At 71.6% G+C, this 55879-nt stretch carries 50 protein-coding genes, 1 tRNA gene and 1 pseudogene (2 of these 52 only partly in view); 28 read left to right on the top strand and 24 right to left on the bottom strand.

The annotated features are described in order from the left end of the window. Window positions 1-619: the 3' portion of an enoyl-CoA hydratase/isomerase family protein gene (locus ACZ5XS_RS16680; RefSeq protein ID WP_468651862.1), read on the top strand. Its footprint begins 134 nt before the window's first position; 619 of the gene's 753 nt are visible here — the last part of the coding sequence; its start codon lies beyond the left edge, outside the window; the stop codon is at window positions 617-619. On the opposite strand, the pseudogene ACZ5XS_RS16685 reads toward ACZ5XS_RS16680, so the two are convergent. Further along, window positions 615-836: pseudogene (locus tag ACZ5XS_RS16685) on the bottom strand (DJ-1/PfpI family protein); the annotation flags it as partial. The gene ACZ5XS_RS16680 and the pseudogene ACZ5XS_RS16685 sit on opposite strands and share 5 nt — an antisense overlap. Before the next feature lie 180 nt (window positions 837-1016). Here ACZ5XS_RS16685 and ACZ5XS_RS16690 point away from each other — a divergent pair. The 4 genes from ACZ5XS_RS16690 to ACZ5XS_RS16705 all read left to right on the top strand — a co-directional run bounded on the left by ACZ5XS_RS16690 (window position 1017) and on the right by ACZ5XS_RS16705 (window position 5301). Beyond that, window positions 1017-1886, top strand: a complete 870-nt coding sequence (locus ACZ5XS_RS16690) for an SCO6745 family protein (RefSeq protein ID WP_468651863.1) — start codon at window positions 1017-1019, stop codon at window positions 1884-1886. 94 nt (window positions 1887-1980) lie between these two features. Further along, window positions 1981-2112 carry an LPFR motif small protein gene (locus ACZ5XS_RS16695; protein ID WP_252100478.1) on the top strand — a complete coding sequence of 44 codons (132 nt, stop codon included), beginning with the start codon at window positions 1981-1983 and terminating at the stop codon, window positions 2110-2112. Between the two features lie 147 nt (window positions 2113-2259). Next, the gene (locus tag ACZ5XS_RS16700) at window positions 2260-4662 is read left to right on the top strand and encodes a Tex family protein (RefSeq protein ID WP_468651865.1); all 2403 of its coding nucleotides are present in this window, start codon (window positions 2260-2262) and stop codon (window positions 4660-4662) included. Between the two features lie 81 nt (window positions 4663-4743). Continuing rightward, a complete protein-coding gene (locus ACZ5XS_RS16705; protein WP_468651867.1) occupies window positions 4744-5301 on the top strand; it encodes a putative glycolipid-binding domain-containing protein in 558 nt (185 codons plus the stop codon). Here ACZ5XS_RS16705 and ACZ5XS_RS16710 read toward each other — a convergent pair. Then, window positions 5298-6938: an ABC-F family ATP-binding cassette domain-containing protein gene (locus tag ACZ5XS_RS16710; protein WP_468651869.1), complete on the bottom strand. Its 1641-nt coding sequence runs from the start codon at window positions 6936-6938 to the stop codon at window positions 5298-5300. The genes ACZ5XS_RS16705 and ACZ5XS_RS16710 overlap by 4 nt on opposite strands. Window positions 6939-6989: 51 nt before the next feature. Continuing rightward, entirely contained in the window at window positions 6990-8012 is a 1023-nt protein-coding gene (locus tag ACZ5XS_RS16715; RefSeq protein ID WP_468651871.1) for an oxidoreductase, read from the bottom strand. A 66-nt stretch (window positions 8013-8078) separates the two neighbouring features. Between ACZ5XS_RS16715 and ACZ5XS_RS16720 the strand changes: the two genes are divergently transcribed. Next, window positions 8079-9032 carry an FAD-dependent oxidoreductase gene (locus ACZ5XS_RS16720; protein WP_468651873.1) on the top strand — a complete coding sequence of 318 codons (954 nt, stop codon included), beginning with the start codon at window positions 8079-8081 and terminating at the stop codon, window positions 9030-9032. Window positions 9033-9039: 7 nt separating this feature from the next. On the opposite strand, the gene ACZ5XS_RS16725 is transcribed toward ACZ5XS_RS16720, so the two are convergent. Both ACZ5XS_RS16725 and ACZ5XS_RS16730 read right to left on the bottom strand, forming a co-directional pair. Beyond that, on the bottom strand, window positions 9040-10284 hold the full coding sequence (locus ACZ5XS_RS16725; RefSeq protein ID WP_468651875.1) for a M14 family metallopeptidase: 1245 nt from the start codon (window positions 10282-10284) through the stop codon (window positions 9040-9042). After that, complete coding sequence (locus ACZ5XS_RS16730) at window positions 10281-12236, bottom strand: Xaa-Pro dipeptidyl-peptidase (protein ID WP_468651877.1); 1956 nt, start codon at window positions 12234-12236, stop codon at window positions 10281-10283. The genes ACZ5XS_RS16725 and ACZ5XS_RS16730 overlap by 4 nt, the downstream gene beginning before the upstream one ends. A 590-nt stretch (window positions 12237-12826) precedes the next feature. On the opposite strand from ACZ5XS_RS16730, the gene ACZ5XS_RS16735 reads away from it, so the two are divergent. Then, window positions 12827-13825 (top strand): arginase family protein, encoded by a 999-nt coding sequence (locus tag ACZ5XS_RS16735; protein ID WP_468651879.1) that lies wholly within the window; start codon window positions 12827-12829, stop codon window positions 13823-13825. Between the two features lie 406 nt (window positions 13826-14231). Here the strand turns inward: ACZ5XS_RS16735 and ACZ5XS_RS16740 are convergent, their stop codons facing one another. After that, entirely contained in the window at window positions 14232-14711 is a 480-nt protein-coding gene (locus ACZ5XS_RS16740) for a macro domain-containing protein (RefSeq protein ID WP_468651881.1), read from the bottom strand. 42 nt (window positions 14712-14753) lie between these two features. Continuing rightward, entirely contained in the window at window positions 14754-16220 is a 1467-nt protein-coding gene (locus ACZ5XS_RS16745; RefSeq protein WP_468651883.1) for an amino acid permease, read from the bottom strand. Between the two features lie 199 nt (window positions 16221-16419). Between ACZ5XS_RS16745 and ACZ5XS_RS16750 the strand changes: the two genes are divergently transcribed. Further along, entirely contained in the window at window positions 16420-17124 is a 705-nt protein-coding gene (locus ACZ5XS_RS16750; RefSeq protein WP_468651885.1) for a MerR family transcriptional regulator, read from the top strand. Between the two features lie 145 nt (window positions 17125-17269). Here ACZ5XS_RS16750 and ACZ5XS_RS16755 read toward each other — a convergent pair whose 3' ends face one another. The 5 genes from ACZ5XS_RS16755 to ACZ5XS_RS16775 form a co-directional block, all read right to left on the bottom strand. Further along, entirely contained in the window at window positions 17270-19444 is a 2175-nt protein-coding gene (locus tag ACZ5XS_RS16755) for a 3-hydroxyacyl-CoA dehydrogenase NAD-binding domain-containing protein (RefSeq protein ID WP_468651887.1), read from the bottom strand. A 70-nt stretch (window positions 19445-19514) separates the two neighbouring features. Further along, entirely contained in the window at window positions 19515-20729 is a 1215-nt protein-coding gene (locus tag ACZ5XS_RS16760) for an acetyl-CoA C-acetyltransferase (protein ID WP_468651889.1), read from the bottom strand. 20 nt (window positions 20730-20749) lie between these two features. After that, window positions 20750-21892: an acyl-CoA dehydrogenase family protein gene (locus ACZ5XS_RS16765; protein WP_468651891.1), complete on the bottom strand. Its 1143-nt coding sequence runs from the start codon at window positions 21890-21892 to the stop codon at window positions 20750-20752. Beyond that, entirely contained in the window at window positions 21889-23019 is a 1131-nt protein-coding gene (locus ACZ5XS_RS16770; RefSeq protein ID WP_468651893.1) for a CaiB/BaiF CoA transferase family protein, read from the bottom strand. Before ACZ5XS_RS16770 ends, ACZ5XS_RS16765 begins: the two co-directional genes overlap by 4 nt. A gap of 116 nt (window positions 23020-23135) precedes the next feature. After that, window positions 23136-23516 carry an MmcQ/YjbR family DNA-binding protein gene (locus ACZ5XS_RS16775; RefSeq protein WP_468651895.1) on the bottom strand — a complete coding sequence of 127 codons (381 nt, stop codon included), beginning with the start codon at window positions 23514-23516 and terminating at the stop codon, window positions 23136-23138. Window positions 23517-23607: 91 nt separating this feature from the next. Here ACZ5XS_RS16775 and ACZ5XS_RS16780 point away from each other — a divergent pair, with 91 nt between their 5' ends. Continuing rightward, on the top strand, window positions 23608-24786 hold the full coding sequence (locus ACZ5XS_RS16780) for a saccharopine dehydrogenase family protein (protein WP_468651897.1): 1179 nt from the start codon (window positions 23608-23610) through the stop codon (window positions 24784-24786). 7 nt (window positions 24787-24793) lie between these two features. On the opposite strand, the gene mmpA is transcribed toward ACZ5XS_RS16780, so the two are convergent. Beyond that, on the bottom strand, window positions 24794-24940 hold the full coding sequence (mmpA, locus tag ACZ5XS_RS16785) for a morphogenic membrane protein MmpA (protein ID WP_468651898.1): 147 nt from the start codon (window positions 24938-24940) through the stop codon (window positions 24794-24796). Window positions 24941-25061: 121 nt separating this feature from the next. On the opposite strand from mmpA, the gene ACZ5XS_RS16790 reads away from it, so the two are divergent. Then, window positions 25062-25244: a hypothetical protein gene (locus ACZ5XS_RS16790; RefSeq protein WP_468651900.1), complete on the top strand. Its 183-nt coding sequence runs from the start codon at window positions 25062-25064 to the stop codon at window positions 25242-25244. A gap of 10 nt (window positions 25245-25254) precedes the next feature. Here the strand turns inward: ACZ5XS_RS16790 and ACZ5XS_RS16795 are convergent, their stop codons facing one another. Then, window positions 25255-25944: an endonuclease V gene (locus tag ACZ5XS_RS16795; RefSeq protein ID WP_468651902.1), complete on the bottom strand. Its 690-nt coding sequence runs from the start codon at window positions 25942-25944 to the stop codon at window positions 25255-25257. Between the two features lie 49 nt (window positions 25945-25993). Here ACZ5XS_RS16795 and ACZ5XS_RS16800 point away from each other — a divergent pair, with 49 nt between their 5' ends. Continuing rightward, entirely contained in the window at window positions 25994-26290 is a 297-nt protein-coding gene (locus tag ACZ5XS_RS16800; RefSeq protein WP_468651904.1) for a YciI family protein, read from the top strand. Window positions 26291-26293: 3 nt separating this feature from the next. Here ACZ5XS_RS16800 and ACZ5XS_RS16805 read toward each other — a convergent pair whose 3' ends face one another. Then, window positions 26294-26620, bottom strand: a complete 327-nt coding sequence (locus ACZ5XS_RS16805; RefSeq protein WP_468651905.1) for a plasmid stabilization protein — start codon at window positions 26618-26620, stop codon at window positions 26294-26296. 72 nt (window positions 26621-26692) lie between these two features. Beyond that, on the bottom strand, window positions 26693-27805 hold the full coding sequence (locus ACZ5XS_RS16810) for a WD40/YVTN/BNR-like repeat-containing protein (RefSeq protein ID WP_468651907.1): 1113 nt from the start codon (window positions 27803-27805) through the stop codon (window positions 26693-26695). Between the two features lie 243 nt (window positions 27806-28048). Between ACZ5XS_RS16810 and ssgD the strand changes: the two genes are divergently transcribed. Further along, window positions 28049-28465: a spore wall synthesis regulator SsgD gene (ssgD, locus tag ACZ5XS_RS16815; protein ID WP_468651909.1), complete on the top strand. Its 417-nt coding sequence runs from the start codon at window positions 28049-28051 to the stop codon at window positions 28463-28465. 337 nt (window positions 28466-28802) lie between these two features. Here ssgD and ACZ5XS_RS16820 read toward each other — a convergent pair whose 3' ends face one another. Beyond that, the gene (locus ACZ5XS_RS16820; protein ID WP_468651911.1) at window positions 28803-29441 is read right to left on the bottom strand and encodes a GOLPH3/VPS74 family protein; all 639 of its coding nucleotides are present in this window, start codon (window positions 29439-29441) and stop codon (window positions 28803-28805) included. Between the two features lie 297 nt (window positions 29442-29738). On the opposite strand from ACZ5XS_RS16820, the gene ACZ5XS_RS16825 reads away from it, so the two are divergent. From ACZ5XS_RS16825 to ACZ5XS_RS16840, 4 genes are all read left to right on the top strand, one after another. Beyond that, on the top strand, window positions 29739-31361 hold the full coding sequence (locus ACZ5XS_RS16825; protein WP_468651913.1) for an ABC-F family ATP-binding cassette domain-containing protein: 1623 nt from the start codon (window positions 29739-29741) through the stop codon (window positions 31359-31361). Between the two features lie 10 nt (window positions 31362-31371). Continuing rightward, window positions 31372-33627: an ATP-binding cassette domain-containing protein gene (locus ACZ5XS_RS16830; protein WP_468651915.1), complete on the top strand. Its 2256-nt coding sequence runs from the start codon at window positions 31372-31374 to the stop codon at window positions 33625-33627. 85 nt (window positions 33628-33712) lie between these two features. Further along, the gene (gene ddaH, locus ACZ5XS_RS16835) at window positions 33713-34489 is read left to right on the top strand and encodes a dimethylargininase (protein WP_468651917.1); all 777 of its coding nucleotides are present in this window, start codon (window positions 33713-33715) and stop codon (window positions 34487-34489) included. Between the two features lie 212 nt (window positions 34490-34701). Beyond that, entirely contained in the window at window positions 34702-35679 is a 978-nt protein-coding gene (locus ACZ5XS_RS16840) for an acyl-ACP desaturase (RefSeq protein WP_468651919.1), read from the top strand. 12 nt (window positions 35680-35691) lie between these two features. Here the strand turns inward: ACZ5XS_RS16840 and ACZ5XS_RS16845 are convergent. Further along, a tRNA-Gly gene (locus tag ACZ5XS_RS16845) sits at window positions 35692-35764 on the bottom strand. Window positions 35765-36076: 312 nt separating this feature from the next. Then, window positions 36077-36322 (bottom strand): WhiB family transcriptional regulator, encoded by a 246-nt coding sequence (locus ACZ5XS_RS16850; protein WP_468651921.1) that lies wholly within the window; start codon window positions 36320-36322, stop codon window positions 36077-36079. A 256-nt stretch (window positions 36323-36578) separates the two neighbouring features. On the opposite strand from ACZ5XS_RS16850, the gene ACZ5XS_RS16855 reads away from it, so the two are divergent. Further along, window positions 36579-37370, top strand: coding sequence for a VOC family protein (locus ACZ5XS_RS16855; RefSeq protein WP_468651923.1), 792 nt, complete (start codon window positions 36579-36581; stop codon window positions 37368-37370). 31 nt (window positions 37371-37401) lie between these two features. Here ACZ5XS_RS16855 and ACZ5XS_RS16860 read toward each other — a convergent pair whose 3' ends face one another. Then, entirely contained in the window at window positions 37402-38436 is a 1035-nt protein-coding gene (locus ACZ5XS_RS16860) for a LacI family DNA-binding transcriptional regulator (protein WP_468651925.1), read from the bottom strand. 117 nt (window positions 38437-38553) lie between these two features. Next, a complete protein-coding gene (locus ACZ5XS_RS16865; RefSeq protein WP_468651927.1) occupies window positions 38554-39510 on the bottom strand; it encodes a multicopper oxidase domain-containing protein in 957 nt (318 codons plus the stop codon). Between the two features lie 189 nt (window positions 39511-39699). On the opposite strand from ACZ5XS_RS16865, the gene ACZ5XS_RS16870 reads away from it, so the two are divergent. After that, on the top strand, window positions 39700-42195 hold the full coding sequence (locus tag ACZ5XS_RS16870; protein WP_468651929.1) for a ThuA domain-containing protein: 2496 nt from the start codon (window positions 39700-39702) through the stop codon (window positions 42193-42195). Between the two features lie 26 nt (window positions 42196-42221). Further along, window positions 42222-44426, top strand: coding sequence for an OmpL47-type beta-barrel domain-containing protein (locus ACZ5XS_RS16875; protein WP_468652070.1), 2205 nt, complete (start codon window positions 42222-42224; stop codon window positions 44424-44426). A 39-nt stretch (window positions 44427-44465) separates the two neighbouring features. Here ACZ5XS_RS16875 and ligD read toward each other — a convergent pair whose 3' ends face one another. Continuing rightward, on the bottom strand, window positions 44466-45503 hold the full coding sequence (gene ligD / locus ACZ5XS_RS16880) for a non-homologous end-joining DNA ligase (protein ID WP_468651931.1): 1038 nt from the start codon (window positions 45501-45503) through the stop codon (window positions 44466-44468). A 74-nt stretch (window positions 45504-45577) separates the two neighbouring features. Between ligD and ACZ5XS_RS16885 the strand changes: the two genes are divergently transcribed. Further along, window positions 45578-46648, top strand: coding sequence for an ATP-dependent DNA ligase (locus ACZ5XS_RS16885; protein ID WP_468651933.1), 1071 nt, complete (start codon window positions 45578-45580; stop codon window positions 46646-46648). A 37-nt stretch (window positions 46649-46685) separates the two neighbouring features. Here ACZ5XS_RS16885 and ACZ5XS_RS16890 read toward each other — a convergent pair whose 3' ends face one another. Beyond that, window positions 46686-47876 (bottom strand): zinc-dependent alcohol dehydrogenase, encoded by a 1191-nt coding sequence (locus ACZ5XS_RS16890; RefSeq protein WP_468651935.1) that lies wholly within the window; start codon window positions 47874-47876, stop codon window positions 46686-46688. A gap of 232 nt (window positions 47877-48108) precedes the next feature. Between ACZ5XS_RS16890 and ACZ5XS_RS16895 the strand changes: the two genes are divergently transcribed. Continuing rightward, window positions 48109-49062 (top strand): DUF3048 domain-containing protein, encoded by a 954-nt coding sequence (locus tag ACZ5XS_RS16895; protein ID WP_468651937.1) that lies wholly within the window; start codon window positions 48109-48111, stop codon window positions 49060-49062. Window positions 49063-49076: 14 nt separating this feature from the next. Here the strand turns inward: ACZ5XS_RS16895 and ACZ5XS_RS16900 are convergent, their stop codons facing one another. Then, a complete protein-coding gene (locus tag ACZ5XS_RS16900; protein WP_468652072.1) occupies window positions 49077-49544 on the bottom strand; it encodes a MarR family winged helix-turn-helix transcriptional regulator in 468 nt (155 codons plus the stop codon). Between the two features lie 213 nt (window positions 49545-49757). On the opposite strand from ACZ5XS_RS16900, the gene ACZ5XS_RS16905 reads away from it, so the two are divergent. The 7 genes in view from ACZ5XS_RS16905 to pcaDC are tightly spaced (at most 16 nt apart) and all read left to right on the top strand, a layout consistent with a single transcriptional unit that may run on beyond the window. Further along, window positions 49758-50513 carry a CoA transferase subunit A gene (locus tag ACZ5XS_RS16905; protein ID WP_468651939.1) on the top strand — a complete coding sequence of 252 codons (756 nt, stop codon included), beginning with the start codon at window positions 49758-49760 and terminating at the stop codon, window positions 50511-50513. After that, window positions 50513-51157: a CoA transferase subunit B gene (locus ACZ5XS_RS16910; protein WP_468651941.1), complete on the top strand. Its 645-nt coding sequence runs from the start codon at window positions 50513-50515 to the stop codon at window positions 51155-51157. The genes ACZ5XS_RS16905 and ACZ5XS_RS16910 overlap by 1 nt, the downstream gene beginning before the upstream one ends. Beyond that, window positions 51154-52356, top strand: a complete 1203-nt coding sequence (locus ACZ5XS_RS16915) for a thiolase family protein (protein ID WP_468651943.1) — start codon at window positions 51154-51156, stop codon at window positions 52354-52356. Before ACZ5XS_RS16910 ends, ACZ5XS_RS16915 begins: the two co-directional genes overlap by 4 nt. A gap of 16 nt (window positions 52357-52372) precedes the next feature. Then, entirely contained in the window at window positions 52373-53146 is a 774-nt protein-coding gene (gene pcaH, locus ACZ5XS_RS16920; RefSeq protein WP_468651945.1) for a protocatechuate 3,4-dioxygenase subunit beta, read from the top strand. Window positions 53147-53152: 6 nt separating this feature from the next. Beyond that, window positions 53153-53758, top strand: a complete 606-nt coding sequence (gene pcaG, locus ACZ5XS_RS16925; RefSeq protein WP_468651947.1) for a protocatechuate 3,4-dioxygenase subunit alpha — start codon at window positions 53153-53155, stop codon at window positions 53756-53758. Continuing rightward, a complete protein-coding gene (pcaB, locus tag ACZ5XS_RS16930) occupies window positions 53755-55086 on the top strand; it encodes a 3-carboxy-cis,cis-muconate cycloisomerase (RefSeq protein WP_468651949.1) in 1332 nt (443 codons plus the stop codon). Before pcaG ends, pcaB begins: the two co-directional genes overlap by 4 nt. Beyond that, window positions 55083-55879 carry the 5' portion of a bifunctional 3-oxoadipate enol-lactonase/4-carboxymuconolactone decarboxylase PcaDC gene (gene pcaDC / locus ACZ5XS_RS16935; RefSeq protein WP_468651951.1) on the top strand. Its footprint extends 331 nt past the window's final position, so 797 of the gene's 1128 nt are visible here — the first part of the coding sequence; its start codon is at window positions 55083-55085; its stop codon lies beyond the right edge, outside the window. The genes pcaB and pcaDC overlap by 4 nt, the downstream gene beginning before the upstream one ends.

The raw sequence follows: 55879 nt of genomic DNA on the forward strand, positions 1-55879 counted from the left end.
TCCGGACGTACGGGCACTGGTGCTGACCGGTGAGGGCGGGACGTTCTGCGCGGGGGCCGACATCTCCACGCTCCGGGGGTCGCCGGAGGAGGCGCAGGGGCTGGCCGTGCGTGCCGAGGAGGCCCTCGCCGCCTTCCCGAAGCCGACCCTCGCGGCGGTCCGCGGGCACTGCGTGGGCGGCGGGTCGCAACTGGCGGCCGCGTGTGATCTGCGGTTCGCCGAGGAGGGCGCGCTGTTCGGGGTGACGCCGGCGAAGCTCGGGATCGTGTATCCGGCCTCGTCCACCCGGAGGCTGGTGTCGCTGGTGGGGCCGGCCGCCGCCAAGTACCTGCTGTTCTCGGGCGAGCTGGTCGACGCGGAGCGGGCGCTGCACAGCGGCCTGGTGGACGAGGTGCTGCCCGAGGGCGAGCTCACCGAGCGCATCGTGGAGTTCACCCGGATCCTGGTGTCCCGCTCCCAGCTGACCCAGGCGGCGGCGAAGGAGTTCGCGAACGGGCGCAGGGACCGGGACGCGTACTGGGCCGGGCAGGCGCGCGGCAGCGGCGACACCGCGGAGGGGGTCGCCGCGTTCCTGGAGCGCAGACAGCCTCGGTTCGCGTGGAACGTGCCTGCGCCATGATGAAGCGGCACTTGGCGCTCAGCTCCTCGACCAGGTGCGCAGGGGCCTTGTGCGGGGATCCGGCGTCGTAGGGCCACCGCGGGTCGTACTCCGTCAGCAGCCGCACCGGCTGGGCGTGGTCGTCGCCCGCGATCCTGCCGAGCGGGGTCAGCATGTCGATGCCGGAGGAGACACCGGCCGCGGTGACGTACTTGCCGTCGAAGACGACCCGCCCCCCGTCGGCTCGGCCATCTGCGGAGTCTGGACGGCCCCGTCCGGGACGCGGGGCAGGCCGCTGGAGGTGCGCATCGCAGCGCCGTCCGGCCGCAATGACAGCGCCCCGCCTTTCCCGCCATCCGCGGAAGCCGCCCCGGGGCCCGTCTGGAAGAGATACCGACCGGTAAGTAACGTGCTGGGCATGACTACCGTTGCTCTGGACCCGCGCGCGGGCCGCCGCTGCCACAACGCGCTCAACTCCCTGCACTCCACGCACTACTTCTCCCCCGACCTCGGCCGGGAGCTGGGCACGCTCGGTGTCACGCACCCGCGGGCCGTCAACTTCGCGGTGCGGTCGGCCGCGCTGGGGCCGGTCGGGGCCGGCGCGGTGACGGCGGCGTTCTACAACTACAAGCACGAGCTGGTGGCCCGGCACGTGCCCGCGGTGTGGGAGACGGCGACGCCCGGGCAGGTGCTGGCGGCACGCGCGCGTGCCGTCGACGCCACGCTGCGCCGCCTGCTGGGCGAGGAGACGGTGGCGTCCGCGGAGATGGCGGAGGCCGCGGACCTGGCCCTGCGCGCCGCCGAGGCCTGCTCGCGCGGCGCCCGGCCGCTGTACTCCGCGCACGCCGATCTGCCGGTCCCCGAGGAGCCGCACCTGGCGTACTGGCACGCGGCGACGCTGCTGCGCGAGCACCGCGGCGACGGGCACCTCGCCGCTCTGATGTCCGCCGGTCTGGACGGTCTGGAGGCCCTGGTGACCCATACGGCCACCGGCAAGGGCATGACGCCCCGGTGGGTGCGCGACACCCGCGGCTGGACCGTTGCCGACTGGGACGCGGCGGCCGGGCGGCTGCGGGAGCGCGGACTGCTCGACGAGGCAGGCGAGCTGACCGAACAGGGCCTCGCGCTGCGCGAGGGGATCGAGCGGGACACGGACCGGCTGGACCGGGCCCCGTACGAGCACCTGGGCGCCGAGGGAGTCGCGCGCCTGACCGAGCTCGGTACGGGCTTCGCACGTGCCGCGCTCGCCGCCGGCGCCTTCCCGGCGGATCTGGTCGGCAAGCGCTGATCGACGGGCGTCGCGGCGAAGAAGCATGGCGGGCCGCTGTCGAGGTACCCGCTCGTTCCCGGTCGGCGTGATCGGGAGAGGAAAGGGGAAACTCGTGTTCCGTGCGATCGCAGACGTACTGCGCCAGATCGGTGGGGCCATCGCCACCGTCGTGACGCTGCCCTTCCGGGCGCTGGCCCGGCTATTCGGCGGCGCGTCGAGTTCGACCCGCAGCCGCCGGGCCTGAGGCGGGGGACGATCGCCGAGCCCGCGGCGGCGCGTCGCGGGCGGCGGCCCCTCCCCGGCCCGCCCGGGTTTGCGCCCTGATCCACGACTGTCCGTGCCACCTGCCACAATTGCCGCGCAACCTCAGTGGAGAAGGCGGTACGGGATCGTGACGACACCCCTCGTAGGGTCCATCGAAGGCAGGATCGCCGAGGAACTCGGCGTCCGGGAACGGCAGGTCAGGGCTGCCGTGGAATTGCTCGACGGCGGTTCGACGGTGCCCTTCATCGCCCGCTACCGCAAGGAAGCGACCGAGATGCTCGACGACGCGCAGTTGCGCACGCTCGAGGAGCGGCTGCGTTATCTGCGGGAGCTGGAGGAGCGTCGGACGGCGATCCTCGACTCGGTGCGCGAGCAGGGCAAGCTCACCGAGGAGCTCGAGGCGCGGATCCGGGCCGCGGAGACCAAGGCGCGCCTGGAGGACATCTACCTGCCGTTCAAGCCGAAGCGGCGCACCAAGGCGCAGATCGCGCGCGAGGCCGGGCTGGAGCCGCTGGCCGACGGTCTGCTCGGCGACCCGGCCGTGGAGCCCCTCGCCGCTGCGGCGGCCTTCGTGGACGCCGACAGGGGCGTGGCCGATCCGCAGGCCGCCCTCGACGGAGCCCGGGCGATCCTCACCGAGCGGTTCTCCGAGGACGCCGACCTGATCGGCGAGCTGCGGGAACGCATGTGGGTGCGCGGGCGGCTGGCCGCCAGGGTGCGGGAGGGCAAGGAGGAGGCGGGCGCCAAGTTCGCCGACTACTTCGACTTCTCCGAGCCCTTCACGGAGCTGCCCTCGCACCGGATCCTGGCGATGCTGCGCGGCGAGAAGGAAGAGGTCCTGGACCTGGTCCTGGAGCCGGAGGAGCCCTCCGAGCAGCCCGGGCCGTCCTCGTACGAGGCGATCGTGGCGCACCGGTTCCAGATCGCCGACCGGGGCCGTCCGGGCGACAAGTGGCTGCAGGACACGGTCCGCTGGGCCTGGCGCACCCGCCTGCTCGTGCACCTCGGCATCGACATGCGGCTGCGGCTGCGCACGGCCGCCGAGGACGAAGCCGTGAACGTCTTCGCGGCGAACCTCCGTGACCTGCTGCTCGCCGCACCGGCCGGCACGCGCTCGACGCTGGGGCTGGACCCCGGGTTCCGTACGGGCGTGAAGGTGGCCGTGGTCGACGCGACCGGCAAGGTGGTGGCGACGGACGTCATCCACCCCCACGTCCCGGCGAACAGGTGGGACGAGGCGATCGCCAAGCTGGCCCGCCTGGCGAAGGAGCACGCGGTCGAGCTGATCGCGATCGGCAACGGCACGGCGTCCCGCGAGACCGACAAACTCGCCGGTGAACTGATCGTCAAGCACCCGGAGCTGAACCTCACCAAGGTCATGGTGTCCGAGGCGGGCGCGTCCGTGTACTCGGCCTCCGCCTTCGCCTCGCAGGAGCTGCCCGACATGGACGTGTCGCTGCGCGGCGCCGTGTCGATCGCGCGGCGGCTCCAGGACCCTCTCGCGGAACTGGTGAAGATCGACCCGAAGTCGATCGGTGTCGGCCAGTACCAGCACGACCTGTCGGAGGTGAAGCTGTCGCGTTCGCTGGACGCGGTGGTGGAGGACTGTGTGAACGGCGTCGGTGTCGACGTCAACACGGCGTCCGCTCCGCTGCTCGCCCGCGTCTCCGGCATCACCTCCGGGCTCGCCGAGAACATCGTGGCGCACCGCGACAGCAACGGCCCCTTCAAGTCGCGCACGCAGCTGAAGGGCGTGCCGCGGCTCGGCCCGAAGGCGTACGAACAGTGCGCCGGGTTCCTCCGTATCCGCGGGGGCGACGATCCGCTGGACGCCTCCTCCGTGCACCCCGAGGCGTACCCGGTGGTGCGGCGCATGGTGAAGACGGCCGGGCAGCAGGTCACCTCGCTCGTGGGGAACACCGGGGTGCTGCGCTCGCTGAGGCCGCAGGACTTCGTGGACGAGACGTTCGGTCTGCCGACCGTGACGGACATCCTGAAGGAGCTGGAGAAGCCCGGGCGCGACCCGCGGCCCGCGTTCAAGACGGCCACCTTCAAGGAGGGCGTCGAGAAGATCTCCGACCTGGCCTCCGGGATGATCCTGGAGGGCGTGGTCACGAATGTGGCGGCCTTCGGGGCGTTCGTCGACGTGGGTGTCCATCAGGACGGGCTCGTGCACGTCTCCGCGATGTCGAAGACGTTCGTCAAGGACCCACGGGACGTGGTGAAGCCGGGCGACATCGTCAAGGTGAAGGTGCTGGACATCGACATCCCGCGCAAGCGGATCTCGCTGACGCTGCGGCTGGACGACGAGGCGGCACCGCAGGAGCGGCAGCAGGGTCCGGGCGGCGGCGAGCGCCGGCAGCGGGGCGGGCGTCCGCCCCAGCAGCGACAGAACCGGAGCGGCGGCGGGGGCGGGGGTGCCGGAGGCGCCGGAGGCGGCTCACGCCAGGCTTCACCGCCCGCCAACAGCGCGATGGCCGACGCCCTGCGCAAGGCCGGACTCGTCGACCCGAAGAAGGGCAGGCGCTGAGCGGCAAGGGCTGAGCCGTCCGGCCCGGACTCTCCGGTACGACACGGAGGTCCGGGCCGGTTCGTCCGTAGGCTGAAAGCCATGCGGACATCACGTGTGATCACCTGGGCCGTGTCCGGGAGCGATGGCTACGAGACGGCGTGGATCGATCTGTACGACAGGGTGCTGGAAGCGCGTGGCAGGGCGGTCGGCACCGTGCCCGAGATGTACTGGGTCTCGTACCGGCTGGACACGACCGACGGCTTCGTCACCCGCCGGCTGCTGGTGGAGGCCGCGACCACGCACGGCACCCGCGTCCTGGACCTGCGCCACGACGGCGAGGGCCACTGGACCATGAACGGCGAGCGGATCCCCCAGGCCGACGGGGCCCTCGACTGCGACCTCGGGCTGTGTCCCCTCACCAACACGATGCCGGTGCTGCGGCACGGCCTGCACCGGGAGCCCGGCGAGCGGGAGTTCCTGATGGCGTGGGTGTCCGTCCCCGATCTGACCGTGGAGCCGTCCCGCCAGACCTACACCCACCTCCGCCCTGGACGGCTGCGCTTCACCTCGGGCGACTTCCGCAGCGACCTGGAGTTCGACGAGGACGGCTGTGTGGTCGACTACCCGGGCCTGGCACGCCGGCTCAGCTCGTCCTAGCGCTCCGTCACCTTTCCGTCCGCCACCTCCAGGCGGCGGGTCACGTGGACCGCGTCCAGCATGCGGCGGTCGTGGGTCACCAGGAGCAGCGTGCCCTCGTACGCGTCCATCGCCGACTCGAGCTGTTCGATGGCCGGCAGGTCCAGGTGGTTGGTCGGCTCGTCGAGGACCAGGAGGTTCACGCCCCGGCCCTGGAGCAGGGCCAGTGCCGCCCTGGTGCGCTCGCCCGGGGAGAGGGTCGCCGCCGGGCGTGTGACGTGGTTCGCCTTGAGGCCGAACTTGGCCAGCAGCGTGCGGACTTCGGCGGGTTCGGTGTCCGGGACGGCCGCGCTGAAGGCGTCCATGAGGGATTCCGAGCCGTGGAAGAGCTTGCGGGCCTGGTCGACCTCGCCGACCAGGACGCCTGAGCCGAGGGATGCCGAACCCGCGTCCAGCGGGACCCGCCCGAGCAGGGCGCCGAGCAGCGTCGACTTGCCCGCGCCGTTGGCTCCCGTCACCGCCACCCGGTCCGCCCAGTCGATCTGGAGGGACACCGGGCCGAGAACGAAGCCGTCGCGTCGCACCTCGGCCTCGCGGAGGGTCGCGACGACCGCGCCCGAGCGGGGGGCCGACGCGATCTCCATGCGCAGCTCCCACTCCTTGCGGGGTTCTTCGACCACGTCGAGGCGTTCGATCATGCGCTGGGTCTGGCGGGCCTTGGCGGCCTGCTTCTCGCTGGCCTCGCTGCGGAACTTGCGGCCGATCTTGTCGTTGTCGTTGCCCGCCTTGCGGCGCGCGTTCTTCACGCCCTTGTCCATCCAGGACCGCTGGATTTGGGCGCGCTCCTGGAGGGCCGTCTTCTTGTCGGCGTACTCCTCGAAGTCGTCGCGGGCGTGCCGGCGGGCCACCTCGCGCTCCTCCAGGTAGGCCTCGTAGCCGCCGCCGTACAGGGTGATCTGCTGCTGGGCCAGGTCGAGTTCGAGGACCTTGGTGACCGTGCGGGTGAGGAACTCGCGGTCGTGGCTGACGACGACCGTGCCGGCGCGAAGACCGCTCACGAAGCGTTCGAGGCGCTCCAGGCCGTCCAGGTCGAGGTCGTTCGTCGGCTCGTCGAGGAGGAAGACGTCGTAGCGGGACAGGAGGAGGGAGGCGAGGCCGGCCCGTGCCGCCTGGCCGCCCGACAGCGACGTCATCGGCTGGTCCAGGTCGACGGCCAGGCCGAGCGAGCCGGCGACCTCTTCCGCCCGCTCGTCCAGGTCGGCGCCGCCGAGGTCCAGCCAGCGTTCCAGGCTGGTCGCGTAGGCGTCGTCGGCTCCCGGCGCGCCGTCGACCAGGCCCTGGGTCGCTTCGTCCATCGTCCGCTGGGCCTCGGCGACGCCGGTGCGGCGGGCGAGGAAGTCCCGGACGGTCTCGCCGGGGCGCCGCTCCGGTTCCTGCGGCAGATGGCCGACGGCCGCCGTCGGCGGGGACAGCCGCAGCTCGCCCTCCTCCGGGGCGGTGAGGCCGGCGAGCATCCTGAGCAGCGTGGACTTGCCCGCGCCGTTGGCTCCGACCAGCCCGATGACGTCTCCGGGCGCGACGACGAGGTCGAGCCCGGCGAACAGGGAGCGGTCGCCGTGGCCGGCGGCGAGGTTCTTGGCGACGAGGGTGGCAGTCATCAGACCGCCGATGATAGTGGGCCGCCCCGGCGGTCCGCCGCCCGGTTCTTCTCAGTGCGCCATCGCCTCCACCAGCACACTTCCCGACGTCCGCGCCACCACGAAGGCCTCTCCCCTGACCGCTCTGGCGTCCAGGGCGATGTGGTGGCGGCCGGGTTCGAGGATGCCGTCGAAGAGCTCGTGGACGTGGGTGCGGTACAGGCGGTCGAGGCGGTACGCGGTGAGGCGGACCCGGCACGGCGAGGTGACCTCGACGCCCGCCTCGCCGTCGGCGGCGGCCAGGTGGGTCAGCCGGCGCCGTTCCACGGGGCTGCGGTCCAGGGCGTGTTCGATCTGGGCGACGAGGAGGGGGACGATCGGGGCGAGGCCGTCGACGTAGGTCACGTCGACACCGGCCCGCTCGAAGGACCGACGTACGGCGGCACGTTCCTCCTCGGTGATCGCACGGCCGAAGACGACGGCGCCGTAGGCGCGCAGCTCGTCGGCGGGGACGTCGTGCGCGTCACGGGTGATGTCGGCGCCGATGCCGATGATCCGCAGGGCGGCGGCGAGCTTGGCGAGGAGGGCGACGCGGGCGCCGATGAGCAGGACGCGGCGGCGGGGGGTGTCGGCGGAGGTGTCCAGGAGGGAGGTCAGCGCCGTACGGTACTCGGCGCCGGCGAAGCGGAACGGGCCGATGCCGTGGTAGCCGTTGAGCTCCAGGTCGGCGTGTTCGTCCGTCTGCCAGGCGAAGTCCCGCCAGATGAAGTCCTCGCCGTCGCGGTCGATCACGGCGGTGACGGCACCGCAGGCCAGGTCCTCGCACTCGGGGCAGCCGTAGACGACGTAGCGGCCGCCGGGCAGCGGCGCGTCCGCCTCCAGGAGCAGGCTGCGGACCTGGGCGGTGAAGATCGCGGGTGGGACGTCGGAGGCGAGTGGGGAGACGGCGTCGAGGTCGGAGAGCTGGAAGAGCAGCGGGCGTCCGTCGACGATGAAGTCCACGAAGTCCCGGTGGATCTGGTAGTCACCGTTGGTGAGGACTCCACCGGCACGCATCGCCGGTGCCAGGCCGAAGGTCGCGTACTCGGCAGACATGCTGTGAGTATCCCCAGACTCGGCCCGATGTGAGCACGGCATGACATATTCCGCTAGCGTCCCCGCGTGAGAAGCGAACCGAAGGACGAGGTCGTCGTGGTCGGCGGCGGTGTCGTCGGGCTGACGACGGCCGTCGTGCTGGCCGAGCGCGGCCGCCGGGTGCGGGTGTGGACGCGGGATCCGGTCGAGCGGACCACCTCGGCGGTTGCCGGGGCGCTGTGGTGGCCGTACGCGATCGAGCCGGTCGAGCTCGCGCGCACCTGGGCGCTGCGTTCGCTGGACGTCTACGAGGAGTTGGCGGCCTCCCCGGAGGTGACCGGCGTACGGATGGTCGAAGGGGTACAGGGGCAGGCGGACCTGGACCGGGCCATGGCGTGGGCGGGGGCGCGGCTGCCGGGGCTGCGGGCGGCGACGGCCGAGGAGTACGCCGGGCCGGGGATGTGGGCACGGCTGCCGCTCATCGACATGTCGACTCACCTGCCGTGGCTGCGGGAGCGGTTCCTCGCGGCGGGTGGAGCGATCGAGACGCGTACGGTGTCGGACCTCGCCGGGGTCGGAGCGCCGGTCGTCGTCAACTGCACGGGGCTCGGCGCCCGGGAGCTGGTGCCGGACCCGTCCGTGCGTCCCGTGCGCGGACAACTGGTCATCGTGGAGAACCCCGGCATCCGCACCTGGCTGGTCGCCACGGACGCCGCCGGGGCGACGGCGTACCTCTTCCCGCAGCCCGGTCGGCTCGTGCTGGGCGGCACCGCGGACGAGGACCAGTGGTCTCTCGAGCCCGATCCCGCGGCGGCGGAGGCGATCGTCCGCCGGTGCGCCGCACTGCGGCCCGAGATCGCCGGGGCACGGGTGCTGGAGCATCGGGTGGGGCTCAGGCCGGCGCGGGGCGCGGTCCGGCTGGAGCGCGAACTCCTGTCCGATGGGCGGGTGTTGGTGCACAACTACGGTCACGGCGGTGCGGGGGTGACCGTGGCCTGGGGGTGCGCGGAGGAGGCGGCCGGGCTGGCCGCCCCCTCCTGACGCGGGCTCAGCAGTCGGTGACCGGTTCGGCGGCCGTGAGGTGGTACGGGGCGCGTCCGTCGAGAAGCAGAGGGACGAGGGCGCGCAGGGACTGACGGAGCGGGACATAGGTGCCCTTCGTCCGCACTCCGTGCAGGGCGAGTTCGTCCCGGACCTGGGCGTACTGGCCGACGGTGAGCCGGTAGCCGCAGGGCGGGTCCTGGATCACCTCGGCCGGTTCGGGCGGGTCGTTGTCGGCGCCGCCGACGTGGACGGGTCCGGTGTCGGCGTAGCCGGCCCGCCGGGCCGTGTCCGTCGCGGCCTCGACCTCGCTCCGGCGCCCGTCGGCGAACCCGAACAAGCCTTTCAGCGCGGCGAGTTGCGAGGCCACCCGGCGCCGGTTGTTGACCGCCTCCTCGACGTCGGTCAGCGGCTCCACCCGGCTCTCGATCAGCAGACCGATCGCGTGCTTGATTCCGGACATGTTCCGCAGGATGCGTTCCTGGCCGTCCCCGGCGACCTGCCGGACCGGTTCGCCGGTGACGGGGTCGGTCCAGATGCCGTAGGTGCCGGTGGTGTACCCGGCGTGCCGCGCGGCGGGACGCACGTAGTCCCGGGACAGCGTCTCGGCCTCGTCGTGGACGGCCCCGGCCGTGTTGAGGTTGCGCGGCCACAGGTCGAAGAGGTCCTTGTCGTAGTACGGGGGCGTGGCGCCGTACTCGTGCAGGTCGTAGATCACGTCGGGGCGTCGGTCCCGGATGACGGCGGCCATGGCACGGCCCTCGGCCGTCTGCAGGGCGAGGTGGTCGCGGTTGACGTCGACACCGTCGCCGTTGCCGCGGGTGTCGGCGGCGCGGCCGTCGGGGTTGGCGGTGGGGACGACGAGGACGGTGGTGCGCTCCAGGAGGCGGCGCGTCGGCCGGTCCTGCGCGTACGCCAGGTCGCGGACGGTGGTGAGGCAGGCCTCGCGGCCGGACGGTTCGTCGCCGTGCTGACTGCACACGAGCAGCACCTTGTTCGGGGCGTTTCGGGCGCCGACCTGGACCAGTCGGAGCGGTCGCCCCTGTGCGGTCGTACCGATGGAGGCGACGGAGACGCGCTCGCTTCCCCGGTCGACGGCCGCCAGGAAGGCCCGCTCCTCCGATTCCCCGGTCCAGCGGGCGCCGTTCGACTCCTCGAAGCCGGTGCGGGGCGGGGGTTCGGTGGCCTCGGCCGGTGTCGCCACGAGGGACGCGGCCAGGGCCGCCGTCACGAGCGTCAGGGTGCGGATCACCGGCCTCCCTCCGGGACGCGCTGGGCGGTGCGCGGTGCCCGGACCCCGTCGAGGGTCGTGGTCTCGGGGGCGGCGGACACGGAGCCCGCGGTGGCCCGCGCGAACGCGGCCGCGCCGCCGACCAGCGGCACGCGGGCGACCGTACGGGACAGGTCGACCGTCAGGGTGGGGGTGGTGGACGGCGGGTCGATGAGGTCCTTGTCCGTGCCCGCGACGATCAGCGCGAGGCGGTGTCCGGCCGGGACGACGTGGTCGGTGGCGCCGAGATCGAGGGTGATGGTGTATGCCTTGCCCGGGGTGAGCGGGACGCCCTTCGAGTCGGAGGCGTGGTTGCCGAGGTCGGCCCAGCCGCGGCTGACGACCGTGTGGTCGACGTCGGCGGTCTTGGCCCGCGTTTCCTTGAAGCAGGCGCTGTCTCCGGTGGTGCTCACGCCCCAGCAGGTGCGGTCGGTGAGCGTGCTGATGCCCTCGCCGCTCGCCGCGTAGTCGCGGATGGTGTCGGGGCCGAGGTCGACGAGAACGGCGGACAGGTGGGCCGTCGAGGTGGTGGGGGTCACGGTGGCGGTGACCTTGGAGGAGCCGGACACGCGCAGGTCGCGGGTGAGCGGCCCGGTGACGAAGCCCGCCTTGTCGGGGGTGGCCGTGTCGATCCGCGCCGCCCAGTCGGTCTCGCTCAGCCGCGGGTCGTCGGTGAAGGTCTCGGTGCCGGTGCCCTTGCGCAGGCCGAGCGTGCCGACGCCCTCCTGGCCGCCCTCGGCGGGGCGCAGGGCCGTGGCGGCGGTGCCGCGCGGCGGCCAGGCCTTGGAGGTGACCCACTGGTCGGGGTGGCGTTCGATGTCGGCCATGGGCTCGCGGTCGATGCCGTTGTCGTAGCCGAGGAGTTCGTGGTCGAACCAGCGGTGCAGGGTGTCGACCCAGGTGGCGCGGCGGAAGTCGAAGGGGTCGACGTGACCTGTCTCGGAGAGCCAGATCTTGCGCTCGACGCCGTTCTTCGCGAGGGCGTCCCACCACGGACCGACGTGCTGCATACGGACGTTGAGGTCCTGCATGCCGTGGATCAGGAAGACGCTCGCCTTCACCTTGCTCGCGGCCTTGACGTAGTCGCGCTCGGACCACAGCCGGGTCCGGTCGCCGGTGCGGGGCGCCCCGTCGACGAGCTTTTGCTGGACGGCGGCGCACTTGGCGCGCGCGTCGGGGCTGTCGACGTAGTCGGACAGCCAGTCGGGGCCCGAGTCGTAGAGCGGGGCGCCCTTGGAGAAGTAGTAGTCGTACCAGGTGGAGATGGCGCTGATCGGGACGATGGTCTCGAGTCCCCTGACTCCGGTGGCGGCCACGCCGTTGGCGATGGTGCCGTCCCAGCTCTTGCCGATCATGCCGGTCCTGCCGTTGGTCCAGGTGGCCTTGGCGGTGGTGGTACCGGTGCGGCTGGTGTAGGCCCTGGCGCGGCCGTTCAGCCAGTCGACGACGGCCTTCGCGGACTGGATGTCGGAGCGTCCGCCCACGTCCACACAGCCGTCGGAGCGGTTGGTCCCGGCGAGGTCGACGCCGACGAAGGCGTAGCCGCGGGGCACGAAGTAGTTGTCGTAGAACAGCGGCATCTGGACGACGTCGCCATTCCCGTCGTACGTCTTCAGCTGGCTTTCGTTGCCCCGCCCGCAGCAGGAGTAGTACGGACTGGCGTCCATGATCACGGGGATCCTGCGGCCCTGCCGGGCGGGTTCGCTCGGCCGGACGATATCGACGGCGACGCGGTCCGTCTTCCCGTCGCTGTCGCCGTCGAGTCCGGTGTCCACCCAGACGGCCTCGCGGACCGCGTTCTCGTACGAGTAGACCGGTCTGCTCTCGCGCGGGGCGGTGTGGGCCGCGGCCGGGGTGAGGAGGGTGGTCATCAGGGCGGTGAGGGCCACAGCGGCGAGCGATCTCCAGGTCGTGAAGCGCATGCGTGTCGGCATGCGCCGGACGGTACATCGGTCAACTCCCGTGCAAAAGAGGGCGATCGCGCGCGCGTGTTGCCCTTGAGGCGTCCGCTACGGCCCTGCTGACGGTCCGTCGGCCTACGCAGGGCAGGGGGCCCCTGCCCGAAGACCGGCTCGGGCGGGGCGGAATCCGGCAGTTGGCCGCCGGGCTCACCGAGACGGACTACCGCGAGCGGCACGCCGCGGCGAGTGCGGGAGCAACGCGCTGAGCGAATCACCGTACTGCTGCGGCCAGGGGCCATGACATGCCTGCGCTGCGGCTCCCGCGCCGCCGCCCTCGGCCGTCAGCCGTCACGCCTGTCAGGCCCGTCACGCCTGTCAGGCCCGTCAGGCCCGTCAGGCCCGTCAGGCCCGTCAGGCCCGTCAGGCAGACGGCCGGCTTCGCGGGGCCATGTCGGCCACCAGTTACAGGTCGTCGCGGGTGGCACCGTCCGCGGCTTGGACAACCATGCCGTTCGCCACGGTCATGAGGTAGCGGGCGAGCACTCCGGGATCGGTGTCGCGGGGCAGGTCCCCTTCGTCGACGGCCCGCTGGAACGGTCGCGGAGGAGGGCGACGGCCTCGCCGTGCCAGGCCACGAGGGCGTCGCGGGCGTCGCCCGTTCGGGCCCTCTACGGTGGAAGGACGCGTCGGCCCGTGAGCCGGCCGGCGTCGGCGGGCTGACGAGGGAGTCGGACGTGCGGGACGTGGTGATCATCGAGGCGCCGTCCGTGTTGGGGCTGCGGCCTACCGGGGTCGAGGATCTGCCGGAGGCGCTGCTCGGTGCGGGGCTCGCCGAAGGGCTCGGGGCCGTGCGGGCGGGGCGGGTCGAGGCGCCGATCTACGATCCGCGCCGGGATCCGGAGACGGGGGTCCTCAATCCGGTCGGCATCGCGACGTACTCGCTCGCGCTGGCGGACGTGGTGGGCGGGGTTGTGGACAGCGGGCGGTTCCCGCTGGTCCTGGGCGGTGACTGCAGCGTCCTGCTCGGCAATCTGCTGGCCCTGCGCCGCCGGGGGCGTCACGGGCTGCTCTTCCTCGACGGCCACACCGACTTCTACCAGCCGGCGGCGGAACCGGCCGGCGAGGTGGCCTCCATGGAACTCGCCCTGGCCACCGGTCGCGGGCCCGCTGCCCTGGCCGACCTCGAGGGCAGGGGGCCGCTGCTGCGGGACGCGGACGTGGTCGCCTTCGGGTTCCGGGACACGGAGGAGTCGACGCGGGCCGGGATGTGGCCGCTGCCTGCCGAGTTGCACACCATGGATCTGGGCACAGTGCGTGCGCTCGGCGCCGGGGAGGCGGCGCGCCGGGCCGTCGATCTGCTCACCGGTGCGCCGGGCGTCGGGGGGTACTGGGTCCACCTCGACGCCGACGTGCTGGACGACCAGGTCATGCCGGCCGTCGACTACCGGCTGCCGGGCGGGCTGACCTGGCCGGAGCTGGAGACCGCGTTGCGCGTGGCGCTGTCCGGCCCGGTGGTCCTCGGCTTCGACGTGACGATCTTCAACCCCCGGCTGGATCCGGACGGGGGCATCACGAAACGGTTCACGCAGGCCCTGGTGCGGGCGTTCCGGGATGACCTGTGAGCACGGATGGGCGGGGCGGCTCCGGGTGCGCCGGGTGCGCCGGGTGCGCCGACGAGGCGGACCGCCCTGGCCGCCCGGCCAGGGCGCCGGGGGCCGGGGGGCTGGGGGCCGGAGGGCTGAGGGCCGGGGGCCGGGGGCCGGGGGCCGGGGGCCGGTGATAGCGGGCGGCGCCAGGTGGCTGGCACCGGGCGGTAGTAGCGCCGGGTGCGCCGACGATGCGGACCGGACTGGCCGCCCGGCCCGGCCAGTGCGCCGGGGGGCCCGCGGCGCCAGGTGGCTGGCACCGGAGCACCGGTGGCAGGGAGCACCGGGTGGCAGGTCACCGGGTGTACCGGGGCGGCTGGTTGGCAGGTGGCATCAGGTGCGCCGGGCGGCAGGTGACGCCGGGGGCACTGATTGGCGCCGGTCAGTCCCCGTGGTCGTACACCGTCACGCCGATCCCTCGCCTCACCAGCCGCTCGGTGATCAGCGGCTCCACGCGGGGCCACTTGCCGCCGGCCAGGCCGCAGCCTATGCGGGGCATGTGGACGGAGGCGCCGATCTGCTCGGCCTTGTCGGCCAGCCGGCCCAGCGCCGTGTCGATCGCCTCGTAGCGGACGGGGACACCCTTGCTGCCGGTGCGGATGCCGCGCTGACCCACCATGTTGGCCACCCACACATACCGCTCGACCTGGACGAACTGGACCGCGCCCAGAGCGAAGTCGTTCGCCGCGCGGTCGCGGTGCCAGGCGCGGAACGCCGCCTCCGGCTCGGGCCAGCGCCGTGAGAGCGCCAGGACGAAGCCCTTCCCCCATCCCCCGATGTCGTTGCAGACATGCGCGATCAGCTTGACGCCCTTCACCGACGGCAGGGTGGCGTCACCCCGGACATACCTGATCTCCGACATGACGCCACCGTAGGCGACCCCACTGACAATCGACCTGACCTGCTACTTCGTGAGCTGCGACAGCTCGCTGTCCGCCGTCTGCGACACCCGGCGCCGGATGGCGAACCAGCCGCCGATCAGGAGGACGGCGATGACGGGGATGAGGAACAGCGTCCTGCGGCCCACCTCGGGGTCGTTCCACATCATGGCGAGGCAGGCGAGCAGGAAGGCGACCGTGGTGATCTCCGTGACCGGGCTGCCGGGGAGGCGGAAGGAGGGGCGGGCCAGCAGGCCGGCGCGGGCGCGGCGGACGAAGACCAGGTGGCAGGCCATGATGATCACCCAGGTGCTGATGACGCCGAGGGCGGCGACGTTCAGCACGATCTCGAAGGCCTGGCTCGGCATGAGGTAGTTGAGGCCGACGCCGAGGACGCAGACCGCGCAGGTCAGCAGGATGCCGCCGTAGGGGACCTGGCTGCGGTTCATGCGGGCGGTGAACCTGGGCGCCGAGCCCGCCATCGCCATGGAGCGCAGGATGCGGCCGGTGGAGTACAGGCCGGAGTTGAGGGACGACATCGCGGCCGTCAGGACGACCAGGTTCATCACGTCGCCCGCCGCCGGAACGCCGATCTTCGAGAACACCGTGACGAAGGGGCTCTCGTCGGCCGAGTAGACCGAACCGGGCAGGAGGAGGGCCAGGAGGACGACGGAGCCGACGTAGAAGAGGCCGACGCGCCACATGATCGAGTTCACCGCGCGCGGGACGACCTTCTCCGGTTCGGCGGTCTCGCCCGCGGCCACGCCGACCAGTTCCAGGGCGGCGTACGCGAAGATCACGCCCTGCATGACGAGGACGACCGGCATCAGGCCGTGCGGGAGGACGCCGCCGTTGTCGGTGATCACGCTCGTGCCGGGGGTCCGGCCGCCCACCTCGTGCCGGGTGGCCAGCAGGAAGATGCCGATCAGCATGAAGCCGACGAGGGTGGCGACCTTGATGATCGCGAACCAGAACTCCATCTCGCCGAAGTACTTCACCGAGATCAGGTTCACGGCCAGGACCACCGCGAGGGCGATCAGGGCCAGCGTCCACTGCGGGATGTCGGTGAACAGGCTCCAGTAGTGCGTGTAGAGGGCGATCGCCGTGATGTCGGCGATGCCGGTCGTCGACCAGTTCAGGAAGTACATCCAGCCGGCGACATAGGCCCCCTTCTCGCCGAGGAACTCGCGCGCGTACGACACGAAGGAACCCGACGACGGGCGGTACAGGACCAGCTCGCCGAGCGCCCGCACGACGAAGAAGGCGAAGACACCGCAGACGAGGTAGGCGAGCGCGAGCGCGGGGCCCGCGTCGCGCAGGCGGCCGCCCGCGCCCAGGAAGAGCCCGGTGCCGATCGCGCCGCCGATGGCGATCATGTTGACGTGGCGGGCCTTGAGGTCCTTGCTGTAGCCGGCGTCGCCCGCGTCCGCGGGCGTCGTGGCCGCCCCGGTGCGGGAGTTGGTCTGTGCCGATTCCACGGCGTCCTTGCTCACGAGTGGTTCCACTCTCTGGTGCGCCCCGGCGGATCTCGCGCGGGTGTCCGGGCGTGACTCCCGTGCCCCTCTCGGTGACGACAGGCACAGGCCGACGGGTCGCCTTCCCCAGGAAATCGCCCCACACGCGGTGGCACGGGTCACAGGAGCCCCATCCACGAGGTTTCACACCATTGGTGAGACAGCGATACTGCTGCACATGACGACCGACACCACCGATGCCGGGGAGCCGGCCCTCACCATCGACGAGCTGGCGGCGCGGGCGGGTGTCACGGTCCGCACGGTCCGCTTCTACGGCACGAAGGGACTGCTGCCCCCGCCGGTGATCGGTCCACGGCGGGTCGGGCACTACGGCCGGGAGCACATCGCTCGGCTCGCGCTGATCGAGGAGTTGCAGCGGCAGGGCATGACGCTGGGGGCCATCGAGCGCTATCTGCGGCAGTTGCCGCCGGACCTGAGCGCGCACGACCTCGCGATCCACCGGGCGGTGGTGGCCTCCTGGGCCCCGGACACCGTGGAGACCGTGTCCCGGGCGGACCTTCAGCGGCGGGCGGGGCGGGAGCTGGCCGACGGGGACGTGGCGCGGCTCGCCGCGATGGGCGTGGTCCGGGCGGACGACGGCGGCTCGTACCGCGTCGACCTGGGCCTGCTCCGGCTCGGCGTCCAGTTGCTCGACGTACCCCTGTCGCAGGAGGCGATCCTCGCGTCGCGGAAGGTGCTCGTCGAGCACTCGCGGGCGGCGGCACACGAGCTGGCGGAGCTGTTCCGCGGGGAGGTGGCGGAGCGGGACGCGCGGGATGTGAAGTCGCTGTCCGCGCATATGCACCCGCTGGTGGTGCAGGCGCTGTTGACCACCTTCCAGCGGTCGCTGAAGGAAGAGCTGAGGGAGTGGCCCACGCAGTGATCGGCCACCGGGGGGGGCGGGTTTCGCCCCCGCCGCCCCTTCCCGTCCCGTCCCTGGGGGCTGCGCCCCCAGACCCCCGCTTCGGCCTGAACGGCCTCGTCCTCAAACGCCGGACGGGCTGATTTCACTCGGGAACGCCCAGGGGTCACGCGTCCCGGAACGGTTCGCCCTTCTCCGCCTTCTCCACCAGCAGCGCGGGCGGCGCGAATCGCTCCCCGTACTGCTCGGCCAGCTCACGCGCGCGTGCCACGAAGCCCGGCAGCCCGCCCTCGTAGCCGTTGATGTACTGGAGGACACCCCCGGTCCACCCCGGGAAGCCGATGCCGAAGATCGAGCCGATGTTGGCGTCGGCGACGGACGTCAGAACGCCCTCCTCCACGAGCTTGACGGTGTCGAGTGCCTCCGAGAAGAGCATGCGCTCCTGCATGTCCCTGAAGGGGATCTGCGCGCCGTCGCGTGTGAAGTGCTCCCGCAGTCCGGGCCACAGCCCGGCCCGCCTGCCGTCCTCGGCGTACTCGTAGAAGCCCGCTCCCCCACTGCGGCCGGTGCGGCCGAACTCGTCGACCATGCGGTCGATGACCGCCTCGGCGGGGTGTCCGGGCCAGGTTCCGCCGGCCTCCTCGACGGCCCGCTTCGACTCGTTGCGGATCTTGCGGGGCAGCGTGAACGTCAGCTCGTCCATCAGCGACAGGACCTTCGCCGGGTAACCCGCCTGGGCCGCGGCCTGTTCGACCGACGCGGGCTCGATGCCCTCGCCGACCATGGCCACGCCCTCGTTGAGGAAGTGCCCGATGACGCGCGAGGTGAAGAAGCCGCGCGAGTCGTTGACGACGATCGGGGTCTTCTTGATCTGCCGGACCAGGTCGAAGGCGCGGGCGAGGGCTTCGTCGCCGGTGCGCTCGCCCTTGATGATCTCGACGAGCGGCATCTTGTCGACGGGCGAGAAGAAGTGCAGCCCGATGAAGTCGGCCTGGCGCTCGACGCCTTCGGCGAGGGCGGTGATGGGGAGGGTGGAGGTGTTGGAGCACAGCAGCGCGTCCGGCTCGACGAGGTGCTCGATCTCCTGGAACACCTTGTGCTTGAGCGAGGTGTCCTCGAAGACGGCCTCGATGACGGCGTCGCAGCCCGCCAGGTCGGCGGGGTCGGCGGTCGGCGTGATGCGGGCGAGCAGCGCGCTCGCCTTGTCCTGGGTGGTACGGCCCCGGGAGACGGCCTTGGCGCACAGCTTCTCGGAGTAGCCCTTGCCCTTGAGGGCCGCTTCGGGGGAGACGTCCTTGAGGACGACGTCGATGCCCGCGCGGGCGCACGCGTAGGCGATGCCCGCACCCATCATCCCGGCGCCGAGGACGCCGACCTTGCGGACCGGGCGCGGCTCGACGCCCTTGGGGCGCATCGCACCGGAGTTGACGGCCTGGAGGTCGAAGAAGAAGGCCTGGATCATGTTCTTCGAGGTCTGTCCGGCGGCCAGTTCCACGAAGTAGCGGGCCTCGATGACCTGCGCGTTCTCGAAGTCGACCTGGGAGCCCTCGACGGCGGCCGCGAGGATGTTGCGCGGGGCCGGGTAGGGCGCGCCGGCCGTCTGCTTGCGCAGGGTGGCGGGGAAGGCGGGGAGGTTCGCCGCGAACTTGGGGTTGGCGGGCGTACCGCCGGGGATCCGGTAGCCCGGCCTGTCCCAGGGCTGCTGCGAGGCGGGGTTGGCCTCGATGAAGGCGCGGGCCTTGGCGAGCAGTTCGTCCTGAGTGGCGGCCACGTCGTCGACGAGACCGTTCTCCAGGGCGCGCTGCGGGCTGTACTGGGTGCCCTGGAGGAGGACCTTGAGCAGCGCGTCGGCGATGCCGAGCAGGCGTACGGTGCGGACGACGCCGCCGCCTCCCGGGAGCAGGCCGAGGGTGACCTCGGGGCAGCCGATCTTCGAGCCGGGCGCGTCGAGCGCGATGCGGTGGTGGCAGGCCAGGGCGATCTCGTAGCCGCCGCCGAGGGCCGCGCCGTTCATGGCGGCGACGACCGGCTTGCCGAGGGTTTCGATGCGGCGCAGGTCGCGCTTGATGGCCATGCCGCCGTCGAAGAGTTCCTGCGCGGTCTCGGGGGTGACGCGGATCAGGTCGCGCAGGTCTCCGCCGGCGAAGAAGGTCTTCTTGGCGGAGGTGATGATGATGCCGCGGATGGTGTCCTTCTCGGCCTCCAGGCGGTCGGTGGTCACCGCGAGGGAGTCGCGGAACGCCTGGTTCATGGTGTTCGCGGACTGGTCGGGGTCGTCGAGGACGAGGGTGACGACGCCGGCGCGGTCCTGTTCCCAGCGGATGGTGGTGCTCTGTGTCATGACAGGGTCTCCGTAGAGGTCTCTTGGATCCGGATCAGAGGTCTCCTGGGTCCGGATTTCCGCCGGGGATTCAGATGCGTTCGACGATCGTGGCGATGCCCATGCCGCCGCCGACGCACAGTGTGGCGAGGCCGTACCGCTTGTCCTGGCGCTCCAGTTCGTCGACGAGCGAGCCGAGGATCATGGCGCCGGTGGCGCCGAGCGGGTGGCCCAGCGCGATGGCGCCGCCGTTGACGTTGACCTTGTCGAGGGACAGGCCCATGTCCTTCACGAAACGCAGGACGACGGCCGCGAAGGCCTCGTTGATCTCGACCAGGTCGATGTCGTCGATGGTCAGCCCGGCCCGGGCGAGGGCCTTGCGGGTGGCGGGCGCGGGACCGGTGAGCATGATGGTGGGCTCGGACCCGGAGACGGCGGCGGAGACGATCCGCGCGCGCGGGGTGAGCCCGTAGCGCTCGCCGACCTCCTTGGAGCCGATCGCGACGAGGGAGGCGCCGTCCACGATGCCTGAGGAGTTGCCCGCGTGGTGGACGTGGTCGATCTTCTCCACCCAGTGGTACTTCTGCAGGGCCACGGCGTCGAAGCCGCCGAGGTCACCGATGTCGGCGAAGGACGGCTTCAGCCTGCCGAGGGAGTCCGCGGTCGTGCCGGGGCGCGGGTGCTCGTCGTGGTCGAGGACGACCAGGCCGCTGCGGTCCCTGACCGGGACGACGGAGCGGTCGAAGCGGCCCTCTTTCCAGGCGGTGGCCGCCCGCTCCTGCGAGAGCGCCGCGTACTCGTCGACGTCCCGGCGGGAGAAGCCCTCGATGGTGGCGATGAGGTCGGCGCCGATGCCCTGCGGCACGAAGTTGACGGCGAGGTTCGTCATCGGGTCGTTGAACCAGGCGCCGCCGTCGGAGGCCATCGGCACCCGGGACATCGACTCGACGCCGCCCGCGAGGACCAGATCCTCCCAGCCGGAACGGACCTTGGCGGCGGCCATGTTGACGGCCTCCAGGCCCGAGGCACAGAAGCGGTTCTCCTGGACGCCCGCCACGGTGTCCGGCAGTCCGGCGGCGATGGCGGCGATCCGGGCGATGTCGGAGCCCTGGTCGCCGACCGGGCCGACGACGCCGAGCACGATGTCGTCGACCGCCGCCGGGTCGAGGTTCGGGAAGCGGTCGCGGATCTCGTGGATGAGTCCGACGACCAGGTCGATGGGCTTCGTGCCGTGCAGGGCGCCGTTCGCCTTGCCGCGGCCGCGCGGGGTGCGGATCGCGTCGTACACGTACGCTTCGGTGCTCACATCAAGCCTTTCGGGAAGGGTCAGCCCAGCAGGGAACGACCGATGATCTCCTTCATGATCTCGGTGGTCCCGCCGTAGATGGTCTGGACGCGGCCGTCGGTGAAGGCCCGGGCCACGGGGTGATCGGTCATGTAGCCGTAGCCGCCGTGCAGTTGGAGGCAGCGGTCGGCGACCCGCTTCTGCAGTTCGGTCGCCCACCACTTGGCCATGGAGGCGTGCACGGCGTCGAGTCCGCCGCGGGAGTGGTCCTCGACGCAGCGGTCGAGGAAGGCCCGGGTGACGGCGCACTCGGTGGCCATCTCGGCTATCTCGAAGCGGATGTGCTGCTTGCTCGACAGGGGCCGGCCGAAGGCCTCGCGCTCCTTGACGTACCGCGTGGTGATCTCCAGGAGGTGTTCGGCGGCGGCGATCGCGGCGACGGCGATGCTCAGGCGCTCCTGGGCGAGGTTCGTCATCAGGTGGACGAAGGCGCCGTCGAGCTCGCCGAGAAGGTTCTCCCTCGGCACGCGCACGTCGTGGAAGAACAACTCGGCCGTGTCCTGGGCCTTCTGGCCGATCTTGTCGAGGTTGCGGCCGCGTTCGAAGCCCTCCATGCCCCGTTCGACGACGAACAGCGACAGGCCGTGGGCTCCGCTCTCCGGAGTCGTCTTCGCCACGACGATCACCAGGTCGGCCAGGATCCCGTTGGAGATGAACGTCTTGGAGCCGTTGAGCAGCCAGTGCCCGCCCCGGTCCTCGGCGTGGGTGCGGATGCCCTGGAGGTCGGAGCCGGCGCCGGGCTCGGTCATGGCGATGGCCGTGATCAGCGTGCCGTCGCAGAACCCGGGCAGCCAGCGCCGCTTCTGCTCCTCGGTGGCCAGGCCGGTCAGGTACGGGCCGATGATGTCGTTGTGCAGGCCGAGGGCGAGCCCGGGTGCGCCCGCGCGGGTGAACTCCTCGGCGAGGACGGCGCTGAAGCGGAAGTCGGCGGTGCCGCCGCCTCCGTACGCTTCGTCCACGGCGAGCCCGAGCAGGCCCTGCTTTCCGGCCGCCCGCCACGCGTCGCGGGAGACGATGCCGTCGTTCTCCCACTGCTCGTAGTAGGGCAGCACCTCCCTGGCCAGGAAGGCGCGCACGGTCTCGCGGAACGCGTCGTGCTCGGGGGCGAAGATCTGCCGCTTCACGCGAGGCCCTTCAGGAGATCGGGTACGTCCCAGTCGCGCGCCACGTCCGCCGTGTCGCCGCCCGGCCGGGCGGGGCCCGTGCGGACCTGCGTCGGGGTGGCGGAGAAGCGGGGCGCGGGCGCGGGCTGGGTGATGCCGCCGTGGTCGGTGAAGGTGCCGCGGGCGGCGAGGTGCGGGTCGTGCGGGGCTTCGCGCAGGGACAGTACGGGCGCCACGCAGGCGTCGGAGCCCTCGAAGACGGCCGTCCACTCGGCACGGGTGCGGGATTTGAAGCGCGCGGTGACCGCCTCGCGCAGCTCTCCCCAGCGGGTCCAGTCCTTGCGTGCTCCGGCGTGCTCCTCGATGCCGAGCAGGTTCAGGAACTCCTCGTAGAACTGCCGCTCCAGGGCGCCGACCGCCATGTGCTTCCCGTCGGCGGTCTCGTAGGTCCCGTAGTAGGGGCAGCCGCCGTCGAGGAGGTTGGCGCCGCGCCGGTCCTGCCAGCCGCCGGCGGCGAGCATGCCGTGGATCATCGCGGAGAGGTGGGCCGTGCCGTCGACGATGGCCGCGTCGACGACCTGGCCGGTGCCGGTCGCGCGGGCGTGGTGCAGGGCGGCGAGGACGCCGACGACGAGGTACAGGGAGCCGCCCGCGTAGTCGCCGAGCAGGTTGGCCGGGACGGCGGGAGGCCGGGACGGTTCGCCGATCATGCCGAGGGTGCCGGTGAGCGCGATGTAGGCGATGTCGTGGCCGGCGCGCGGGGCGAGGGGGCCTTCCTGGCCCCAGCCGGTCATCCGGCCGTAGACGAGTGCGGGGTTGCGGGCGTGGCAGTCCTCGGGGCCGACGCCGAGGCGCTCGGCGACTTTCGGGCGGTAGCCCTCGATCAGGACGTCGGCGCGGGCGGCGAGGTCGAGGACGCGGGCGGGTCCGTCGGGTGCCTTCAGGTCGACGATCACCGAGCGCTTGTTGCGGTTGGTGATGTCGAACTCCGGGTCGACGGCGAGTCCGGCGCCGCCGGGCCGGTCCACGCGGACGACGTCGGCGCCCAGGTCGGCGAGGAGCATGGCGGCGAACGGGCCGGGCCCGATACCGGCCAGCTCGACCACGCGTACGCCGACGAGCGGGCCCGGCCCTGGCGTCGTTGCCATTCAGCCCCCAGAGGTATGACACAACCGATGTAACACCAGTGATGCTAAGAACGCCGTGAAGCGGGCACAAGCCTTGGAGAGCAAGCGCTTAGTCGGATTGTGCCCCGTCGGCCGGCTCAGCGACCCTCCAGTTCCGCCGTCAGCCGCTTCGGCGCGATCGTGCGGTAGCTCTCCTCCACCCAGTCGCACAGCAGCTCGGCAGCGGGGGCGCCCGCCGGCTCCAGCGGGATTCTCACCCAGCCGGACTTCCCGAGGCCGTATCCGGCGGGCTCGGCGCCGGGGCAGGTCAGCGCGTGGGCGTGGGCGGCCTCCTCGGTGAGCTTCACCGTGACGCCCAGCGGATAGCTGCCGTCGTCGACGCCGAGGAAGACGAAGACCTTCTTGTTGACCTTGGCGACGCTCTCGCTCCAGGGGAACTCCTCCGTGGCACCCGGCAGCCCGAGGGCGAACTCACGCACTTTCGCCCACTTCTTCAGGGCGTTCTTCGGCACGGCCACCTGCCACCTCCGGCCTCGTCGTCGGACTGAGCACTCCTCACGCTAGCCTCGGCCACCGACAACGGCGCGTGCGGAAAGACCGAGGGGTGTCATGAACAGGCTGAACAGGACGGACCGTCCGTACGACATCGTGCTCTTCGGAGCCACCGGCTTCGTGGGGACGCTCACGGCGGAGTATCTGGCCGCGCACGCCCCGGACGGGCTGCGCTGGGCGATCGCCGGCCGCAGCGAGCGCAAGCTGGAGGAACTGCGCGAGCGGCTGTCCGGCGGCTCGAAGGTGGGCATCCTGAAGGCCGACGTGTCGGATCCGGGCTCGCTGCGTGAACTCGCCGAGCACGCGCGCGTGGTGGCCACCACGGTCGGCCCCTATGTGACGTACGGCGAGGAACTCGTCGCCGCCTGCGCGGACACCGGAGCGGACTACCTGGACCTCACCGGCGAGCCGGAGTTCGTGGACCTGACGTACGTCCGCCATGACGCACGCGCGCGTGAGACGGGTGCCCGGCTGGTGCACGCGTGCGGTTTCGACTCGGTGCCGCACGACCTGGGGGCGTACTTCACGGTCCGCCAACTGCCCGAGGGGGTGCCCCTCAGGGTGGACGGCTTCGTGACGGCGAACGCCACCTTCTCGGGCGGCACGTTCGCCTCGGCCCTCAATCAGTTCGCGCGCGGCCGGCAGCTGCTGACCGCCGCCCGGGAGCGCGGGCGCCACGAGCCGCGGCTGGTGGGCCGCCGGGCCTCCGCACCGACCGGCGCCCCGCGGTTCGCCCCGGAGGTCGGTGCCTGGGCGCTGCCGTTGCCGACGATCGACGCGCAGATCGTCCGGCGGTCCGCGCAGGCGCTGGAGCGCTACGGCCCCGACTTCCGCTACCGCGAGTACGCGGCGGTACGGCACCTGCCGGTCGCGGTGGGCGGGGTGGCCGCCGTGGGAGCGCTCATCGCCGCGGCCCAACTTCCGCCCGCCCGGCGCTGGTTGTCCGGCCGGCTACAGCCTGGCGAGGGCCCCGGCCCGGAGAAGCGCGCGAAGAGCTGGTTCAAGGTCCGCTTCGTCGGTGAGGGCGGCGGGCGGCGCGTGTACACGGAGGTCGCGGGCGGCGACCCCGGGTACGACGAGACGGCGAAGATCTTCGCCGAGGCGGCGCTGTCCCTGGCCTTCGACGACCTTCCGCCGACCGCCGGTCAGGTCACCACCGCGGTCGCGATGGGCGACGCGCTGACCGAGCGGCTGCGGCGGGCCGGCATCACCTTCCGGGTCGCCGGGAGCCGGTGATCCGGCCCTACAGCGGCCACTGTGCGACCGTGTAGATCATCCCGCAGATCCACCCCAGGCCCGCCAGGGTGGCGAGGACCAGCGCGGCGATCACGGCACGCTCGACGGGACGGTCGGGGTCGGCGAGGGGCTTCGGGGAGCGGTGCGAAGTCATGCGCACAGCCTGCCGAGCCGGTGGTCGGCCCACATCCGTACAGGTACTCAGACCACGTACTCAGACGGGGTACTCACGGGCAAAAAGTCTCAACGGGCGGTTCAATGAAACGATTGAAGGCATGAGATTCCTTCTCGAAGTCACGATGGACGACGAAGCACTGGCGAAGGACCCCGCTGGCGAGCTGGGCCGGATCCTGCGCTACTGGGGCGGCAACCTGCGCCACTACCCGTTGCGGCCCGGCGACGGATCGGTGATTCACGACTCGGAGTACCGCGAGGTGGGCGGCTGGCGCATCGAGTAGCCCGCCGCCCTCAGGCTGTCGCGTCGCGCAGCGCCCTGCGGCACAGGGAGTCGGCCCTGCGGGTCGTCTCGGGCAGGCGGTACTCGGGGGTCAGTGCGAGCGTGTGGGCGCAGGCGTTGTCCAGGCTCACCCGGTGGCCGACGGAGACGAAGACCGGCTTGACCGCCTGCCGGGTGCGCAGGGCGCGGCCGACCTCCTCGGCGCCGGCGAGGAGGGGGGACGTACTGCCGCGCGGGGTGGCGGGGTCGTCGTAGGTGAAGGTGAAGGGGTTCTTGGCGACGCCGATCGTGGGCAGGCCGGTGAGCACGCCGAGGTGGCTGGCGAGGCCGAAGCGGCGGGGGTGGGCGAGGCCGTAGCCGTCGCAGACCACCAGGCCGGGCGGGCGGGGCAGGGCGTCGAGGGCGGCGAGGACGGTCGGGATCTCGCGGAAGGCGAGCAGGCCGGGCACGTAGGGGAAGGAGATCCGGCCGACGGCCGTTGCCTCGGCGACGACCTCGAGACTCGCCGCGTCCAGCACGATGGCGGCGGCCGCGACCACGTCGTGCTCGTCGTCGTAGGCCACGTCGACACCGGTCACATGGCCCGTGCCGGCCGGCGGACCCGGCTCGTCGAGCACCACGCGCTCGCGCAGCTCGTCCTGGACCGCCCGGGCGTGTTCCTCGGTCGCGGGCCAGTCGGAGGGAATTCTCACCGTCGTCATGATGCGTCGACCCTACGGGCCGTCACCCCGACGGCGTAACCTCGTGATCATGTTCGTACTGGAGCTGACCTACACCGCCCCGCAGGACGCCGTCGACGCCGCGCTCCCGGCGCATGTCGCCTGGCTCGACGAGCGGTACGCGCAGGGGGTCTTCCTGGCGTCCGGGCCCAAGAAGCCCCGCGACGGCGGGGTGATCCTCGCCGTCGCGGAGGACCGCGCGCGGGTCGAGGAGATCGCCGCGGGCGACCCCTTCGTCACCGCCGGGGTGTGCGAGTACCGCATCGCGGAGTTCACCGCCACGAAGACGGCACCGGACCTGGAGCGGTACCGGCAGACGCCGGCCTGAGGCTCAGCTCTTGCCCAGGGCCTGCTGCAGCTGGCTCTTGTTCATGTCCGAACGGCCGTGGATGCCGCGCTTCTTGGCCTCCTCGTAGAGCTGGTCGTAGGTGGGCCCCTGGGAGCCCTGGCCGGACCGCTGGCCGCCCCGCTTGCCGGACGACATGTCCTTGGTCGAGGTGCGGCTGGCGGTCTTCGACTCGCCGGACCGGGCGCGTTCCTTGTTCACCGTGCGCGCGGCGATCTCCTTGGCGCGGCCGGTGGTCTCGCCCCGGTCCTCGGCGCTCTCCTTGATGTGCTCGTACTGGCGCTCCCGCTTGGGGCTCGAACCACGTGGCATGTCCGCTCACTCCTCTCACGTTCGGTGAACGGGTACCCGTTTTCCGGATCCATGCGCCCACACCGAGCGCCCTCAGCCCTCCAGACGGGCGACGCGCCCCTGTTCGCCCGCCGCCCAGCAACCCCGGTCGGGCGTGCAGTCGACGGTGTCGTACGAGCCCGTGTCCACCGTGCGCCAGGTGCGCCCGCCGTCCGTCGTCAGGTCCGTGCCGGTGGGTCCGACGGCGAGGGCGGCCGTACGGCTGTACGGGAGCCAGGCCACGCCCGAGCGGTAGGCGGGCGGCGGCTCCGCGGCGGGCCGCCAGGCGCGGCCGCCGTCCGCGGTGCGTGCCGCCGGCCCGGTGGACGTCTGGTCGGGGCGGTAGTCGCCGCCGACCGCGAGACCGTGGGCGCGGTCGCGGAAGGCGAGCGCGAAGACACCGCGGGCCGGGTCGCCCGCCGGAATCGGCGTGTCCGAGGCCGTCCAGGTCAGGCCGCGGTCGGCGGAGTGCAGCACGCGCGCGTGTGCGGCGCCGCCGGTGGCCAGCCAGACGTCCCGGGGGCCGGCGGAGACCAGGCACTGGCCGCTCGCCGCGAACCCGGCCTCGCCGTCCAGGGCGGCCGGCATGCCGGTGCTGGGCAGCACCTTCCAGGAGCGGCCGCCGTCGCTCGTCGAGAGGATGCGGAACTTCCCGTCGACCGGGTCGCTCATCGCGAGGCCGTGGCGGCGGTCGAAGAAGGTGAGGCAGTCGTAGAAGGCCCGCGCGTCGGTGTTGCGGAAGGACTCGGTCCAGGTGGCGCCGCCGTCGTCGGTGCGGTAGACGCGGGACGCCTCCCCCTCGCCGATGGCCAGCACCACCGCGCGCCGTGCGTCGAACGCCCCGATGTCCCGGAACTGCAGCTCGGCGGCGCCCGGCGGCGAGACGTCGCGCCAGCTCGCCCCGCCGTCCGTGGTGCGCAGGACGGTGCCCTGGGTGCCCGACACCCAGGCGGTGTCCCGGCCGACGGCCGCGAGCCCCCGGAAGCGCACACCGGAGCTTGCGGTGTCCTTCAACTCCCAGTGCGGTGTCCGCTTCCCGGACTCCTGCGCCTGCGCGGGTACGGCGGTCAGGGCGGCCAGTGCCGCCGCGCAGGCCACCCCCGCGCCCACCGCTCGCCTCGTCCGACCCGGCCGTCCGGTACGTCGCGTGATCCCCAAGCGCCTCATGGCGGGCGAAGCTAGCCCACGGCCCGGGTGCCGTAAAGAGGACCTCGTACGCCTCACCGGGCCACCACACTCGCCACAACCGTCTTTCACACCCCGGGAGAAGAGCCTGGCCACTCCCGTGAATGAAGACGGTGACAGAGGTCACTCGACATCGGTGTGCACGGATTGACTCATTCCGGCGTCTCTTCCAGTGCCCGGCCTCATCCCCGGAAGTCCGTCCCGCCGTCACAAGGGAGCAAGGCGTTGTCCATCGTCATCGAGCAGCCCGTCGAGGCCCGTCTCGTCGCCGCCGCGCCGCGGATGCCGAGCATTCCCGCCACGATGCACTACGACCGGCGTGATCCGTTCGCCGTCCGCATGACCTTCCCGGCCCCGGCCACCCTGGAGGGCGTGGAGGTCTGCTGGACCTTCAGCCGCGAACTCCTCACCGCCGGCCTCCAGGGGCCCGAGGGGCACGGCGACGTGCGGGTGCGGCCGTACGGCTACGACCGCACCGTCCTGGAGTTCCACGCCCCCGAGGGCACCGCCGTCGTGCACGTCCGCTCGGGCGAGCTGCACCGGTTCCTGGAGGCGACCAGCGAGCTGGTGCCGGTCGGTCTGGAGCATCTTCAGCTCGACCTGGACCACGACCTGGCGGAGCTGATGCGGGACGCCTGCTGAGCCGGAGAGGGGTCACCGGCCGGGCAGCGCGTTGAGCTCGCCGTAGTCGCGCCTGCGCGCAGGCGCGCCGCACGCCCCCGCGCCCGGCAGCCCGTCACGTTCAGCGGCGCGTCCGCGCCGTCGGCGGGCAGTTGTTCCACGGTCTTTGGGTCGACGGCCCCGGAGACGAAGGTCCGTCGGCGGCCGCGGTCAACCTCCGCCTCGTACGGCGCGGGGAGCGGAGGATGAGGGCGCGGCGCGGTCGGCCCAGGGCGGTCCGGTTCGTTCGTCCTGCGCGGTACGCGACCAGCCGCCGCCCGGGCGGTACGGCTGGAATCCGGCGTGGACGTCCGGAGGGTCAGTTGACGGCGGACGCCGCCGTCCGCGCCGTCCGCACCTCCCCGAGGACCGTCCGCAGCACGGGTGCCGCCGCCCCACCGCGCCCGGTGAGCTCTTCGAGACGCCCCCGGTCGGGCGCGGCGTCGGGCACCAGCCCCGCGGCGTCCGCGAGAGCGGCGAGGGCCGCGTCCCGCTCGGAGAACTCGGCGACCGGGACCGGCCCCAGCAGTACCGCCCGCGCCTCCTCGCGCAGCGAGGCCACGATGTCGACGCGATCCAGGACGTACTCCACGGTCGGGAAGACCCCGAGGACCCGTCGCTTCTCCGCGCGCAACTGGTCTCCGGCGGCCAGCTGCTCCCGTACGGCGTCCAGGGTGATGCGCGCGTGCAGGGTCACCCAGGTCCGCCAGCGGTGCGGCCGGGACTCCCGGACCAGTTCGAGGAGGCCGTCGAGGACCGGGTCCCCCGTCCCGGAGTCCAGGTCGGCCGGCGTGACGATGCCGTCCTCGTCGGTGAGCAGGCCGCTCAGGGCCAGCTCGACGAGGGCGCCGGCCCGGACCAGCGGGGGCAGCCGGCCTGCGCCGGTGACCTCCGACTCCGTGCTGTCCCAGGCCAGCAGGCACAGCCGGGCCGGGAGCGAGAGCGAGCCGTGGGCCACAGGGTCTCCTTCGGGTGGTGAGTTCGGGGGCTCAGTTAATGCGTTGACAGCCGTCCGGGGCGCTCATACGGTGTAAAGCGGTCCTGTTGCCGTCGATTGGAGAAGGACGTTGCTCGTCTGAGGTCCTGAGACACCGCGTCACACACGTGAGGTGTGTGCGCTGCGTGCGACCTCGGCGTTCGAGCCGTCCTCCGGAAAACAGGGCCTTTCCCATGCCCCCGGGGCTCTCCTCCCTTGGTCGCCGGTGTCTCGATACGCGTTTGCCCTCTACCACCTCAAGCAACCGCGGAGACCCGTATGTCTACTTCCCTCACCTGTACGTCGCTCGCGTTCGCCTGGCCCGACGGCACCCCCGTCTTCGAAGACCTCGACGTGGCGTTCGGCCCGGGCCGCTCCGGCCTCGTCGGCGTCAACGGGTCCGGGAAATCGACCCTGTTGAAGCTGATCGCCGGGGAGCTCACCCCTGCCGACGGCACCGTCCGCGTCGCGGGCGAGGTCGGCTACCTTCCGCAGACCGTCACCCTCGACACCCACGTGAGGGTCGACGAGGTGCTCGGCATCGCCGCGCAGCGGGCCGCACTGCACGCCATCGAGGCCGGTGACGTGGCCGAGGAGCACTTCGAGACGGTCGGCGACGACTGGGACGTGGAGGAACGCGCCCTCGCCACCCTCGGCGAACTCGGACTCGGGCACATCGAGCTGGACCGGACGACCGGCGAGGTCTCGGGCGGCGAGTCGGTGCTGCTGCGGCTGGCCGCGCTGCTGCTGCGCCGCCCGGACGTCCTGCTGCTCGACGAGCCCACCAACAACCTGGACCTGTACGCGCGCAGGCGGCTGTACTCGGCCGTCGCGTCCTGGCCGGGTGTCATGGTCGTGGTCAGCCACGACCGCGAACTCCTGGAACTGGTCGACCAGATCGCCGACCTGCACTCCGGGGAGGTCACCTGGTACGGCGGCAACTTCTCCGCCTACGAGGAGGCGCTCGCCACCGAGCAGGAGGCGGCGGAGCGGATGGTGCGGGTCGCCGAGTCGGATCTGAAGAAGCAGAAGCGTGAACTGACGGATGCCCAGGTCAAGTTGGCCCGGCGCAAGCGGTACGGACAGAAGATGTGGGACCAGAAGCGTGAGCCGAAGATCGTCATGGGGGCACGCAAGCGGGCGGCGCAGGAGTCCGCGGGCAAGCACCGCATCATGCACGAGGAGAAGCTCGCCGAGGCCAGGGAACGGCTCGACGAGGCGGTGGACGCCGTGCGGGACGAGGACGAGATCCGCGTCGACCTGCCGTACACGGCCGTACCGCCGGGCCGTACCGTCCTCACCCTCCAGGACCTGGAACTGGCGTACGGCGCACGCGTGGCGGGGGGTCTCGACCTGCGCGGTCCGGAGCGGATCGCGCTGATCGGGCGCAACGGCGCGGGCAAGACGACGCTGCTGCGCACGATCGCCGGGGAGCTCCGGCCGGTCGCGGGCGAGACGAAGGCGCACGTGCCGATGCGGTTCCTGCCGCAGCGGCTCGACGTCCTCGACGACGAGCGGACGGTCGCCGAGAACGTGGCCCGGTTCGCTCCGGCTGCCACCAACAACCGGATCCGGGCGCGGCTGGCCCGCTTCCTGTTCCGGGGCGCCCGCGCCGACCAGCAGGCGGGAACCCTGTCCGGCGGCGAACGCTTCCGGGCGGCGCTGGCCGCGCTGATGCTGGCCGAGCCCGCGCCGCAGCTGCTCATGCTGGACGAGCCGACGAACAACCTCGACATGGCGAGCGTGCGGCAGCTGACCACGGCCCTCGAGTCGTACGAGGGAGCGCTGATCGTGGCCAGTCACGACGTGCCGTTCCTGGAGTCGATCGGCATCACACGCTGGCTGCTCCTCGACGGAGAACTCAAGGAAATCACGCCAGAAGCTGTCGGGTATCCGGCCTAGCGTCGGGTGCATGCCCGAATTCATCACCATCACCGGAGCCCGGGAGAACAACCTCAAGGACGTCACCCTCCGCATCCCGAAAGGCCGGCTGACCGTGTTCACCGGCGTTTCGGGATCGGGGAAGTCGTCGGTCGTCTTCGACACGATCGCGGTCGAGTCGCAGCGGCAGCTCAACGAGACGTTCACCTGGTTCGTCCGCAACCGGCTGCCCAAGTACGAGCGGCCGCACGCGGACGCCCTGGAGGATCTGACGCCCGCGATCGTCGTCGACCAGCGGCCGATCGGGGGCCACTCCCGGTCCACGGTCGGCACGATGACCGACATCCACTCGGTGATGCGGGTGCTGTTCTCCCGGCACGGCACCCCCAGCGCCGGACCGGCGACCGCCTACTCGTTCAACGACCCGGCGGGCATGTGCCCCGAGTGCGACGGCCTCGGCCGGACGGTACGCCCCGACTGGGACCGGATCCTGGACCCCGGCCGCTCGCTCGCGGACGGGGCGGTGCGCTTCCCGCCGTTCGCCGCGGGCACCTGGCAGGGGCAGGCGTACACCAACACGGACGAGCTCGACCCCGGCAAGCCGGTCGGCGCGTTCACGTCCGCCGAGCGTGACTTCCTGATGCGTGGCCGCCCCGGCAGCAAGGTCACCGTCCAGGGTTCGGGCGGCACCTGGACCACCGGGTACGAGGGTCTCGCCGACCGCTTCGAGCGGCTGTACCTCAAGCGCGATCTGTCCGCCATGAGCCAGAAGACCCGCGACCTGGTACGGCAGTTCCTGGCGGAGGGCGCCTGCCCGGTGTGCGCCGGTGCCCGCCTCAACCAGGCGGCGCTCGCCACCCGGATCGGCGGCCGGACCATCGCCGACTGCGCACGCATGCAGGTCACCGACCTGATCGCCGTACTGAAGGAGATCGACGACCCGGTCGCCCGGCCGATCGCCGGGGCCGCCGTCGCCGCCCTCGAACGCATCGAGGGGATCGGCCTCGGCTACCTCAGCCTCGACCGCGAGACCTCCACCCTGTCCGGCGGCGAGGGCCAACGGCTGAAGACCGTGCGGCACCTGGGCTCCAGCCTGACCGGGATGACGTACATCTTCGACGAACCCAGCGTCGGCCTGCACCCGCGGGACGTGGGCCGCCTCGGTGACCTGCTGCTGCGGCTGCGCGACAAGGGCAACACCGTGCTGGTCGTCGAGCACGACCGGGACGTCATCGCGCTGGCCGACCACGTCGTCGACATGGGGCCGGGGGCCGGTGCCGGGGGCGGACGGGTGGTGTTCGAGGGGACGCCGCAGGAGCTGGCCGGGTCGGGCACGCCGACCGGGCGATGCCTGCGCCGCCGTACGGCACTGAAGGAGCGGGTGCGGGAGGCCACCGGCGGGCTGTGGGTCAAGGGGGCCGGCCGGCACAACCTGCGGGACGTGACCGTCGAGTTCCCGACCGGGGTGCTGACCGTGGTCACCGGGGTGGCCGGATCCGGAAAGAGCACACTGGTCGCGGAGTTCACCGCCGCCCATCCCGACGCCGTGGTCGTCGACCAGTCGTCCATCGGGATCTCCGCGAGGTCCACTCCGGCGACGTACATCGGGATCATGGACACCGTACGGAAGATCTTCGCGCGCGAGACGGGCGCCGAGCCGGGGTCCTTCAGCTTCAACTCGACCGGTGCCTGCGCCACGTGCGAGGGCCGCGGGATCATCTCCACGGACCTGGCGTTCATGGACCCGGTGACGACGACCTGCCACGACTGCGAGGGGCGCCGCTTCAGGGACGAGGTGCTGCGGCTCACCGTCGGCGGCAACTCGGTGGCGGACGTCCTGGAGATGACCGCCGACCAGGCACTGGAGTTCTTCGACGACTCCGCCCTACGACGCCGGCTGCGCGCCCTGCGTGACGTCGGGCTCACCTACCTCACGCTCGGCCAGCCGCTGTCCACGCTCTCCGGCGGCGAACGGCAGCGCATCAAACTGGCGACGCGGCTGCACCGGACGGGAGCGGTCTACGTCCTCGACGAGCCGACGACCGGACTGCACATGTCGGACGTGGACGGCCTGCTCGGCCTGCTGGACCGGCTGGTCGACGCGGGGAACACGGTCGTGGTCGTGGAGCACAACCTGGACGTGGTGGCGCACGGCGACCGGATCATCGACCTCGGGCCGGACGGGGGCCGGGACGGCGGCCGGGTGATCTTCGAAGGAACCCCTCAGGAGCTCCTCTCCGCCCGCGACTCCAGCACGGCGGAGCATCTCAGGAGGGCCACAGCCTGACAACGGGGGGTTTTGCCCGCGCGCACCGGCCCTGCATGATGGCGGGCAGGCCACCACCCTGTCCCACCGATCCGGAGATCCCCTCGTGCCCAGCAAGAAGGCCCTCGTCCGCCGCCCCGGTCCGCGCCTCGCCGAAGGCCTGGTGACGCACATCGAGCGCGAGAAGGTCGACGTCGACCTCGCACTCGACCAGTGGGAGGCGTACGTCGAGGCCCTGCGCACGCACGGCTGGGAGACCATCGAGGTGGACCCGGAGGACGACTGCCCCGACTCGGTGTTCGTCGAGGACACGGTCGTCATGTACAAGAACGTCGCGCTGATCACCCGGCCCGGCACCGAGTCCCGGCGCGAGGAGACCACGGGGGTCGAGGAGGCCGTCGCCCGGCTGGGCTGCTCGGTCAACTGGATCTGGGAGCCGGGCACGCTGGACGGCGGTGACGTGCTGAAGATCGGCGACACGATCTACGTCGGCCGGGGCGGCCGCACCAACGCGGCGGGGGTCCAGCAGCTGCGGGCCGCCTTCGAACCGCTCGGGGCGCGGATCGTCGCCGTACCGGTGAGCAAGGTGCTGCACTTGAAGAGCGCGGTCACCGCACTGCCCGACGGGACCGTCCTCGGGCGCATCCCCCTGCTGGACGCGCCCTCGCTGTTCCCGCGCTTCCTGCCGGTGCCGGAGGAGTCCGGGGCACACGTGGTGCTCCTCGGCGGCGGCACACTGCTGATGGCGGCGAGCGCGCCGAAGACCGCCGAGCTGCTCGGCGACCTCGGCCACGAGCCGGTCCCGGTCGACATCAGCGAGTTCGAGAAACTCGAAGGATGTGTGACATGCCTCTCCGTACGCCTGCGCGACCTGTACGCCTGACCGAGCGCACGCCTTGCCCCCTCTCGGCCCAGGACCTGCGGTTACCGGGGCCCTTTGTCATGCCCTTGGAACACCGCTGATCAGGGATCTTTACACGCCTCTTAACCTACGGTCTCGTAACCTACGGGAACGTAGCCTACGATTCCGTAGGTACCGGCCCGGCACCGCTCGCCGGATTCTCCCGTTTCAGATCGCGTCCCCCTGGAGTACCCGTGACGATCACTTCCCCTCACCTCGGCAGCCCGTCCTCGGCCTGGACCGACGCCCGGCTGCTGTACGCGCTGGAGGAAGTAGTCGAGCAGGAACTGAACCGGCACCTCAAGGTCGCCAAGGACTGGATGCCCCACGAGTACGTGCCGTGGAGCGACGGCCGCAACTTCCCCGGCGTCTTCGAGGACGGCGAGGCCTGGGAGAAGGGCCAGTCCAAGGTCACCGAGCTCGGCCGGATCGCCCTCGTCGTGAACCTGCTCACCGAGGACAACCTCCCCAGCTACCACCACGAGATCGCCTCCCTCTTCGGCCGCGACGGCGCCTGGGGCACCTGGGTGCACCGCTGGACCGCGGAAGAGGGCCGGCACGGCATCGTGATGCGCGACTACCTGCTCACCTCGCGCGCGGTCGACCCGGACCAGCTGGAGCAGTTCCGCATGGCCCACATGGCCGAGGGTTTCGAGTCGGACAACCGCCACTCGATGCTGCACTCGGTGGCCTACGTCGCCTTCCAGGAGCTGGCGACCCGCGTCTCGCACCGCAACACCGGCCACCAGTCCGGCGACCCGGTCTGCGACCGCATGCTGGCGCGCATCGCGACCGACGAGAACCTGCACATGGTCTTCTACCGCAACCTGCTCAAGGCGGCCTTCGACCTCGCGCCCGACCTGACGATGCAGGCGGTCCGCGACGTGATCGTGAACTTCCGGATGCCCGGCCACGGCATGCCCGGCTTCGAGCGGGCCGCCGCGCAGATGGCCATCGGTGAGGTCTACAACATGCGCATCCACCACGACGACGTCATCCAGCCCGTCCTGCGCTTCCTGAAGGTCCTGGAGATCGACGGCCTCGGCCCCGAGGGTCTCAAGGCCCAGGAGGAACTCGGGCTGTACATGAGCGGCCTGGACTCGGAGGCCTCCAAGTTCGACGAGAAGCTGGCGGCGCGCAAGGCGCGGATGGCGGCCCGCGCGGCCGGCTGACAGACCTGGGGGCGGGGCCGGCTGGATTCGAACCGGCGTGTCCCGGTTCGGGAGACCGGCGCGTCTGCCGCTGCGCTACAACCCCCGCCCTTGACGAGAGACCAGCCCTCCGGCTCCTGCCGGAGGGCTGTCCTGTGCACGCTGCGCACGCCGCCACGTCGGCCGGCACCGTCGGCGTAGCTGGCGACCGGAGCCCTTAGGGGCCCTTTCACTATGAGCGTTCGATCAGGTCGCGTGGTCTGGTGCCGTGCATCGCAAGGCGCCGGAGCGGCCTCGATGAGGGTCCCCCCGCGCGAGGTTGTTCGAGCGTGGGGGAGGAGCCACGTGGGCGTTTCGGCAACGCGGCGAGGTGCGGTGCCAGACCACGCGACCCGGACGGGCATAGTGAAAGGACCCCTTAGTCGTTCGTCCGCCTGAGGTTCAGCCGTTCCTTCTCGGACAGGCCGCCCCAGACGCCGAAGCGCTCGTCGTTGGACAGTGCGTACTCCAGGCACGCGGTGCGCATCTCGCACATGCCGCAGATGCGCTTCGCCTCGCGCACCGAGCTGCCCGGTTCGGGGAAGAAGAAGTCCGCCCCGGTCTGCGCGCACAGGGCCTGCGTCTGCCAGCCGAGGTCGGCCGGGGTGATGGTGTCGATGTGCATGAGCGACATGGTGCCCGGACGCGAAAAACGTTCCATCAACGCACGATCAACGCCGGGCCCGCACGGCCTTGGGCAGCCCGATGATGACCGGTCCGCACACCCGGGCGCACGGCGGCGCGCGGGACGCCGTACGACAAGATGAGTTCAGGTGGCCACTCAGGGTGACGGGACCGGTCGTGCAGGCCCCGCGCGTTTGTCAGTGGGCGGTGCGAGACTCGGCAGTGCAGTCAACGGGACCCTTCTAAGGAGGGCAGAGATGCTCACCACCCGTTATGTCACCGGCGCTCCGAACTGGCTCGATCTCGGCACACCCGACATCGAGGGCGCCTCCTCCTTCTACGGCGCGCTCTTCGGCTGGCAGTTCCGGTCGGGCGGGCCCGAGACCGGCGGCTACGGCTTCTTCCAGCTCGACGGCAGGACGGCCGCGGGGGGCATGCAGACCACCCCGGACCAGGGCCCGCCGTCCTGGACCGTGTACTTCCGGACGCCGGACGCGGACGCCACCGCGAAGGCGGCCGAGCAGGCGCACGGCTCGGTGCTGATGCAGCCCATGGACGTCCTGGACCAGGGCCGCATGGCCATCCTCGCCGACCAGGCGGGCGTGTCCTTCGGCATCTGGCAGCCCGCCGCCAACCCGGGCCTGGACGTCGTGCAGGAACAGGGCTCGCTGTGCTGGCTGGAGCTGTACACACCCGACCTTCCCGCGGCCGCCGGGTTCTACAACAGGCTGTTCGGCTGGGAGACCTCCGCGCTCACCTTCGCCGGCGACACCTACACCACCGTCCATCCGTCGGGGACCGAGCCGGGCGCCATGTTCGGCGGCATCGTCCCCCTGGAGGACGACCCGACGAAGGCGGGGGCCGGGGCCTGGCTGCCGTACTTCGAGGTCCCGGACGCGGACGCCGCGGTCAGTACGGCGCAGGAGCGGGGCGGCACGGTCCGGCTGCCGGCGACGGACCTGGAGGACGTCGGCCGCATCGCCGAACTCGCCGACCCGTACGGCGCCCGCTTCGCGGTGATCAAGAGCGCGCCGCCGCAGCAGAGCTAGCCGGGGCAGGCGTCGGCGCGGGCGTGGCGAGTCAGGCCGAGGCGCGGCGGACCAGTGTCGTCGGCAGGACTATGCCGGACGGCCGCGTCTCCTCACCGGTGGTGCGGCGGTCGAGGCCGCGCAGCAGCAGGCGGGCCATCAACCGGCCCATCTCCTCTATGTCCTGACGGACCGTGGTCAGGGGAGGGTCGCTCTGTTCGGCGACCGGCAGCATGTCGTCGAAGCCGATCACGGCGACGTCCTCGGGCACACGCCGCCCGTGCTCGCGCAGCACGCGCAGGGCGCCGGCGGCGGTGAGGTCGTTGGCGGCGAACACCGCGTCCACGTCGGGCCATCGGTCGAGGATTTCGCGCATCGCCCGCTCGCCGCCGGCCGGGGTGAAGTCGCCCGGCGCGACCAGCCGCACGTCGGCGTCGGCCATGACGTCCCGGTACCCGTCGAGCCGGTCCGCCGCCGAGGTCTGGTCGAGCGGGCCGGTGATGTGCGCGACGCGCCTGCGGCCGAGAGACACGAGATGGCGCACGGCGTCGCGGGCACCGCCTCGGTTGTCGCTGTCGACGTACACGACGTCGTCTCCCTCGCCGTCGCTCCAGCCGGGGCGGCCGCCGAAGACGGTCGGGACGCCGGCGCGGCGGATCAGTCCGGGCAGCGGGTCGTCGAGGTGCAGCGAGAACACCAGCGCCCCGTCGACATGGCCGCCGGCGAGATAGCGGCCGACCCGGGCGTGGTCGTCGCGGCCCTCGGTGAGCAGCAGCACCAGCTGGTTGTCGAGGGCCGTCAACTCCTTGCTGATGCCGCGCAGTTGCAGGGCGAAGAAGGGGTCGGCGAAGACCCGCGTCTCCGGTTCGGCGACGACCACGGCGACGGCGTGGTGCCGCTTGGTCACCAGGCTGCGGGCGGCCTGGTTGGGCACGTACCCGAGCTCGTCCACCGCGCGCCGCACCCGTTCCACGAGCGGCTCCCTGACCCCGTCCCCGCCGTTGACCACCCGCGAGGCGGTGGCCCGCGAGACCCCGGCCCGCGCGGCCACGGCCTCCAGCGTGGGACGCGGCGCTGTCTCGGTCACTTCGGGGCTCCTCATCGGCGGCGTGCCGATCAGGATAGCGCCGGAGGTGGAGCGGAGTGAGAGCGCTCTCACCCCGGTCTCGAAGCACTCTGTGAGGCGCGGAAGCCCGCGACCGGCTCAGTGGGACTCGTGCGGCTCGTGCGGCTCGTATCCGGGAATGGTCCCGTCGGTCTTCCTCACCAGGAACAGCCCCACCATCCCCATGTCGGAGTGGCTCTGCACATGGCAGTGGTACATCCACGCCCCGGCTCCGACCCCCTCCCCCGCGATCACCTGGAAACCGAAGGAGTCCGCCGGGCCGACGATCTTGTTGTCGACGACCTGACTGGGGTCGTCGGGTCCGGTGAGCATGCCCGTGCGGTTGTCCGCCCAGCGGTGACCGTGCAGGTGGAAGGTGTGGTAGTACTCGCCGTGCGTGATCATCACGAACTCGACCCGGTCGCCGACCGTGGCCTCGAAGTCGGGGCCGGAGTGCGCGGGCCGGTTGTTGATCAGCATGTCGTTGAAGACGATGGTGTGGGTCCGGTCCGGCAGGACGTCTCCCTTTCGGCGGACGATCACCGGTCCGTACAGGCCCTTGCGGATTCCGCCGGTGCCGTGCTCCGTTCCCACGACGTGGTCGTGGTAATGCCAGTAGCCCGCGCTGCCCGCCCGCCAGGTGCCGTCCTTGCGACGCCCGGGGGCGTGGGTGCGCCAGGTGTAGGTGCGGGTGCCTCCCGGCTCGACGTGGCTCTTGTTCATCTTCGTGCCGTCGCTGGAGATCTCGTAGTCCAGGCCGTGCACGTGCAGGCTCGCCGCCACGTCCATCGTGTTCTCGAACTCGATGTGCAGGGTGTCGCCCTCGTTGAGTTCGATCAGCGGTCCGGGGATCGTGGCCTTCCCCTTCTCGAAGCCGTAGCCCATCTGCCCGTCGGCGAGTTTCTCGGCGTACAGCCTGATGTGTCTCACCGCGCCACCGGCCGGGGCGGTCTTCGCCGGTGTGTCGGCACTCATGGCCTCGGGACCGAGGGACAACGAGGTCGCCACGACCGCGCCGCCCAGCAGTACTCGTCGGTTGAACCCGCGTCTGTCCATGCGGAACTCCCCACCCTGATACGGAATTTGCGGAGACGTACCTGTGATGAACCGGTGAGACGGTACCGGCCGTTCCGCCGTTCATCCACACTCAGGACAAAGTTCGTCGTAACTCGGTCATAGGTATTGGCGAGTTGCGCAAAGTGGTCTAGCTTCCATCGCGCTGTTGCTGTGACCGAGGAGGTGCCCATGCACTTACGAGGGTTGAGCGCAAGAAGCACGAGAAACAGGAGAAGACGGGCCTGGGCGGCCACCATGACCGCCGGGTTCGTCGCCGCCGGACTGCTGTCGGGGCCCACCGCGAACGCGCGTACGGCCCCGGAGCCGTCCCCGACAACGATGTCCGTCAAGTCGCCGCCGGGCGGCGCGAACGTACGGGTGCTGATCTTCCACGGGTCCGCCGCCGCCGGGGACGAGTCACCGGTCGTGAACGCCGGCATCGAGGCGATCGAGCAGATCGGTCTCTCCGGTCCGGCGAGCGGGCGCTTCAAGGTCGAGGCCACGGGCGACCCGTCCGTCTTCACCGATGACACGCGGCTGGGACGCTACAACGCCATCGCCTTCCTGACCGGCGGCGGGGACGTCCTCGATCCCGATCAGGAAGCGGGCCTGGAGGCCTATATGGAGGCCGGCGGCGGCTTCCTCGGCATCCATGACGCGGCCCGCGCGGAGCCGTACTCGGACTGGTTCACCGGCCTCGTCGGCGCCCGGCCGGCCGTGTCCGGTCCGACGAACGCGCAGCGGGCCACCGTCGAGGTCGGCGACCGCCGGCATCCGGCCACCAAGGACCTGCCCCTGCAGTGGAAGCGCCCCGACCGGTGGCTCAACTGGGTGAAGAACCCCTCGGGTGACGTGCACACCGTCGCCCGTGTACGGGAGTCGACCTACCAGCCGGGCGCGAGCGCCAACGGCTGGGACCACCCGGTCAGTTGGTGCCGGGACTACGACGGCGGGCGGTCCTTCTACACCGGCATGGGCGGCACGGTGTCGTCGTACGACGAGACGGACTTCCGCGCGCATCTGCGCGGCGCGCTGCTGTGGACCACCCGGCTGGTGCAGGCCGACTGCAAGGCGACGATCAACGGCAACTACAAGGCGGAGCGGCTCACCCAGCCCAACCAGCCCGGGCAGAACGACCAGATCGGCGAACCGCACGGCCTGGTCACCGCGCCCGACGGCCGCGTCTTCTACATCGGCCGGGGCGGCGCCGACTCCTCCCAGCCCGTGATCACCGACTGGAACAACCCCGACATCGGCAAGGGCAAGGGCGAGATCCACGTCTACGACCCCGCGACCAAGAAGGTCACCCTGGCGGGCGCGCTGACCGTCTTCGGCAACAAGGGCGGCGGCGACGAACTGGTCAAGGTCGAGGAGGGCCTGCTCGGCATCGAACTCGACCCTCGCTTCGAGCAGAACGGCTGGGTGTACCTGCACTACACGCCGCACGCGCAGATCAACCGCGACACCCGGATGGCCGAGCGGCGCGTCTCCCGCTTCACCCTCGACCCCGCCACCGACAAACTGGACCTGGGCAGCGAGAAGGTGCTGCTCAAGTGGCCCGTGCAGATCCACAGTTGCTGCCACGCGGGCGGCGGGATGGCCTGGGACTCCCAGGGCAACCTGTACATCGCCACCGGCGACAACAACTCCAGCGGCTTCAGCGACGGCTACTCGGGCAACAACCCACAGCCCAACTACAAGGGTGTCTCCTTCGCCGACGCGCGCCGCACCGCCGGCAACACCAACAACCTCAACGGCAAGATCCTGCGCATCCACCCGGAACCCGACGGGACCTACACCCTCCCCGACGGCAACCTCTTCACCGGCAAGGAGACCGACGAGGGCGGCGGCAAGACCCGCGGTGAGATCTATGTGATGGGCGTGCGCAACCCGGCGCGCATCTTCGTCGACAAGCAGACCGACACCCTCTACGCCGGCTGGGTCGGCCCCGACGCGAGCGCGCCCTCGACGACCTGGGGTCCCGCCAAGTACGACACCTTCGCCGTCATCACCGAGGCGGGCAACCGCGGCTGGCCGTACTGCATGGGCAACAAACAGCCCTACCGGGACCGCAACCTGCCCGACCCCACCCAGCCGCTCGGCTGGTACGACTGCGACCACCCGAAGAACGAGTCGCCCAACAACGACGGCCTGGTCAACCTGCCGCCCGTCACCGGCAACAACATCTGGTACTCGCCCCAGGGCGGCGCCCCGGACTACCCGCGCGACGCGAACGGCATCCCCTCCTACAAGCAGGAGGAGGCCACCTATCTGCTGCCGTGGCTCAAGGGCGGCGGCCAGGCCGCGATGAACGGGCCGGTCTACCGGTACGACGCGGCGAGCACGAGCGCGGCCAAGTGGCCCTCCTACTGGGACGGCAAGTGGTTCGTCGGCGACTTCTACGACGCCGACCAGCCGCGCAACGCGGTCATCACCGATCCGAAGAACCAGGGCGCCGGCGGTCTGCCGGTCCACTCGGAGTCCCTGAAGAAGATCGTGCCGGTCGGCAACAACGGCATCAGGAACCTCATGGACTGGAAGTTCGGTCCGGACGGCGCCCTGTACGTCCTCGACTACGGCCGCGGCTTCTTCACCTCGGACGCCAGGTCGGCGCTGTGGCGGGTCACTTACACGGGCGGCGGGCCGACTCCGGCCGCCGGCCGGCTGGCGAGGGGGACGCAGTGACACGGCAACGAAGAGTCTGGACGGCCATGGTGGCCGCGCTGCTCGTCATCCTCGGGCTGCAGGCGCTGCCCGCAGCGGGGCAGACTCAGCAGCATGCCCGGCAGGAGAGCCGGCAGCCCCAGGAGCAGGCCGCGGCCCAGGTGCTCACCTGGACCGCCGGAAACGACATCGACAAGTACACGTCGGCGCCCGCGACGGCCGTGGCGGGCGCGGCGACGATCGTCTTCGAGAACAGTGCGGCGACCGGCAACACCATCGGCATGCCGCACACGTTGACGTTCGTGACGAGCGATCCGGAGTTCAACAGCGACGTCCAGCTCAACATCCTCGCCAACCCGGGCGACGACCAGGGCGGCCGTCACACCGCCGAGGTCACGCTCACGCCGGGCCGCTACTTCTACCACTGCACGATTCCCGGCCACGGCCAGATGCAGGGCATCCTCGTGGTGACCGAGGGCGGCGGCGAGGACACGACACCGCCCGAGACGACCGCGCAGGTGACCGGCACGCAGAACGCGCAGGGCGAGTACGTCGGCTCGGCGAGTGTCGCGATCAGCGCGACCGACGAAGACGGCGGGTCCGGGGTCGACGGCATACAGTATGCGGTCGGTGACACGGGCGACTGGTTTCCGTACACCGCACCGGTCGTCGTCGACCAGGTCGGCAGCCACTCGATCCGCTACCGCGCCCTCGACAAGGCGGGCAACGTGTCGGCGGAGAAGAGTGTCGCGTTCACGGTCGTCCCCCCGGCCTCCGACGACACCGCACCGCCCGACACCTCGGCGACAGTGAGCGGTGAGCAGAACGCCGACGGGACGTACGTCGACATGGCGACGGTCACCGTCAGCGCCTCGGACACCGGATCCGGCGTCAACACCATCGAGTACGCGGTCGGCTCCGGTGCCTGGCAGCCGTACACCGCCCCCGTGATGGTGCACCAGGCCGGGACGCACACCGTGCGCTACCGGGCCACCGACAAGGCCGGCAACGTGGCCGCCGAGAAGAGCGTGCGGTTCACGGTCGTCGCCGCGCCACCGCAGGACACGACCCCGCCGGTGACCGGCGTGACCGTGGACGGCACGCGGAACTCCGACGGGGCGTACGTCGGGAACGCCAAGGTGACCGTGAGCGCGACCGACGAACACGGCGGGTCGGGTGTCGACCGGATCGAGTATTCACTCGACGGTGGACCGTACATCGCATACAGCATTGCCGTGGTGGTCGACCGTGCCGGCGCGCACACCCTCGCGTACCGGGCCGTCGACAAGGCGGGCAACACCTCCGCCGCACGGACCGTCAGCTTCACCGTGGTGGCCGGCGGCGGGGTGCCCGCACCCAACTGTTCGGAGTACGACGAGCGGTGGACCGTCATCGTCGGCACGGTCGACTCGGGCGTGCCGAACCGGGTCACGAACAACCGGTGCCGGATCAACGAGTTGATCGAGGACGAGAAGGAGTGGACGTCCCACGCGCTGTTCCTGAAGCATGTCAAGGCGGTACTGGACAAGCTCCTCACGGAAGGCGTCGTCGACCAGCGCGAGTACAACGCGATCCAGAAGGCGGCCCGCCAGTCCGGCATCGGCAAGCCCGGACAGACCGAGGGCTACCGCACGATCCTCGACGGCAGCGCGGAGTCCTTCGCCAAGTGGCAGCAGGTGGGCGGCGGTTCGTTCGCGCCGAACGCCGACGGGTCGATCACCTCGGGCACCACGAAGGCCGGGCTCGGCATGCTGTGGTTCCCGCAGCGCAAGTACGGCGACTTCTCGCTCAGGCTCCAGTGGCGTGACGACGCTCCGGGCACCGGCAACGCCAACTCCGGTGTGTTCGTGCGGTTCCCGGGGGTGCACGACCACCCGGAGGAGTCGCGGCCGGAGTGGGTCGCCATCAAGTACGGGCACGAGGTGCAGGTGCTCGACCGGCCCGACGGGGACATGTACAAGACGGGCTCGGTCTACGGTTTCGACCGGGTGGGGCTGGCCGGGGCCGGCGTCACCCAGAAGGGCACGTGGAACGACTACGAGATCCGGGTGGTCGACCAGCACTACTCGGTCTACCGCAACGGCGTGCTGATCAACGAGTTCGACAACGTCGGCGGCCAGGACTTCTCCCCGCCGCGCTCGGACGACCCGGGCACGGACGGGCGGCGGTTCGCCTCCGGCCACATCGGACTCCAGGTGCACGGCACGACGGACGTGATCTCGTACCGGGACATCAGGATCAAGGAGCTGTAGGTCCCGAAGGAGGTCCCTCGTAGGGGGCACCTTCGCAGGTCAGGAAGGAGGTGCCTCCGGTGGGGGCGCCTCCTTCCTCGCCTTGCTCGGCTGCACCCGCCTGGGTTCTCCCGGCATCTTCGGATACTCGGGCGGGTACGGCAGATCGCCGAGCCCGTGATCGTGCTCGTCGCGGCGCGCCAGCTCCAGCAAGGGCTCCAGGGAGAAGGCGTGGTCGTCCATGTCCGCGTGCACGTCGCCGAGTTCGGCGAAGCGGGCGGGCATGGTCGCGATGTCGAAGTCCTGGGGGTGCGCGGTGCCGACCTCGTCCCAGCGCAGGGGCGCGGAGACCGGGGCGTGCGGGCGCGGCCGTACGGAGTAGGCGGAGGCGATCGTGCGGTCCCGGGCGGTCTGGTTGTAGTCGATGAAGATGCGCTCGCCCCGCTCCTCCTTCCACCACTTGATGGTCACCCGCTCCGGCATCCGGCGTTCCATCTCCCGCCCGACCGCGATGGCGGCACGCCGGACCTGGGTGAAGGTCCAGCGGGGTTCGATCGGGACGAAGACGTGCAGGCCGCGTCCGCCGGAGGTCTTCGGCCAGCCGCGCAGGCCGCCGTGCTCGTCGAGGACGGCGCGCAGTTCACGGGCGGCGCGGACCGCGTCGTCGTAGTCGGTGCCGGGCTGCGGGTCGAGGTCGATGCGCAGTTCGTCGGGGCGGTCGACGTCGTCGCGGCGGACCGGCCAGGGATGGAAGGTGAGGGTGCCGAACTGGGCGGCCCACAGCACGGCGGCCTCCTCGGTGGGGCACATCTCGTCGGCGCTGCGGCCGCTGGGGAAGGTGATGTGCGCGGTGGGGATCCAGTGGGGCATGTTCTTCGGTGCCCGCTTCTGGAAGAAGGACTCGCCGCCCACGCCGTCCGGGTAGCGCTCCAGGGTGGTGGGGCGGTTGCGCAGGGCACGCAGGATGCCGGGACCCACGGCCTGGTAGTAGCGGGCCAGGTCCAGCTTGGTGAAGCCGCGCTCCGGGAAGAAGACCTTGTCCGGGCTGGACAGCCGTACGGTCCGGCCGCCCGCCTCCAGTTCCACCGCTTCGCCCATGCGAGCCACGGTAGGCGTACCGCGCATACCTCGCACACCGGGCATTTCATTCGATTCGAGCGCAGAATCGGAGCATGGATCTGCCCGTGATGCCGCCCGTGAAGCCCATGCTCGCCAAGTCGGTGGCGAAGATCCCGCCGGACATGCACTACGAGGCGAAGTGGGACGGGTTCCGGGCGATCGTGTTCCGTGACGGGGCCGAGGTCGAGCTGGGAAGCCGTACCGGCAAGCCTCTGACCAGGTACTTCCCGGAGCTGGTCGCGGCGCTCGGGGAGCGGTTGCCCGAGCGGTGCGTGCTGGACGGGGAGATCGTCATCGCGCGGGAGGGGCGGCTGGACTTCGACGCGCTGACCGAGCGCATCCATCCGGCGGACTCCCGGGTGCGGACGCTGGCCCAGCGGACGCCGTCGTCGTTCGTCGCCTTCGACCTGCTGGCCCTGGCGGACGAGTCGCTGCTGGACGTGCCGCTCGTCGAGCGGCGGGCGCTGCTGACCGCGGCCCTGACCGGGGTGACGGCCCCCGTGCACGTGGCGCCGGCGACGACCGACATCGACGTGGCTCAGCAGTGGTTCGAGCAGTACGAGGGGGCGGGCCTGGACGGTGTCGTCGCCAAGCCGCTCAACGGGCGGTACCTCCAGGACGAGCGCGCCATGTTCAAGATCAAGCACGAGCGGACGGCGGACGCCGTCGTCGCGGGCTACCGCCTCCACAAGAGCGGCCCGGTGGTCGGCTCGCTGCTGCTGGGCCTGTACGACGACCGGGGTGCCCTCCAGCACGTGGGCGTGTCGGCCGCCTTCCCCATGAAGCGGCGGGCCGAGCTGGTCGAGGAGCTGGAGCCGCTGCGCATGGACGACGTCACGGGACACCCGTGGGCGGCCTGGGCCGAGGAGGCGGCACACGAGACGGCCCGGCTGCCCGGGGCGCCCAGCCGCTGGTCCGGCAAGAAGGACCTGTCCTGGGTGCCGCTGCGGCCGGAGCGGGTGGTCGAGGTGGCGTACGACCACATGGAGAACGGTGCCCGCTTCCGGCACACGGCCCGCTTCCGCCGCTGGCGCCCGGACCGGACCCCCGAGAGCTGCACGTACGCGCAGCTGGAGGAGCCGGTGCGCTACGACCTGGCGGAGATCTTCGGTCCCCCGGCGTGACGCGTAGCCTGGCTCAGGGAGTGGCTCAGGGAGTGGCTCAGGGAGTCATCAGCACCTTGACCGCGCCGTCCCGCTTGTGCTGGAACATCCGGTACGCGTCCGGTGCCTCGCTGAGCGGCAGCCGGTGGGTGGCGAAGTCGTCAACGCCGAGCGGGTCCTCGTCGGTGAGGTAGGGGATGATCTCGTCGCTCCAGCGCCGCACGTTCGCCTGGCCCATCCGGATCTGGATCTGCTTGTCGAACATGGTGAGCATCGGGAGCGGGTCGGCCATGCCGCCGTAGACCCCGGAGAGCGAGATCGTGCCGCCCCGGCGCACCAGCTCGATGGCGGTGTGGAAGGCGGCGAGCCGGTCGACGCTGAAGCGCTCCGCGAACGGTCCGCTGATCTTCCGCGGCAGCATCGCGGACGCCTGCTGGGCGAGCTTGGCGGCGGCGCTGCCGTGGGCCTCGGTGCCGACGGCGTCGATCACGGCGTCGGGGCCGCGTCCGTCCGTCTCGTCGCGGATCGCCTGGACCAGTTCCTTCTCGTTGTCGAAGGTCCTGAGGTCGTACGTCTCCACACCGCGCGACCGTGCCCGGCGCAGCCGCTCGCCGACCAGGTCCACGCCGAAGACCTGTCCGGCGCCGCGGAGCTGGGCGATGCGGCACGCCATGTCGCCGATCGGCCCGAGGCCGAGCACGGCGACGCTGCCGCCCTGCGGGACGTCCGCGTAGGCGACCGCCTGCCAGGCGGTGGGCAGGACGTCGGAGAGGTAGACGAAGCGGTCGTCGGGCGGGCCCTCGGGGACCTTGATCGGGCCGAACTGCGCCTGCGGGACGCGCAGGTACTCGGCTTGGCCGCCCGGGACGGAGCCGTACAGACGGGTGTAGCCGAAGAGGGCGGCGCCCATGCCCTCACTGTGGACCTGGGTGGTCTCGCACTGCGTCGGCAGGCCGGTCAGGCACATCCAGCACTTGCCGCAGGCGATCTGGAACGGCACGACGACCCGGTCGCCGGCCGAGAGGTCCTGCACCCCGGCGCCGACCTCCTCGACGATGCCCATCGGCTCGTGCCCGAGGATGTCGCCCGGTGTCATGAACGGGGTGAGCACCTCGTACAGGTGCAGGTCGGAGCCGCACAGTCCGGTGGAGGTGACCCGGATGACGGCGTCCGTCGGCTCCTGGATCGTCGGATCGGGCACTTCCTCCACCCGCACGTCCCGTTTTCCCTGCCAGGTCACTGCCTTCATCGCACGCTCCCTAGGTCACGTCGGCGTGTCCGGTCTGCGGTGGCGACCGGGTACCCGGTCGCCACGCCGCCGAATCGCCGCACCCGGGCCCGATCGGCGTAGGCAACGCGGCCGATCAGAATCGAGCGGGTATGGCCATCAATGAACGTATGAGCGCACAATCAATGACAAGAGACGGGTGGCCACGGTGGGCAAGGGACACAGAGCGCGCACGCGACGCACCGTCACGGCGGTGGCGCTGCTCGCCGCCACGGCGACCGCCTCGCTGACGGCGAGCTGCACGGGCGGGGGCGGCGCGGGTGATGACGGGCGCGGGCGGCTGCGCACGCCCGTCGAGAGCCCGAGCGAGAGTCCGAGCGAGCGCGTCGACGCCGGCTCGGTACTCACCGTGAAGATCGACAACGCCCGCGCGGCCCGGCCCCATACGGGCCTGGACTCCGCCGACATCGTGTACGCCGAGCAGGTCGAGGGCGGGCTGAGCCGGCTGATGGCGGTCTACGCCACCAAGCTGCCGAAGGCCGTCGGTCCGGTGCGCAGCGCCCGCGAGTCGGACCTGGAGCTGCTGGCCCAGTTCGACCGGCCGACACTCGCCTTCTCCGGGGCCCAGGGCAAACTGATGCCGCTGATCGACAAGGCGCCCCTGGTCGCGCAGACGCCCGGCACGGTGTCCGGCGCCTACTACCGCGGCACCGGCAAGCCCTCCCCGCACAACCTCTACCTGCGGCCGGAGCGGCTGCTGCCCGCCGCGCCGGGCGCGGACGCGCTGACGACCGGCTTCCGGTACGGCGCCGCACCCGCCGTAGGACAGAAGGAGACCTCGCGGACCGTGCGTTACCCGGCGGCGGCCTTCACCTTCAACTGGTCGGCGGACCGGGGCCGCTGGCTGGTCTCGATGGACGGGACGCCCGCCGTGACGACCGACGGGAAGCGGATGGCGCCGGCGACGGTCGTCGTGCAGTACGTGAAGGTGCGCGCGTCCGCCTTCCACGACTTCCTCGGCAACAACACGCCGTACACCGAGACGGTCGGCTCGGGGACCGCGGACGTGCTGCGCGGCGGACGGGCCTACGGCGTGAACTGGTCGCGCCCCGAGGCCACGGAGGGCACCGAGTTCACGACCGACGCCGGGGAGCCGGTGAACTTCGCCGAGGGGCAGGTGTGGGTGGTGTTCGCGAAGGCCTCGTGAGCGGCTGAGCGGGCTCAGGGCTGGGCGACGAGGGGCTGCGTCGGGTTGCGGAGCCCTTCGGCCGCGTCCGAGACCCGCTGGATGAGGTCGAAGAACACGCTCTGCTCCTCGGCCGACAGCGGAGCCAGGAAGACCTGGTTCATCCGGGCGGTGCGCACGGTCAGCTTGCGGTGGGTGCGCAGGCCCTCGTCCGTGAGGTGCAGCAGGAAGCGGCGGCCGTCCTGCGGGTCGCGCACCTTGTCGAGGAGCCCGCGCCGGCCGAGCCGGCTGATCACCTCGGCGATGGTCGACCGGTCCAGGCCCACCCGTTCCCCGACGGTCCGCTGATCCAGCCGGTCCGGCTCCCCGACGAGCGCGTTGAGGACCGCGAACTGCGGCGAGGTGATCTCCTCGGAGACCATCGTGTTCCACAGCAGGTAGTGCGCCTGCTGGAGCCGCCGGGCCAGGTGCCCGGGGTGGGTGGAGAGGTCCACCGCGGCCATGTGCGCTCCCCAGATCGAATTCATTGGTGCACTGAACAATACCGGCGCGGGCGGCACCTGTCTGCGGCCCGCACCCGGTGAACTGACCTGGCAGTTCTCCTGGGTCTTGACGCCCCGCAGCTCCGGTGGCAGCGTGAGGGACACCTCGCTGAAATAATCAGTGCCCTGACTAATTTCTCAGGACGGGCGCTCGGACGGGATGGGGCTTCACGGATGGACAAGGTGGTCGCCACCGCCCTCGAGGCGGTGGCCGATGTGCCGGACGGTGCGTCGCTGGCGGTGGGCGGATTCGGGCTGAGCGGTGTGCCGAACGTGCTGATCCAGGCGCTGTACGAGCGGGGGATCACCGGCGTGAGCGTCGTCTCGAACAACTGCGGCGCGATGGACTCCGGCCTCGCGGTGCTGCTGTCGGCCGGGCGGATCGCCCGGGTGACCGGCTCCTACATCGGGGCGAACAAGGAGTTCGCCCGCCAGTACCTGGGCGGGGAGCTGGAGGTGGAGATGATCCCGCAGGGCACGCTGGCCGAGCGGCTGCGGGCCGGCGGCGCGGGGATCCCGGCGTTCTTCACCCCGGCGGGCGTGGGCACGCAGGTCGCCGACGGCGGGCTGCCCTGGCGCTACGACGGGCAGGGCGGCGTCGCGCTCGCCTCACCGCCGAAGGAGGTGCGGGAGTTCGACGGCACGGAGTATGTGCTGGAGCACGGGATCCGCACCGACTTCGCACTGGTCAGGGCCGCGAAAGGGGACCGGTACGGCAATCTGGTCTTCAACAGGTCCAGCCGCAACTTCAACCCCCTCGCGGCCATGGCCGGCCGGGTGACGATCGCCGAGGTGGAGGAGCTGGTGGAGCCTGGGGAGATGGACCCGGACGCGGTGCATCTGCCGGGGATCTTCGTACAGCGGGTCCTCGCGCTGACACCGGAACAGGCCGCCGACAAGCGGATAGAGAAGCGGACGGTGAGCTCCTGATGGCCTGGACACGCGAACAGATGGCCGCGCGGGCCGCGCGCGAGCTGGAGGACGGCCAGTACGTCAATCTCGGCATCGGCCTGCCGACCCTGATCCCCAACTACCTCCCGCCGGACGTCGAGGTGATCCTGGAGTCGGAGAACGGCATCCTGGGCACCGGCCCCTACCCCACCGAGGACCAGGTCGACCCCGACCTGATCAACGCGGGCAAGGAGACGGTGACGGTGCTGCCGGGCGCGTCCTTCTTCGACTCGGCACTGTCCTTCGGGATGATCCGGGGCGGGCACATCGACGTCGCGGTGCTCGGCGCGATGCAGGTCTCCGAGAAGGGCGACCTGGCCAACTGGGCCATCCCCGGGAAGCTGATCACCGGCATCGGCGGGGCGATGGACCTCGTCCACGGAGCCCGTACGGTCATCGTCGTGATGACCCACACCGCCAAGGACGGCTCCCCGAAGATCCTCGCGGAATGCGCGCTGCCGCTCACGGGCAAGGCGTGTGTGAACCGGATCATCACCGACCTCGGTGTTCTGGACGTCACGGCGGACGGCCTGGTGCTCGTCGAGACCGCGCCCGGCGTGAGCGTCGACGAGATCACCGCCAAGACCGACGCCCGCCTGACCGTCGCGGAGGCCCTGAAGTGAAGACCGTCTACATCGTCGACGCCGTCCGGTCCCCGGTCGGCCGCTACAGCGGTGCCCTCGCCGCCGTACGCCCCGACGACCTGGGCGCGCACGCCATCCGTGAACTCCTCGCCCGTACGCCGCAGTTGGACCCGTCCCGGATCGAGGACGTGTACTTCGGCAACGCCAACGGCGCGGGCGAGGAGAACCGCAACGTGGGAAGGATGGCCGCACTGCTGGCCGGCCTGCCCACCTCGGTGCCCGGTGTGACCGTCAACCGGCTGTGCGCGTCCGGTCTCGAGGCCGTGATCCAGGCGGCCCGCGCCATCGCGGTCGGGGACGCCTCCATCGCCGTGGCCGGTGGCGTGGAGTCGATGACCCGGGCGCCGTACGTGCTGCCCAAGTCGGACAAGCCGTTCCCGGCCGGGCACACCGAGCTGTACTCGACCACGCTGGGCTGGCGGATGGTCAACCCGAGGATGGAACCGCAGTGGACCGTCCCACTGGGCGAGTCGGCCGAACTGATCGCGGAGAAGCACAAGATCAGCCGTGCGCAGCAGGACGAGTTCGCGCTGAACAGCCACCAGAAGGCCGCACGGGCCCAGCAGGCGGGCCTGTTCGACGCCGAGCTCGCTCCGGTGTCGATCCCGCAGCGCAAGGGCGAGCCGGTGGTCTTCGGTGCCGACGAGTGCGTACGGCCGGATGCGTCACTGAGCGCCATGGCCAGGCTCAAGCCGTCCTTCCGTACCTCCGGGGGGACGGTCACCGCGGGCAACGCCTCGCCCCTCAACGACGGTGCCGCCGCGCTGCTCCTCGTCGACGAGGAGGGACTGAAGGCCACCGGCCGCGAACCGCTGGCCCGGATCTCCGCGACCGGCGTCAACGCCCTGGACCCGCACTACTTCGGCCTCGCGCCCGTCGAGGCGGTCAACCGCGCACTCGCCAAGGCGGGCAAGAGCTTCGACGACCTGTCAGTGCTGGAGCTGAACGAGGCGTTCGCCGCCCAGGTGCTGGGCTGTGTGGCCGAGTGGCCCGAGTTCGACCCGGCGATCCTCAACCCGCAGGGCGGTGCCATCGCCCTCGGCCATCCGCTGGGCGCCTCCGGTGCCCGGCTCGCCGGCACGGTCGCCCACCAGCTCGCCCGCCGGGGCAGCGGTGTCGGCGTCGCCACCCTCTGCATCGGCGTGGGCCAAGGTCTCGCCCTCGTCCTCGAGCGCTAGGAAGCGTGAGCAACCCATGACTCTCACCCAAGCGGACATCGACCTGGAGATCGCGGCCGAGCACGCCGCGTACGAGAAGCGCCTCGCCGACGGCGCTCCCGTCGAGCACCAGCCGCGCCGCGACTACGCCCCGTACCGGTCCTCGGTCCTGCGGCACCCCAAGCAGCCGCCGGTCGCGATCGACGTGAGCCGGGACCCGGAGCTGGTGGAGCTGTCCTCCCCCGCCTTCGGGGAACGGGACATCACCGAGGTCGACAACGACCTGACCCGGCAGCACAACGGCGAGCCGATCGGCGAGCGCATCACCGTCTCCGGGCGGCTTCTCGACCGGAACGGGCGTCCGATCCGCGGTCAGCTGGTCGAGATCTGGCAGGCGAACTCGGCCGGCCGCTACGCGCACCAGCGCGAGCAGCACGACGCCCCGCTGGACCCGAACTTCACCGGCGTCGGCCGCACGCTGACCGACGACAGCGGCCTCTACCACTTCACGACCGTCCAGCCGGGCCCCTACCCGTGGCGTCAGCACGTCAACGCCTGGCGGCCGGCGCACATCCACTTCTCGCTGTTCGGTTCGGCGTTCACGCAGCGGCTCGTGACGCAGATGTACTTCCCGAGCGACCCGCTGTTCCCCTACGACCCGATCATCCAGTCGGTGACGGACGACACGGCCCGGCAGCGGCTGGTGGCGACGTACGACCACAGCCTGTCGGTGCCGGAGTTCTCGATGGGCTACCACTGGGACATCGTGCTCGACGGGCCGACCGCCACCTGGATCGAAGAAGGACGCTGACCTGCCATGACGAAGATCGACACGAGTCGCCCGGAGACCGTGCTGCCGACCCCGTCGCACACGGTCGGCCCCTTCTACGGCCACGCCCTGCCGTTCCCCGGCGGCGGCGACATCGCCCCGGTCGGCCACCCGGACACGATCGCCGTGCACGGGCACGTGTACGACGGCGAGGGCAATCCGCTGCCCGACGCGTTCGTGGAGCTGTGGGGTCCCGACCCGGACGGCAACCTGCCGGCGGTCGACGGCTCGATGCGGCGCGACACGGCGAGCGGCGGCTTCCTCGGCCGCAACGGCGTGGAGTTCACCGGCTGGGGCCGCATCCAGACGGACGCGAGCGGCCACTGGTCCGCGCGCACACTCCGGCCCGGCGCGCGCGGGCGGAGCGCCCCGTACCTGAGCGTGTGCGTCTTCGCGCGCGGGCTGCTGGTGCACCTGTTCACCCGGATCTACCTGCCGGGCGACGAGGCGGCGCTCGCCGCGGACCCGCTGCTCGCGCGGCTGGACGCGGAGCGACGCGCCACGCTGATCGCGACCGGCGGGGACAAGGGAACGTACCGTTTCGACATCCGCCTTCAGGGCGAAGGCGAGACGGTCTTCCTGGAGTTCCAGTGACATCCGACGAAGCGGACACCGGCCTGCTCGCCCCCGGGTGGGCAGGCTCCCCGGCCGCGTCCGCGACCGGCGACCGTGCCCACCTGCAGGCGCTGCTGGACGCGGAGGCGGCGCTGACCCGCGCCCAGGCCGCGTGGGGGCTCGCCCCGGCCGGGGCGGCGACGGCGGTGACCGAGGCGGCCGACGCCGGCCGATTCGACGTGCGGTCGCTGGCGGAGCGGGCCCGGGGCGGCGGGAATCCCGTCATTCCGCTGGTCGCCGATCTGACGAAGGCGGTGGGCGAGGAGTTCGGGCCGTACGTCCACCGGGGCGCGACCAGTCAGGACATCATGGACACGGCGATGATGCTGGTCGCCCGGCGCACGCTGGACCTGATCCTCGCCGACCTCGGACGCGCCGAGCGGGCGCTGGCCCGGCTGGCCGCCGCACACCGTGACACCGCGATGCCGGGGCGGACGCTCACCCAGCACGCCGTGCCGACGACGTTCGGGCTGAAGGCGGCCGGGTGGCGGTCGCTGGTGCTGGACGCCCGGGACCGGGCAACGCCCGTACGGGACTCTCTGCCCGCTCAACTCGGCGGTGCGGCCGGGACATTGGCGGCCTTCACGGCGTACGGCGCGGACGATCCGACCGCGCTGCTCACCTCCTTCGCCCGCGAGAGCGGGCTCGCCGCGCCGGCACTGCCCTGGCACACCCTGCGGACGCCGGTCGCCGACCTCGCCGGCTGTCTGGCCTTCACGGCCGGGGCCCTGGGCAAGATCGCCGCGGACATGCTCACCCTCTCCCGGACCGAGATCGCCGAGGTCGCGGAGGGCAGCGGCGGCGGTTCGTCCGCCATGCCGCACAAGGCGAACCCGGTACGGTCCACGCTGGTCGCGGCCGCCGCCCGGCGTGCCCCCCAGCTCGCGGCCACCCTGTACGGCTCGCTGGCCGCCGAGGACGAGCGGCCGGCCGGGGCCTGGCACGCCGAGTGGGAGCCGGTGCGGGACCTGCTCCGGCTGGTCGGCGGCGCCGCCCGCGACGCGGCCGAACTGACCGAGGGCCTGCGGGTCCACGCCGACGTCATGCGCGCACACCTCGACCTCACCCACGGGTTGGTCGTCTCCGAGCGGCTGTCCGCCGAGCTGGCACCCGTCCTGGGCCGTGCCCGCGCCAGGGAACTGCTCACGGACCTCGCCAGGCGTACCTACGCCGAGGGCCGGAGCCTTAGCGAACTACTCGCCGAGCAGCCCGAGTTGAAGGACGTCGACCTCGACGAGCTCACCGACCCCGCCCGCTACACCGGCTCCGCCGGAGCCCTCACCGACCGTGCTCTGGAGCGACGTTGACCGACACCCGCCTCAACCACCGTGCCGAAGGGCCCGCTTCCGCTCCCCCACTGCTGCTGGGACCTTCGCTGGGCACCTCGTACGCCCTGTGGGACCGGGTCGCGCCCGAACTGTCCCTCACCCACCGGGTGATCCGCTGGGACCTGCCGGGGCACGGCGGTTCGGCGGCCGGCCTGATCGGGCCGGGCGCGACCGTCGGAGACCTCGCCGATCTGGTGCTCGCGCTCGCCGACTCCCTGGGCATCGAGCGGTTCGCCTACGCCGGGGTGTCACTGGGCGGTGCGGTGGGGCTGCAGCTGGCCGTGCACCATCCGCAGCGGGTGTCGTCGCTCGCGGTGATCTGTTCCTCCGCCCACTTCAACGGCTCGAAGCCGTGGGAGGAGCGGGCCGCGCGCGTCCGGAGCGAGGGCCTGGACCAGCTCGCGGACGGTGCCGGCGCGCGCTGGTTCACGTCCGGGTTCACCGTGCCGGAACTCGTCCGGGACCACCGGGACGCCGACCCCGACGCGTACGCCGCCTGTTGCGACGCGCTGGCCGCGTTCGACCTGCGGGAGCGGCTGGCGGAGATCTCCGCGCCCACTTTGCTGGTCGCCGGCCGCGAGGATCCCGCGACCCCGCCCGCGCATCTGCGGGAGATCGCGGACGCGGTGCCGGGCGCCGCGCTGGTGGAGATCCCGGGGGCCTCGCATCTGGCGCCCGCGCAGTGCCCCGAGGCCGTCCTGACCGCACTGCGGGCGCACTTCGACGGTGGCGCCAGACGGGGCATGGAGGTGCGGCGCGAGGTCCTCGGGGA

This window comes from Streptomyces sp. NPDC033131, from assembly GCF_055578365.1.

Excerpts from the sequence above, each read along its gene's own strand:
- ACZ5XS_RS16690 (WP_468651863.1), top strand. The coding sequence starts at position 1,017 with ATGACTACCGTTGCTCTGGACCCGCGCGCGGGCCGCCGCTGCCACAAC.
- ACZ5XS_RS16705 (WP_468651867.1), top strand. The coding sequence starts at position 4,744 with ATGCGGACATCACGTGTGATCACCTGGGCCGTGTCCGGGAGCGATGGC.
- ACZ5XS_RS16710 (WP_468651869.1), bottom strand. The coding sequence starts at position 6,938 with ATGACTGCCACCCTCGTCGCCAAGAACCTCGCCGCCGGCCACGGCGAC.
- ACZ5XS_RS16715 (WP_468651871.1), bottom strand. The coding sequence starts at position 8,012 with ATGTCTGCCGAGTACGCGACCTTCGGCCTGGCACCGGCGATGCGTGCC.
- ACZ5XS_RS16730 (WP_468651877.1), bottom strand. The coding sequence starts at position 12,236 with ATGCCGACACGCATGCGCTTCACGACCTGGAGATCGCTCGCCGCTGTG.
- ACZ5XS_RS16740 (WP_468651881.1), bottom strand. The coding sequence starts at position 14,711 with ATGTCGGAGATCAGGTATGTCCGGGGTGACGCCACCCTGCCGTCGGTG.
- ACZ5XS_RS16750 (WP_468651885.1), top strand. The coding sequence starts at position 16,420 with ATGACGACCGACACCACCGATGCCGGGGAGCCGGCCCTCACCATCGAC.
- ACZ5XS_RS16755 (WP_468651887.1), bottom strand. The coding sequence starts at position 19,444 with ATGACACAGAGCACCACCATCCGCTGGGAACAGGACCGCGCCGGCGTC.
- ACZ5XS_RS16770 (WP_468651893.1), bottom strand. The coding sequence starts at position 23,019 with ATGGCAACGACGCCAGGGCCGGGCCCGCTCGTCGGCGTACGCGTGGTC.
- ACZ5XS_RS16780 (WP_468651897.1), top strand. The coding sequence starts at position 23,608 with ATGAACAGGCTGAACAGGACGGACCGTCCGTACGACATCGTGCTCTTC.
- mmpA (WP_468651898.1), bottom strand. The coding sequence starts at position 24,940 with ATGACTTCGCACCGCTCCCCGAAGCCCCTCGCCGACCCCGACCGTCCC.
- ACZ5XS_RS16790 (WP_468651900.1), top strand. The coding sequence starts at position 25,062 with ATGAGATTCCTTCTCGAAGTCACGATGGACGACGAAGCACTGGCGAAG.
- ACZ5XS_RS16795 (WP_468651902.1), bottom strand. The coding sequence starts at position 25,944 with ATGACGACGGTGAGAATTCCCTCCGACTGGCCCGCGACCGAGGAACAC.
- ACZ5XS_RS16800 (WP_468651904.1), top strand. The coding sequence starts at position 25,994 with ATGTTCGTACTGGAGCTGACCTACACCGCCCCGCAGGACGCCGTCGAC.
- ACZ5XS_RS16805 (WP_468651905.1), bottom strand. The coding sequence starts at position 26,620 with ATGCCACGTGGTTCGAGCCCCAAGCGGGAGCGCCAGTACGAGCACATC.
- ACZ5XS_RS16810 (WP_468651907.1), bottom strand. The coding sequence starts at position 27,805 with ATGAGGCGCTTGGGGATCACGCGACGTACCGGACGGCCGGGTCGGACG.
- ACZ5XS_RS16825 (WP_468651913.1), top strand. The coding sequence starts at position 29,739 with ATGTCTACTTCCCTCACCTGTACGTCGCTCGCGTTCGCCTGGCCCGAC.
- ACZ5XS_RS16830 (WP_468651915.1), top strand. The coding sequence starts at position 31,372 with ATGCCCGAATTCATCACCATCACCGGAGCCCGGGAGAACAACCTCAAG.
- ACZ5XS_RS16850 (WP_468651921.1), bottom strand. The coding sequence starts at position 36,322 with ATGCACATCGACACCATCACCCCGGCCGACCTCGGCTGGCAGACGCAG.
- ACZ5XS_RS16855 (WP_468651923.1), top strand. The coding sequence starts at position 36,579 with ATGCTCACCACCCGTTATGTCACCGGCGCTCCGAACTGGCTCGATCTC.
- ACZ5XS_RS16865 (WP_468651927.1), bottom strand. The coding sequence starts at position 39,510 with ATGGACAGACGCGGGTTCAACCGACGAGTACTGCTGGGCGGCGCGGTC.
- ACZ5XS_RS16870 (WP_468651929.1), top strand. The coding sequence starts at position 39,700 with ATGCACTTACGAGGGTTGAGCGCAAGAAGCACGAGAAACAGGAGAAGA.
- ACZ5XS_RS16875 (WP_468652070.1), top strand. The coding sequence starts at position 42,222 with ATGGTGGCCGCGCTGCTCGTCATCCTCGGGCTGCAGGCGCTGCCCGCA.
- ligD (WP_468651931.1), bottom strand. The coding sequence starts at position 45,503 with ATGGGCGAAGCGGTGGAACTGGAGGCGGGCGGCCGGACCGTACGGCTG.
- ACZ5XS_RS16885 (WP_468651933.1), top strand. The coding sequence starts at position 45,578 with ATGGATCTGCCCGTGATGCCGCCCGTGAAGCCCATGCTCGCCAAGTCG.
- ACZ5XS_RS16890 (WP_468651935.1), bottom strand. The coding sequence starts at position 47,876 with ATGAAGGCAGTGACCTGGCAGGGAAAACGGGACGTGCGGGTGGAGGAA.
- ACZ5XS_RS16900 (WP_468652072.1), bottom strand. The coding sequence starts at position 49,544 with ATGGCCGCGGTGGACCTCTCCACCCACCCCGGGCACCTGGCCCGGCGG.
- ACZ5XS_RS16905 (WP_468651939.1), top strand. The coding sequence starts at position 49,758 with ATGGACAAGGTGGTCGCCACCGCCCTCGAGGCGGTGGCCGATGTGCCG.
- ACZ5XS_RS16910 (WP_468651941.1), top strand. The coding sequence starts at position 50,513 with ATGGCCTGGACACGCGAACAGATGGCCGCGCGGGCCGCGCGCGAGCTG.
- pcaH (WP_468651945.1), top strand. The coding sequence starts at position 52,373 with ATGACTCTCACCCAAGCGGACATCGACCTGGAGATCGCGGCCGAGCAC.
- pcaG (WP_468651947.1), top strand. The coding sequence starts at position 53,153 with ATGACGAAGATCGACACGAGTCGCCCGGAGACCGTGCTGCCGACCCCG.